The sequence below is a fragment of the Variovorax sp. 10N432 genome, from assembly GCF_056394465.1.
In genome coordinates this window covers 1-53513 of record NZ_JBFTHX010000037.1, presented here as the reverse complement: position 1 = coordinate 53513, position 53513 = coordinate 1, and the positions used below count along the sequence as shown (strand labels likewise).

Below are 53513 nucleotides of genomic sequence, written 5' to 3'. Positions count from 1 at the left end.
CGTGCGGGATGGTCGGACGTGGGTCATCCAGCGCTTCCTGTACCTTGGCGAGAAACCAGGCGTCGTGCGCTTCAGAGTCCGCGACCAAGCCAGCTGGGAGGGCGCCTTCATTCGCTACCCGCGTCAGCACGATGCGAACCACATCGGAGACGGTCAAGCCCAGACCGTCGAGAACCTCGACGGCGCAGTCCCGCACGTTGGCGGCGATGCGTGTTTGCACCAAGGCGTTGGCAGTGGCCATCAGATTTCCCAAAAGCAAGCGTCGGATCGATGGTAGTTCAATCGAATGACAACGGTCTTTCTGCGGTGCTTCGCCATCCAGACCTTCTGGCGCCGCCCGCGATGCGAGGGTTCTCGCGTCGCGGGCGACCAGGCGCCGGCGTTGGAGCGGGGCAGGGCGGCCGGTCCGGGCATTGAGAGGGGGGTGCTGCTTGCTGTTCCCTCAAGGGTGCCACACCGTGCTCGCCGTCAAGGTCTGCGCGCCTCGCGGCGCTGGCGGCCTGTGGCCGTCTTCGAACCTTGACTGCTTGCGCCGCGGCGTGCCGCCGACGGTCACGGGCAATCCCGCCCTCGATCGTTCAAGGAGAACGCCATGGCTTCCAACCTCCCTTTCATCACCGATGATCAATTCGACAGGCTCCAGTCCAACGGCCGCTTGGCGCTCGCGCGTCAGCACCAGGACGAGGCGTTCGATCCGATGCCAGTGGTCAAGCTGTTCACGCCCGACGCGGGTGCAACCTGGCTGCTGACGGAGATCGACCCTGAAGCGCATTACGCCTTCGGCCTCTGCGATCTCGGCGTCGGCAGTCCCGAAATCGGCTCGGTGAGCCTCGAGGAGCTCGCGCAACTGCGCGGGCTGATGAACCGGCCGATCGTGCAGGACCTGCACTTCCGACCCACGCAGCCGCTGAGTGCCTATGCGCGTGAGGCTCGCCTGGCGGGGCGCATCCAGGCCTGAGCAACCGTCCGACCGGCCCGCTGCCGGCGGTGCCGGCGGCATTCCATCGGCTTGCCTTCCGTGGCGCGCTGCGCGCGCTGTTCCTGGTCAGGCCGCGCGCGGCGCGGCAGTACTTCGCGTTGATGTCTGGCGAGGCCTCTGCCGGACAGAGGCGTCGCGAGCGGCCCGCGGCCGCAGCGCTGCCGGGCGAGAGGCACGACCGGGTCGCCATGACCTGCCGGGGCGCATCTGCTGTCAGACCCACCTCTTGATCGACGCATAGCTCGCACGGTCCGCTGTCCAGGGCCTCGGGGCTTCGCCGCCGTCCTCACCCGGTCCTCGCTGCGCTCGGCTGCGGCTTCCGGGCGGCCCCTGGACATCGGCCCTTGCTGCTCGCTTCCCATGCGTCGAGGCGGCTCCGAAAGCAGATGTTCAACCCCCGCGGCACAGGCCGCAGAAAGGACCGGTCATGCGTGCCCTTCAAGCTTCCCGTCAGCGCGATGCGAACCACCAAACAGCCACGGGCGTTCCCCCCGTACCCCCCGAGGACTCACCCCAAGCAGGTGCTGTTCATGTGGCAGACCCACAGGGCGGCAACGCACGCATGGACGTGCGACAGTCGATCACGGACCGGATCGTCGCGATGCTCGAGAAGGGCGGCAACGTGTTCCGTGAACGCTGGACACGGGCCGCCTCGCGAGGCATGCCGCGCAACGGCAAGACGGGGGCACCGTACCACGGCGCCAACGTCCTGTTGCTCTGGGACGCAGCGATGGAGCAGGGCTACGCCTCGAACGTCTGGCTGACCTACAAGCAGGCGGCGAGTCTCGGCGCCCAGGTGCGCAAGGGGGAGCGCGCGGTGCTGTGCGCCCACTTCGAACGCAAGCTCGGCCTTGGATCGTCCGGCGCGGCTGGCGATTCGCAAGGGACTCCATCAGAAGACGAGGGTGGCGCGGCCGATGCCGCCGCCGCGCGAAGCTTTCTCCTGTGTCGACCGTTCTGGCTCTTCAACGTCGCGCAAATCGCCGGGCTGCCTGCGGCGTTGCTGGACCCGGCGCCCGTGGCGAAGGAGTGGGCGGATCGCTCCCCGATCGAGCGAGCGCTGCATTTCCTGGACGGCTGCAAGGCCCAGATCCGGCACGGTGTCGCCCATGCCGCCTACGCACCGAAAACCGACCAGATCCTCATGCCCGCCATCGATTGCTTTACGAGCCCCGAAGCCTACTGCGCGACGGCCCTGCATGAACTCGTTCATTGGACCGGGCATCCCGATCGTCTGGGCCGTGCCTTTGGCCAGCGTTTCGGCGACGCCGCGTACGCGTTCGAGGAACTCGTGGCTGAACTCGGCAGTGCCTTCGTGCTCGGGCATATCGGCCTGGTCGACGCCACCATCGAAGGCCACGCTGCGTACCTCGACGCGTGGCTGCAGGTGTTGCGCAACGACCGCACCGCGATCTTTACCGCAGCGCGCCATGCCGGAGAGGCGTTCGAGTACATCCTCGCCCGGGAGACGCCGTGATGGCCTTTGTCCACCCCGCGTCGTTCGGCGCGACAGCTACGCGTCGACGTTGGCAGGTCGCGGGTGCACGCACGTGCCAGGCCGGTGGGCAGTCCATTCGACTCTGCTGCCGTCTTTTCTTGGCAGAATGACGTGATGTCCCCGACCGCCCGTGCCGCCGTTTCCGATCCTTCTGGCCTGGATGCCGGCGATCCTTTGCACGCCATGCTGCTGGCATCGGGGTACACGGACCTGCGCGTCGTCGATGGCGTCGTGTGCGCGGTGCGCCGATTCAATTTCACGACGGCCGTCCTCGTCGGGCTGGATCCTCTCGGCTACGAGCGCCGCTACTGCTACGAACACAGCGCGGATGCCCGCGCTGCGCTGGCAGCCTGGGACGGGCGCGAGCACCCGCCGGGTCCCTGGATCAAGTGCAAGGGCGCGGGGATTGACCTGCTGAATCCTGCGTTCGCCTGAAGCCGTCGCGCCCGCTTGCGGGAACGTAGCTTCGACGGCCCAGCGGGAGGCGAGTGCGGTTGCAGCGCAGAGGAGGGTCCCAGTTCCGGGAGGCAAAGCGGCACGCTGGCCTCGGGCTAGCCTTCAGGTCCGGCCGCAGGGCGGCGGGGCTTTGGATCATCCTGTCCGAGTTGGGCGTCGACATGGCGCATCTGGCTGCGCTGCTGCGCTTCCTCGGCCTCGCGAAGGCTTTGCGCAGCGCGAGACATCACGTATGCTGCAAACAGCTCATCGACCTGTTGGCTCCATGCCGCGACTGCCTCATCGGAGACGCCGACGGCGGGATGGCCGGGAACGACAACGCCTGCCCTGACAAGGATCGCGGCTTTCTGAGTGATTGTCGGCATGGGGTCCTCCTGCGCGTGTTGTTCCAGGCTAGCCTTAGGTCGCGTTCCGTGACGCAGCGGCGCGGGCCGCGATGCGCGCCATGTCGCCGCATTCGATGCGCTGCGCGATGTTCTCGCGCGCGTTGCTCAGAAAGCGCTGTGCTTCTACCGCTTCGTGCTTTTCGGCCTCGATGACCGCCGCACCCGTCATCTCGGCGGCACGCGCGTGATGCGGGAAGGCCGCCTCGAATGCGAAGCGGTCCATCTCGCGAAAGGCTGCGCCTTCGCAAGCCCACCGCAGCATTTGCGCCTGAGGTGCACTCGCCTCGCATTGCGCGATGACATCGTTTCGCCATCTGAGCACCTGGCTTGTCACTTCCCGCAGCACACCAGGGTCGTTGACGACCGTGCGGCAAACCGCTTCCCAACACATCGCGAGCTGCACGGCGTCCTTGTCCGGCAGTGCCCGCGATGCTTCCTTGTCCAGGACCGCGGCCGCTCTCGGTACCCGGATCCAGTCGCTTCCGGCCCATCGATTTTCGAAAAGCTGACGGCCTGCGGGCGTGATGGGCCTCAAGCCGTCCACGTTGCGGCCTTCCTCGAAGCCGGCGAGCGTCGCGCGCAACGCGTCGAGGGCCTTGTCATGCTGCTCGCCGGTGACCCAATCCGGTGCAAGGTTGTCCGAACGCCAAAGCCCAACGCGGGCCGTGATTCTGTACGTGCTCCGCTTCCTGCGACTTGGTCGCGGCGTCCGCCAAGGAGTGCAGCAGTTGTCCCAGGGCGAGCTCGGCCTGGACTCCGATCTTGTACGGATCCCAGCGATGGAGCTCGAAAGAGGTTTGACTTCCTTGCTCCCTGACAGTCTCACCGCGATCCAGATCGTGCGCAACATCGATCGAAAAGCTTCCAGTCCTTGCGGCCTTGGTGCGCATCGTTCGCAGCACCTCGGGAAGCTCCGTGCCGATGGCCTCGGCCATGCCTGGGGCGCGCCTGGCGATCTCCTTGTCGATGCGGAATCGGATGATCGGACTGGTTTCCATGTGGGTCGGTTATAGCGCGGCGAAGCTTTCGCATCGACTGCCGTAAGAGGTAGGGCGCCCCACCGGCTTCGCCGCTGTCGGGCTGCTCCAGGTTCGCGCCTTCGCGCTCATCCCCTGCGGGGACTGGCCTTGCGGCCAGCCTTGCGCATCCCTGGCGCGCGGGACTTCGTCCCTTGGACTTCCCTGATCAGACCTGCCTCGCGGCAGGTGGAGGCGCTCGCCGCGCGGCGGTTGGGTTTCGCGTCGGCTTCCGGGGGTTCTGCCGTTTTCCTGTGCCTTTCGCCTTGTCCGGTGACTCTGCGCCCGCGAGGCCGTGGGACCGGCTTCGCCTGCAAGGGGGTTTTCATAAAGCTTCGCTTTACACACCTTCCCCCTTGCTCCCCCGTCCCCGCCGTCGCTGCCGTTCACCGGGCGAAAGACTCAGGAGAACGGCGGCCAGTTCCGGGCAGGAGGCCGATGCGAACCCCAACCCTTCTTTGAAGGGCTCGAGATCTAGAAGCCCGGCCTCTCTCTTCAACCTCAATTGCAAAGGACACGGAAATGACTGCTGCTGCCGAGAACCATGACGCCGCCGGAGGCAAGACGCCACGCAAGCTCAACGGAGCGAAGGCTCCGAAGATGCCCAAGGCTGGAAGTGCCGCCAAGGCCACCCAGCCGAAGGCTCCCATGAAGGCCATCGCCCATGCGGAGATCGACCCCAGCGCCCGCGACCTGCTGGTGGCGCTGGACCAACTGGTGCTCAGCGATGCCAACGTGCGCCGGGTGGTCCGCGAGGACGGCATCGCCGAACTCGCCGCCCTCATCGAGTCGCAGGGACTGCTGCAGCGCCTGTCGGTCGTCGCCCAGGCGGATGGACGCTTCGCGGTGGTGGCCGGTGGCCGCCGCCTGCAGGCCATGCACAAACTGGCCGAAGAGGGCAAGTGGAGCGCATCGCAGCCCGTGGAATGCAAGCTCTACGACGACGCCCGCGCCGCCGAGGTGTCGTTGGCCGAGAACTCGGGCCGCGAAGCCATGCATCCCGCCGACGAGATGGAGGCCTTTCGCAAGCTGGTGGAAGAGGGCCTCACGGTTGCGCAGGTGGCGGGCCGCTTCGGGCTGAGCGTGCTGACGGTCGAGCGGCGGCTCAGGCTCGCACGTCTGGCCCCTCGATTCCTCGCGATGTACCGCGCCGACGAGATCGAGCCGGATCAGTTGCAGGCGCTCGCGCTGACCGAGGACCACGCGGCGCAGGAGGCCATTTGGGATGGCCTGCCGGCCTACGACCATGATGCATGGACGATCCGGCGCATGCTCACCGAGCAATCCTGCGCAGGCGACAGCCGCCTTGCGCGTTTCGTGGGCATCGAAGCCTACGAGGCCCGGGGCGGGGCGGTGCGCCGTGACCTCTTTGCCGAGGACGATGAGGCGAGAAGCGTCTACCTGGACGACTCCGTGCTGTTGCAGACCCTCGCGATGGAGAAGCTGCGCGGTCTGGCCGAGGAAGTGCGCGCCGAAGGCTGGGGGTTTGTGGACTGCCTCACCGAGGGTGACAACCTCGCGTTGCGCAGCTACGGGAGCGAGCCACAGGCCCAGCGCGAGCCGACATCGGAGGAAGCACAGGCCATCCAGGCCATGGAAGCCGAGCGCGACCGGCTGGCCGAGGCCTATGACCGGAACGAGGAAAAGGAAGAGGAGGACAGCGATCCCGATTCCGACGACTATGAGGCCGAGGAACAGCGTCTGTCCACTGCCTTGGATGAACTCGACGACAAGCTCGACACCGCCCGGGCGGCCTTGCTGGCGTGGACGCCCGAACAGATGGCACGCACGGGTGCACTGCTTCGCATCGACCACGGCGGACGCGTCACCGTCCATCGTGGCCTGATCCGGCCTCAGGATCGACCGGCGGGGAAGGGTGGTGCAGGGGACGACGCCGGCGACCCGGGCTCCGGCAACGGCAACTGCGATGAAGGAGAGCACGGCGACCGCGCGGGAACAGAGGACACGAAGAAGCGCCCCGAGTTCAGTGAGAAGCTCATGCGCGACCTGACCGCGCATCGCACCGCCGCCCTTCAAGCCGCACTGACGCAGAATCCGCAGGTGGCGCTCGTGACGCTGGTGCATCGCATGGCGGAAACCGTGTTCGGCCAGTACAGCCGGGGCAACGATGTGGTGAGAGTGAATGTGCACCCGACCAGCGACTACAGCCTCGCGCAGAACGCGACCGGCTACGAGAGTTCCCCCGCAGGCGCAATCCTCGGCCAGGCCGAGACGGCGTGGGGCGACCGGCTCCCTGGCAACCCCGAGGCGATGTTCGCCTGGCTGCTCGGCCAAGACCGCGAGACGTTGCTGGAACTGCTGGCCTATTGCACCGCGCGCAGCATCGACGCGGTGGCGGGCCGGGAACGCTCTCGCGACCAGAGCGATGCGATCGCCGAGGCCCTCGGCATCGACATGGCCGACTGGTGGGTGCCCACCGCCGAGAACTACCTCGGCAGCGTGAGCAAGGCCAAGGCACTCGAGGCCGTGAAAGAAGCAACGGGCATCGACTCCACGAATGCCGTGGCCGGAATGAAGAAGCCCGAAGCCATCGCGTACTGCGCAACCAAGCTCGAAGGCTTGCGCTGGCTGCCTGCGCCGCTGCGTCCGATCCCTTCCCCTCACTCCGACGAGGCATACGACGAGTGATCGTGCCCCTGCCGCTGAAAGCGGCGGGGAACCCGCCGATGGCCGGCGCTCCTCCACGACTGGCCGAGCGCCACCGTTCCCTCTTCCCTATTTCCTCAACTCCTTTGGAGGTTTCCATGAACACCAGAAAGATCATTGCTGCCAGCGCTGTCGCTCTGGCGCTGCTGACGTTCGCTTTCGCGGTCGTCCAGCTTTCTCCATCGCATCCCGAGCCTGTGTCGGGGGGCGGGACGTTCTCGGCGCGATTTCAGCCGCAACTCGACGTCCTCGCGGGCATCGGGAGCACGCGCGACCTCACGCCCGTCGAAATGGGCGACCTGAAGCCTGCGCAGCCGGCGCGTGCGCCCTCGCGTACACAAGCATCGACCGACGGAGGCCGCCGTGCGACAGCCGAAGGCAAGCGGTAGCCCTCCGCCGGTCGAAGACCCCGTCGCACAGCTGTCGCGCTTCGAGGGTCACTGTCTTTGCCGGCGGACGCGCGAATGCGAAGAGCTGCTGCAACTCGCCGTTCTCGGCGTCGAACAGGCTCATGAACGGCATCGAGCTGATCCTCACCTGGCGGAGATTGCCAGCCACTTGAACGAGGCGGAACGTCATGTCGAAGCTGCTCGGAGGCTGGCCGCGCGGTGGAGTGAATGATGACCATGATGCCCTTCAAGCCCGTACCCGCGAAGGCACTGCCTTTGTCCGTGAGCGAGGCATGCGTGCCGTCGTGGTCACCATCCTCGGATGCGTCATCGATTTGCCTGCCAAACGCGTGCGCACGCGCGAGACGGTGGATCTGCCCCTGGTGCTACTACGCGGCGATGAAGCAGCGCGTCGCGATGGATCGGGGAGACAAGGCGCAGGGAAGAGGAAAGGGGAGGGCGCGGCGCGCCCGGTGAACCTCGATGCCAAAGGAAGCTCGTCATCGCCATTCGGCGGGCTTTCGCTTGCCCAAGCCCACCCTCTCACCCTCTTTCAGGATCGCCGTGCGCTGGGTGGTTGCCAAGGGCCGCCTTTGGCGCGGCCTTGCCCTGCTTGCAGGTGCTCGCACCTGCCGAGGCACTGGTCGCGATCTCAAAACTGGGTGTGAAACCTGGAGGCGCCGACCGGAAAAGTGTTCGTCACGACGAACACTCTTCTTGGGCGATGGGTTCGCTGAGTCGCGGGAGAAGCGGGACAGCTTGGCTGACGGGGCCAGCGTGTTCGTCATGACGAACGTGGACCCCTTGAATTGGTTTGATGGCAGGATAGACTGGCGTCAGACATTGTTTACTCCCTCGGCTTTTGCAGTGACCAACGCTCCCCGATCCGCTGTGGTTTCGATGCGATTGCCCCCCGATGCGAAGGCGAGATTCACCGCGCTGGCCGCGCATCACCAGCTCACCGAGTCGGGATTGCTCTCCAAGCTCGTCGATGAAGTGCTGCGCTCGAACGCACCGAGCGCAGTGACTCCAGATCTGGCTACCGACGTGAAGAGCACCGAGACCGATGTCGCATCCGAAGACCGCATCACGCTGCGTCTTCGTCGTGGCGACCGCATGCGCGCAGCGGAACGATCTGGCGCGCGAGGCATGAAAACCGGCACGTACCTGGCGCTTCTCGTCCACAACCACGTGTGCGCCTCGGACGTGCTGCCACCTCTTGAACTGGATCTGCTCAAGGCGGTGGGTGCGCAGCTGGCGGCACTGGGTCGGCAACTCCGAGTGTTCGACATGCCGAACACATTGGCCGAACCGGCGGCATCGGAGCTGCGTGATCTGCTCGCGCGTGTGCACCACGAAGTTGAATCGGCGCGCGAAGCGTCGGCGGCGGTGGTGCGTCGCAACCTGATGAGTTGGGAAGCGGGTCATGCCTAAGCGGATGGTCAGGTCACGTCTGTCGGGTGGCGGTGATCGCGACCTGACACTGGACATCGTCAGCCACGGACGCCGCGGTCCAGGCGGCGTGTTGCGCTTTGGTCAGGATCAGATCCAGCAGATCGAGCGCACGGTCAGTCGCACGCCCGAAGTGATGGTGAAGGTCTCGGGCGGCGGGCGCGATTCCGGCGGCGTGGGCGCGCACCTCAAGTACATCGGCCGGCACGGGAAACTGGCACTGGAGACAGATGAGGGCCTCTCGGTACAGGGCAAGGATGCCGCGCTGGAGTTCACGGAGGACTGGCACCTCGATCAGTGCCGCAGCCAGTACCGCCCGAAGCCGGCGGAGGGCGAGAAGGACACGCGTCCCAAGCTGGTTCACAACATCGTGCTGTCGATGCCGGCCGGTACGCCGCCTGAGAAGGTATTGGCCGCAGCGCGAACCTTCGCTCGCGAGAACTTCGCGCTGCAGCACCGTTATGCGATGGTGCTGCACACCGACCAGGCGCATCCGCACGTTCACTTGGTGGTCAAGTGCGAGCATGAGTACGAACCGGGCAAGCGCCTCTATGTCCGCAAGGACACTCTGCGCCGCTGGCGCGAGCAGTTTGCCGAACTCATGCGGGAGCAGGGCGTTGCCGCCAATGCCACGCCGCGGCAGGTCCGTGGCCAGGTGCGCCGGCCTCAACGGGATGCCATCCACCATCGGCTACGGGCGATGCGTACGTTCGGGCAGCTCGGCGCGGCGGAACGCAGCCAGCGCATCTCGCCGAGGCCATCCACCGTCCTGCGCGAGAAGGTGATGGCAATGGTGAAAGCGCTCAAGGGTGGGGACGGTTCGATCGAACAGGGAGGGGAGACCCTTCAGCGCACGCGAGATTCAGTGACGGCCGATTGGCGAGCGACGGCGCAGACGCTGCGACGACAGGGCGAGACCGAGTTGGCCGCACAGGTGGAGCGATTTGCGGCACAGATGCCGCCCGTGCAAACGGACGCGCAGCGGCTGGCCGAGCAGTGGCAGAACCAGCAACATGTGCCGACGCCGGCGCGTTCCCGCTCTCGCCCTCCGGACGAGCGCCATCGGTAGCGCCTCTCCCTTGTGAGGCAGCACGGAAGCAATCTGCGCGCGGCGCCACGGGCGGTTTCGTCGTGACCCCGGGCACCTTTACTGAGGACGCGAAGGGATTCGCTGAAGGACGGAGCCTGGAGCTGGTCGGCGACGACAAGCGCTTTGGCCTGACTTGGGGCAGGAACGCCGGCCCCGCCTTCGGGGGCTGCTCCACATGTCCCGGCTGCCGGGGCGTGTGGCCGTTTGTCTGTTCGATTCGGGACGGCTGGCGTCTGCCTGACGGCACCCGCGGTGCGGGCGCTATCGGGTGGGGGGGTCCAGCTCAGGCCGTTGTCGAGACGGATCGCTCTTTGCCGGTGCTTCCTTCGACTTTGCTGCCTTCGCGTCCTGGGCTTTCTGGCGGGCGGCAATGCGAGCCATGTCGCCGCGCTCGATGCGCTGGGCGATGTTCTCGCGGGCATGGAACATCAGGCGTTTGGCCTCCTTGGTCGGATACTTCTCCGACTCCTCGGCCGCGATGCCCAGCGTTATGAAAGCGCGCTCGTGGTGAGGGAACTCCTTGAGAAACTCGTATCGGTTCATCACACGGAATGCACCAGCTTCTCTCGCCCATTGCAACATCTGGGCTGCCGAAGGATCCTGTTGGCAACGGTCGACCGCCGCATTGCGCCACTGCAGGGTCTGGCTGGCGATCTCGCGCGGGACGCTCGGGTCGTTGGCCAGGCGCTGCACCAGAGTCTCCCAGCGCATCGCGTACTGGGCCAACTCCTTTGAAGACGGCGGCTTGTCTTGCTGAACGCTCATGCTCTCGGCGGCCCGCGGAACTCGGTTGAGCTCCCCGCCGATCACCCGGCTTTCATAGATATGGACACCATCGTGGGCGATGACCCGCAACCCATCGACGAGGCGCTCATGCTCCATCCGGCCCAGCACTGAGGCCGCATTGTTGAAGGCGTGGTCATGGGCCTGGATGGACGGGGCCTCGGCGCCCAGGCCGGCACGCCGACGCATCTCGTAGCGCGCCAACATGGCCAGGCGGCTTTCCTCACGCGAGGTGGCTACGAAGACGGCCTGCACGATGTAGCCGCTGTGTTGCAGATCGGTCGCGAGCCTGGGTACCGCCTCGATGTCGGTGGTTTCCATCTCTGCAATGAGGTTCAGGCGCCGCTCCTGAACTTCCGCTACGAACCGGTCGAACCAGACTTGGCAGTTGTCGGCCACGCGCGCCGCCGCCGTGGGGGAAAGTTCGCCTCCAGGCGCCCAGAGGGGGTGATAGGCACGAAGGCGATTCAGAGAGACGTGCGCCGGTGCCGTCGTCGCCGTCTCTATCAACTGCTTGCGCAAGTTCACCGTGGCGAAGGTCAGGCCCGCGCCGGGCTGACCCGCGATGATCATGGCAACCGGCCGATCCGACGGATGCGCACCGATCAACAGGTCGGGCGCCACGCATCGGTCGTACAGGCGCCGAAGCTCCCGTTCGGACGGCGCGGGCGCGTCGGCTGAGGGTGAGGGTGAGGGCGGCCGGGTCACGGCTGGCCTCCTTCGTTCGCTTCGCCGGAATCGACCGGCCCCGACGATCCGGCAGGCGGACCGAATTCCTCAAGGATCGACTGCACGGACTTTGCGTCTGTGGGATCCAAGGTTGCGAGCACTCGGCGAGCGTGGTCGCGCTTCTGGCTGAGGTGTCCAATCCGTTCCGCATCCGGTGGATCCTGGTTCGCCAGCGCCTCAATCTCCAGCGTGTGGGAGGCAATGTATTGGTTGACCAGTGCCAGCGCCAACTCGGCCTCGAGCACGGTTTTCATCGAGTTCCATTGGCTCTCGTCGTAGTCGAAATAGGGTCGCCGTCTGGAGCGCTCTTCAAGTTGCTGGTGCTGAGCCAGTTCCTTCTCGATGGAGAAATCGCCGATCTGCACCGCCTTGGTGAGCATCATGCGAACGACATCGGGCAGGTCCATGCCGCGCGCCTGCGCCATCGCCAGCGCTTTCTGGGCGATGGCGCCATCGATGCGGATGCGGAGTTGAATGCTGTCCATGCGAGCGCGATTTATAGCAGCACGCTATATAGAACGCTGTAGAACAGCTGAAATCGCTGCAACTGGTGGCAGGCCGAGCGCGACGCCAACGGTCCATGGCGCCCGCGTCAGCGCGTGGCCGAGCAGAGGGCCAGCAGCGTCAGGTGGGCCGGGTAGAAGGCGTAGAACACCCAGCGGTTGCGGGGCAGCGGAATGTCGACCTGCGTGGCCCCCCAGATGAGCGGCAGGGCCACCAATGCAGCGAAGTTTCCGTTGACGACGGCCAGGGAGGTCGTGGCGAGCGTCCAGAGCACGAGGCGCACGGCCGTCGGCCGGAGAATGAACACCCAGGCGGTCAGGCAGCACAGTAGCGCCGGCCACCAGAACTCCACGAAAGCGCCGCCAATGAGGAAAGTCAGCACCGCAAGCACCCGCAGCCCTTTGCCGCCAGCCTCCCAGAGATACACCAGCAGTGTGGCGACCCACAGTGTGAAAAGGATGTTCAAGGGCCACCAGCCGACCAGGTAGACGAAGGCGGGCGTCGAGAGGCCGCCGAAGAGGGTCAGGCGCCTGATCACCCGCACGTGCATCCCAGCGGCCAGAGCGCCGGGGCGTGCGAGGTTGAACATGAGCACGAAGCCGAAGACCGGCATCACCAGCCGGCCGAGGGCGAAGAGCGTCGCGTTGGCCTCATGGAGCAAGTACTTGTTGACGTGGTCCCCAGCCATCAGGACCAGGGCGAACCACTTCAGCGCTTCCAGCGAACCGTCCGAGATGTGCCAAGCAGCGCGCGCGGGACTCGCGGGCCGCGGCTTTGCGGCGGATGCCTGCGCTGTGCGCATGGATCAGGGCACCTTCAATAGGCCGGCGCTAGCTCGGTGCCTTCGTCCCACAGTCGCCGCCACTCGCGGGCGTACACCGCGGCTAGCTGCGGCGAGTTGCTCACCACCAGCACGTTCTCAGCGTTGCGGTCGCCGGCGGAGGACGTGTAGTTGAAGCTGCCGGTCTGCACTGTGGTGCCGTCGGCGACGATGAACTTGTTGTGCTGCAGCGCGTACCGGGCGTTGGTGCGGACGGGCACGCGCTCGTTGGCGAGGAAGCGTGCGGCCGAGTAGCCCTTGAAGGCTTCTCCGGCGTCTACCAGCACCATCACCTGGACGCCACGGCGCTGGGCGTCCCGTAGGGCCAGGGCAATCGGTTTGCTGGTGAAGGAGTAGGCGGCCACATACAACGTGGAACGGGCACTGCGGATCGTGTCGAGCACGAGTGGGAGCGCATGCCCCGGAGTGAAGGCTGGGGTGAAGACAGCGGATGAGGGCGTGGATGACGGCGTCGATGGCGAAGTCGGCGCGGCCTGGGCTGCGGGTCGCACTTGCGTCTGCGTCTGGGCCACGACCTGGTCGTTTGTCGCGGCCTGCGCCGAGAGTGCGTGCAACGAAGCGTCCGCCAGGAAGACGCACAGGGCCAAGGCGAACCCGTGGGGGCGAATCGCGCGCTCGAGGCGAATCTCCCAGCGCTCCCGGGGTCTAGATGCGCTCATGGGTCAGCTCCTCGCGGCTGCGGCCGCCACGCTGGCGAACCTGTCTTTGATTTGGCCCTGGCTTGCGGTCGGGCAGATGAACCTGGCGACCACGCTCGACGGCAGCGGCCATGCGGTCGCGGATCGCCTGAACCAGCTTCTCCTGCGATGGCTCGTCGGCAGTCACGCGCCGGGCGTACTGCTCTGCCAGCTTCACGCCCGCAGCAGCCGTTGCGAGGCCCGGGTACATGTCAAGCGAGGCCTCCGCCAGGATCTCTCCGGTGCGCAGCAGGTGGGCCTGGCGCTGCAGATCGCGCACGTGCTCAGGGGTCTCGATGCTCCAGCGGGCACGCTGGGCCACCATCTTCTTCTCACCGATCAGATCTCCCGCCTCATTGCGCGCGGGAACCCGCACGTTGACCGGGTTCGTGCCGTGCTGGGTGAGCACGACCTGATCGCCGATGCGCGGCTGGGAGGTGGATTCGGCGAGCGCCCGCTCCAGGTCAGCACCCCAGATCGTGCGGTCGCCGACCTCGGTGCGCACCATCACGTAGAAGGACATGCGCTGCGCAGGGTCGAACTTGTAGGGGGCGGCGGCTGCGGCGACCAGCAGGCCTCGGATGGGTGGGCGAGGGCCGTCGCGCAGTGGGCGGGATCCGGCGGCGCGGCCAGCGCCGGGCGCATCTGCATACGGGGCCTGCCCTGGGACATCCCGGTCCGGAGGCGAACCTGGCTGCTGGGTGGTTGCGGCCGGAGCGGGTCCTGTCGCTTGATGCCTCTGCCGCGCGCGCGCAACCTGCTGGATCTCGGCTTCCGTGGGCTCGTAGCCTCGTGCCTCGATACCAAGCAGCGCTGCCTCGCGCCACATGCCCTGGCGGAATGCCTCGGTGCCACGCACGTCGATCGCACGCCAGCCTCGCGCCTGAGCGATGGCGATAACGCTGTGCATGACCTCGCGGTTCTCGGTGCGGACCCGGATGCGGCTGCCATCGTCGATGAAGGCCAATGTTCGGTCCGGGAAGAAATAGTGGTCATCGACCTTGAGGTAGCGCCGCTCGATGGCGTCGGGCACGCGCGGGTGCGTTCGGCCGCCGGGCGGCGCATGGCCCTGTACCGATCCCGCGAAATCCCAGGACGCGGCGCCGGGTGGCGAGGCGGTGGAATTGGGGGCTGCGCTGCTGGTCACGGAGGCGGGTCTCGCGTCGGACTCTTCGGGAGTGGCCATAGAGGCTCCTTTCCTGGACGGGGGCGTCATCAATCCAGCAACCGCGAGACGAACTCGTCCGCCCGGCGCTTGATGTCCTCGTCGCTCAGCTTTTCGGTGGGGATCTCGACGTCGTCGAAGTCGAACGAGAAGTCGTCCAGCTTCAGCGTGTCGCTCAGCACATCGTCTGCCATTGGTGGGTCCTTCTTCGTGATGACTTGGCCCCCGCCTTGCGGGGTGATATTGGTGACGGATCCTGCAGGCGGCGTCGAGCCGCTTGCCGTTGCGGTCTTCTGCGTTCTGGCGGCAACGCCCGGCTCGTCGTCCGCGCGCGTGGCCGTCGCCGCGGCAATGGCATGGCTGGAGCCGGCCACGTCCAGACGGGGTACGGGAGGCGGAGCCAGTTCGCGCCGGGAGAAGGACTTGTCCTTGAAGTAGCGGATGCGGTGCGCGAGCACCGGGCGCAGCCCTTCGTAGAAGAGGATCATTCGGCTCGGACCCAGCTCCTTGACCTCCTGGGGCAAGAGCAGGCGACGCGGCTGCTCGCTGATGTTCACCGTGCCGCCCGTCTTGCCGCCGCCCCACATTGGCCGGCTGGTGTTCTTCTGCTTGACGGTATAGGTACCCAGCTCCCGGGAGATCGCTTCGGCATCGTCGTATTCCTTGGGCGGAAAGACGATGCGCGCCGCGAGCATCTTGCGGATGGACTTGGCGCCCTCGACGCCGTACTTCTCGACCAGCTGCGAGTTGGACTGAACGATGATGACCGTGCGTACGTTGTAGCCGGGCAGGAAGGCCGTGGATTCGGCGATCACCGGGATGCGGCCGAGCGCGGGGAACTCGTCGAGCATCAGGAGCAGCTGGTGTTTCAGGGCCGGGTTGTTCTCGGGCAGCTCCCGGGTCTGCAGGCCGATGGCCTGCTGGAAGAAAAGATTCAGCAGGGGCTGCAGGCGGGCGATGTTGTCCGGGTTGATCTGCACGTAGATGGAGATCGGGCGCTTCCTCAGATCGCGCAGGTCGAAGTCGTTGGCCGAGGTGGCCGCGTCGATCATGGGGTTGAGCCACAGGTCCAGGCGGCTCGTGAAGGTCTTGCGGATGCTCGAGGCTGTGGTGGGTGCCAGGTCGATCACGTCGTAGAGGCTCTGAACGGCCTCCTGCGACAGGGGGTAGCCCGCACGCTCGCAGGCATCGATGACGCGCTTCCAGTGCTTCTGGAAGCCTTCGGCGTCGCTGGCCATGCCCTGACGCAGTACCTCGCCGAGGGTGCGCGTGGCACCGGGTGTCTCGAAGAGGTACAGGGCAATTCCCAGGAACAGGGATCGCGCCGATGACGTCCAGAAGGGATCGCCCGCCAGCGGGTCGGGAAACAGCATCGTGGCGATGCGCTGCAGGTCGTCGATGCACCGGTAGGGCGCTTCGGACACATAGCCGAGCGGGTTCCAGCGGGCGGAGCATTCCTTTTCCGACAGCGGATCGAAGAGGTGGACTTCTTGGCCATGCGCCACCCTGAGCCCTGCGGTGCGAATGAAATTCTCGCCCTTGATGTCACTCACGATGGTCGACCCGGGCCAGTTCAGCAGGTTCGGCACCACCACGCCGACGCCCTTGCCGCTGCGAGGCGGCGCCTCGAGTTCCACGCCCTGCTGGCCGGGCAGGACCAGGTATCGGCCGCCCAGGCGGCCCAGGATGATCCCGTGCTCTTCGAGGAGGCCGGCCTGCTCGATCTCCCGGCGCGTGGCGAAGCGCGCCTCGCCGTGCAGCGGACGCCGGCGCGGGAGCATGGCGAGGCCAACGAGCCCAAGGCAGAGGCCCTGAGCACCGACGAGTGTCGAGAGAAGGGTTCGGCGCACGTCCGGACGCTCGCCGTAGGCCGCCCAGTATTGGTGGATGGTCAGGAGGCTTGCATTCTGGGGCGGCAGCTTCATCGCCATCAGGAACGCGTAGCCAGCCATGTACAAGCCAACCAGCGCCGCCACCAGCAGCGCGACCGCGATCTTGAAGGGGCTAGGCAAGCCCTCTGAGCTTGGTGTCAGGGTCATACCAGATCTCCCGCACAACGCGTGGGCTGCCGGCGCTGCCGCGGTCGCGCGCGCATTGAACGACGATGTCCACACTCATCTGGGCCAGCTCCACGCCCTCGCGGGTGCTCATGCCGTGGCCGGCCTGGCTGCGCTTCATCAACTGGGCGAGGGCCACGAAGGCCATCTCGGCGCTGTCGGCATGCACGCTCGTGATGGAGCCGGGGTGGCCAGTGTTGACGGACACCAGGTAGTCGTAGACCTCTTCTCCGGTGCGCAGCTCGGAAACGAAGACGCGATCGGGGCGCTGCCGCTTGGCGCTTGCGAGCAGCTGGCCGGGCGTGACTTCGGCCTGGCCCTGCGCGCCCTGCGAGTAGAAGAGGCGCACGTGATTGGGCTGGTTGCAGAGCGACAGTTCCTTGACGTCCTCGATGGTGATCAGGCGGTCTTCCGGAGGCACCTCCAGGATCAGCGCCTTGCTCACCGTGGTCTTGCCCGACCCCGTGGAGCCGGAGAAGAGGATGTTCTTGCGCAGATGGACGGCGCGGCGCAGGAACTGGACGAATTGCCGCCGTGCAAGCAGGGTCGTGAGCTCCCGGTCTTCAGGTGAGTGGTGCTCCAGTTGCGCTTGGCGGGTGGCGATGGCGGGGATGCTGCGCGTGGGGCCGAAGATGCCCTTGGCGTCCAGCTCTTCGAGTGTCCAGAGCGCGTTGGAAGGGCGGCGGATCGTGATCGAGACAGTGCGTTCCAGCGTGGCCGGTGGCAGGACGATCTGGATGCGCTCGCCCCCGGGCAGGGTGGCCGAGAGCAGGGGCTCGCTGGCCGACACCCGTTGTCGGGTGAAATTGGCCACCAACTTGGCGATGGCGATGCACCAGTCGTAGGAAGCGAAGGGAAGTTCTTCGCGCGACCAGCCCGAATGCCGTTCTACGAAGGCACCGCCGGGTTCGTTGATGCAGATCTCGGTGACCTCGGGGTCATCCAGCAGTCGGCTGAGGGGGCCGAGGAAGAGTGCGAGCGAGGACGGAGCCTCATCGACCGGGCGCGCGGGCGCTGGTGCGGCAGCCGAAGCGCCGGCCGTGCCGCCTTGCCGGTCAAGGGGTCGCGGGCTCGGTCCGAAGCGCATAGACGCTCCTGAAGTCAACGTCGCGCGCCACCAGGATCTGGATGCGCTCGCCCTGGTTCTTGATGACGGTGGGCGGGATGGCGATGGTGTTGCGCAAGACCTCCGTCATGACGTCCCGGCCGCCCTGTGCTCCGATCACCACACCGCCGCCGACATTGGTGCCGCCTTGCTGATGGGCGACGATGGCCTGCATCGTTCCATCGATCACCGAGATGAGGATCGCGGCGCCAAAGCGGGCCCAGAAGTGGGTGTCGACGAAGCCCGGAAGCCCGTTGCGGCCCAATTCGTCGGTGCCGGGCGAGGCGAGCTGGACCACGACGCCCGTAGGTGTGCGGGCCTCGGTCCAGAGCACGAAGACCCGGCCCTGGCCTTGGTGCGGCGATCCACGCTGCTCGCCCACGTACTTGGTGCCGCGCTCCAACAACACCACCTTGCCGTCCGCTCCATAGATGTCGCTGGCGCCGATGCATGTGGTCATGCCCTCGTAGGTCGAGTCGATCGCCGTCTCCAGGGTGCAGTCGATGAAAGCGCCCTTCGGGAGAAGCAAGCGCCGCGTCGGTAAAGTCTGCGCGGTGACTGCGGGCGTTGGCGTTGGCCTGAGATTGGCCGCCAGGGTGTTCCCGGTTGGCGTGACGGCAGCCGGGCTCTGCATCGCGCCGAAAAGCTGGGCGACGTTGGGCATGACCGGCTGGCCGCTCTGGCCCGGAGCGGCGCTCTCGACGCTGTAGGGAGCCGCGTTGCTCGTCAAGGATTGACCTTTGCGTAGGACGGGGGCCCCGAGTTGACGCTCCAGGGCGAGCTGCTCGGGGGTCTTCTGGGGCGGGCCACCCGCATTGGCGGGAGGGGCAGCGGACTGAGGGGCAGGTAATGTACTCGCGGTCAAAATGGGGGTGGCGTCCGTGGGGGCCTTGGGCGGATCGATGCGGCCCAGGGGCGGCACCTTCATCTCGCCGCCGGCACGCGCGGCGGTGGCCTTGCGCGCGGCTTCCTCCGCGTCGCGGCTCTTGCTGTACTGGGTGTTGTAGTACCAGAAGAGAAAGCCCCCGCCGAGCAGCAGGATGGTCGCCAGGGCCAGGCCCCCGCTGATGCGCGACTGGATCGAGCGCTCCCGATTGACCGAGGGGATAGCGCGCTCACCTTGGACCGAGGCGGCGCCGGCATCGCGGCCCGGCGTCGCGCCCGCAGATCCTCGCGTCACCCGACGCGTGGGCAAGATCTCGCCGGTGTCGGGGTCCACGTGCGGGCTCGTAGAGTCTCCGGCGGCCTCGATGGCCTCGTCCTCGTGGAGGGCCTCTGGGGTGCCACCGTTAACACCCTGCGCATCGCGCCCTCTGTGGCGCCGATCGAGCCAGCTCATGGTTCGCCTCCCGCGGTGGACCGTTGGACGCCGGGCACGTTGGTGTTGGTGGATGTGCGGGCGCCGCCACCAGCGAAGGACTGGTTGACGACGCAGCCCACCAGTTGGCCGCGGCGCAGCACGAAGCGACGGGCCACCCGGTGGATCACCACCTCGTCATCCTCGACGTTGAAGTTGAGCAGGGACTCGGAGCCGTCGTCGTTCTGCACGAACATGGCGGGGAACTCGGAGCGGGCCTGGAAGCGCAGGCGGGTCTGAACACCGTCGTCGTAGGCGCTCATGGGCTTGAGTGATTCGCTGCCGCAGAACCAGTAGTCCATGTTGCGTGGGCGATCCGAGGATTGGCTCATGCGTGCCTCGGTGCGACGGCGCTCGGTCTCGGCCGCCAGGGCGCGCGCATCGTCCTGGGGGTAGGTGAAGCGAATCGAATACACCATGCGCTTCGCCGCCGCGCCGCTGGGCGCGTTCACGGACACCACGTAGTCGAAGTGGTAGGCCCGACGGTTGGTGAGGACTGTGAGGTTGGTGGAAGCGCGCGCTTCCTTGGGCTTGATGAAGAAGTGGTTGCGCTCGGCGCCGACGTCGAAAGCGGCGTTGTCGCCGGAACCCAGGTTGACGAACTCCTCGCCCTCCGCGAACTGCAGGTGGATCTGGTAGCCCACGTAGCCGTGCAACGTGACCACATCGTCGGGGTTGTAGGCCACAACTCGGATGCGGGCGTCCACCTTGCCGGCAGGCGGAGTGGTGGCTGCCCTGGCCTCCGGCGCGACCAAAACCAGAGTGCCGGCCAACGTGGTGGTCGCGATTCGCTGCAGAAGCGCAGGCAGCAGCCTCATCGCGCCTCCTGCTTGCCCGCCGGTGCTGGCATGCTGGTGGCCACCTCCGGCTCGCGGCGGTACTCGACGACGCGGAAACCCAGTGGATTGAGAGAGCGCCACTTGTCGTCCTTGGAAGGCTCGACGTAGGCGAACTCGATGGTGGAGACCCAATGCGTGGCTTGCTCGTCCCCGGTGCCGCCTGCGCGGGCGTAGCGGGTGAAGCGAACTTGGGCCAGTTTGTCCCTGCCGCTCTCGAGCTTGAGGAAGGTGACCGACCTTACTTGGGTGCGGATGGAAGTGCCGTCCTTGTAGACGTTCAGCGGAGAGAGCGGGTTGTTGGCGGCCCACAGGCTTGCCCACTCCTGGTTCAGGCGCGGGGAGTTCTGGGCGGCGACGAGTTCGTAGTCTGCTTCGGCAGTGCCGTAGAAGTAGCGCTCCCGGGCGATGACATAGTTCTGCAGCAGGTTGCGGGTGACGACCTGTTCGATGTCGGTGGTTCCCTGGTAGGTCGGCACGACGTCCACGATTCCGGTGCTGCTGTCCACGCGGATGAGGACAGGGACTGGCTGCTTCAAGGGCGTGAGGCCGGCCACGGCGCCGACGGCAAGGAGCGCTGTGAGGAGCGAGGTGCCGGCTACGACCCAGGCGACCTTGGCGGAACGTTCGGAGCGTCGGGCGCGATCGAGCTCCCAGCTCTGGGCTTCCTTGAGGTATTTCTCAAGCTCGGGGTCCCGCTTCATGGGAGGCTCCAGAGGATGTCGAGGTCGGGTTGATGGGCGTGAGCGGGCCCTGGCACTCGGGCGGCACAGGCGGGCGGGTGCCACAAGCGGCGATCAGCAGCAACAGGGCGAGGGAGATCCAGGACTTCACGTGGCAACTCCGGGCCTACTGACGATGGAAAGGGTGGGGCATGACCCGCTCGCGGGGGAGCACGGTGCCGCCGCGCCGCGGCGAGGAACCGACCCGGGCGACCGAAGCCACACCAGCGCCGACGCGGTTGCCCGCAAGGCGACGGAAGGAATCCCAGCGGCTGCCGGGCTCGCGACGCATGCCGTCGATGACGCCACGGCTGAACTCGTAGCTGGAGCGCTTGGCGCCGCCGAGCGCCCACTGTGCCATCCCACTTACAACGCCGAATGAGTTGAGCGCGATGCCGCTGGCGAGTCCAGACGCAATCGGCAGGACTTGACGCATGATGAGCAGGGCCAGTGCTGCGCACAGGACCATGTTCAGCGCATCCACCGTCACGATGGCGTCGCCTCGTGCGGCGGTCTGAGTCGCATATGAAGAAACCACCTTCAGCATCAACGTGGCGACAAGCGTACTGAGCACGGCCACCAGGGCGTAGTTCGCAAGTTGGGCGATCCAGGCTTCGAAGAATCGGCGAGTAGTCTCGAAGAGGAGAAGACAGATGAAGACTGGCCCTATCGCGAGAATCAGGGCGAGGGCAAGTTTCGAGAGTGCCAGGAGAAAGAGTGCGTAGACCGCAACGCCGCCCATGATGAGATAGACGATGGCTCCGGCCAAATAGAAGCCGAAATCCCCGCTGAGCACTCCACCTTTATTCCAGAGGGCGGACGCAACCGTTCCGCCCTTGTCCCAGATGGTGTCGATTACAGTGACAGGATCACTTGATCCCGCGATGACCGAGGCGAGTTGTCCTGGCGCGGTGAAGAAGGTGTCGACGATCAGGGAGTTGAACAGCCACAAGCGCAGACCAAGACCCAAAACAATGGCGATGAAGATGATGCGCTTGACGCCCTCCCATATCGGTTCCTGAATTCGTCCAGTCAGGCTGAGGAAGCCCCAGATCATGACGTAGATCGTTGCGAGCGTGACCACTGCTGGCTCTATCGCGCCCGCCACAGCCGCGGACTTGGTGGCGATATAGTCGGTCAACTGTGAAGTCAACCAAGTCCAGAACTGTTGGAAGAACATTTCCCACTTCCTGTATTGTCGCTATTTGGCTGGTGGCATTGAGGGCTGGAAGCGCTTCTGAAAATTGCCGTGGTCTGGCTTGGGAGTGCTCGGGATGGGTGTCGCGGGAAGGTCGATGCGCCCTTCGGGCGCAGGATTTATGGAGATGGGCGCCGGCTCGTGGGCCATGTAATAGGCGCCGCCAGCGGCGATGAGCACCACAACTGCGACTACGATGACGACGATGGACTTCGACATGGTCAGGGACTTGGGATGAACCGGCCGGAGAAGCCGCCATGGCCTGAGATAACTTGCTCTCTCGTGCGTTGCTGCTGTGCAGCCTCTTCCGCTTTGGCCATTTGATAGAGGCTCTGCAGTTTCGTCTGTTCGTTCGTCAGCATGTTCTGCTCGGCCTGTATTCGGGCCTGCAACTCCTGAATCGCCTTGGGGTCGTTCGTTCGTCCAATCGCGTCGATCAATTGCTGCAGTGCCGAGAAGCGCTGACTGGTGTTTTGATAGGCGGTCTGCGTCGTCCCGCCCAGCATTGCCGAGGCCTGCCTGCCTTGCTCGACTACCTGGCGAAGCTCGGGGCTCAGCGCGCTCATTTGCGTGCTTGAGAGGACGCTGTTGGCCTTCATGATCGATTGCATTTGGCTCGCGAGTCCCGAGTAGCTCCCCGTTGAGCCGTTGAGTGTGCTCATCAGATCGTTGTAGTTGGACGGGAGGTAGTTGCGCGTCAGGTCCGAGCTCGGCAGCAACTGCCCCATGCCGCGCAAGCCCGTCATGGCGTTGTAGGTCTGGCTCAACTGCGCATTGGCGGTCTGTAGCTGGTTGTACTGCTTCTGCATCGCCGAGATCTGCTGCTGCCAGTACGAGACTTGTTGCATCAGGTTGGCGATAGCGGTGACGTCAATCACCGGAATGCCAGCTCGGGCGTGTAGCGGCGCGAGAAGCGCCGATGCGGCAAGGAAGAATGCGATCAGATGTCTACGCATGGGAAGTCTCCTGGGTCGAAGGGGCGGGCGAGACGTTCGTAGCCAGTGACGCACGGAAGGGTCCAAGCCACTGGTCGGGGTGTGGTCCGTGCAGGGCCATGAGTTCGCGCATGACCCGAACGTTGCTGGTGCGCCCGGAAATTACGTGCAACGCGTCTTCGAAGCCCTTCAGCTCCAACTGCGCGACCACGCTCACGTGGTTCTGCTTGATCAGGCACTGCCGGGATCCCGGTTCCAGCTCCTGCTTGATAAGCGAGAACTCGCGGTCGGTGAGGTTGAAGCCCTCGGTGTACTCCCGGTAGTCCGCCTCTGGGTTCGGGAAGAGGATCTTGGTCGGCGTCTGTTCGATGATGGCTCGCGCGATGGTCGAGTCCAGCACGTGGCTCGTGCTCTGTGTGAAGGTAGCCAGGTTCGCGTTCTTCTTGCGCCAGGTCTCCAGCCCGTTCTTTGCGAAGCGCGTGAAGGCCGGATCGTTCAGAAGCTTCGCGAACTCGTCCATCCAGCACACCAGGGGCCGCCCATCCACCATTCGGTTGACCAAGTGGAAGAGATACATGGTCAGCGGTGCCCGGACCACGTCGTTGTCCAGAAAGTCGGTCACGTCGAAGCCGACAAGGGTGTTGTGCGCCAGAAGGGGCGCCACCTCGTCGTAGTCATTGTCGAAGACCCAGGCGTAGCCCCCCTGCTCGCAGGCGCACCACTTGCGCAGCCGTGCGTACATGCCTTCCGGGTCCGTCACGTCCAGGAATGCGATCAGCCGGGACAGGCGCCGGAAAGGCAGGTCGAGCTTGAGCGTGCCGCGCAGAGCCTGGTCGAGGTCTTCCTCCTGCTGAACGGTCAGAACGTCCGCCGGCGAGCGCATCACCAGTCGGCGTAGCCAGTGCCGCATGAATTCCACGTTGTCGGGGATGCCGGCATCCAGCTGCAGGGGATTGGAGCCGGTGGGGGTGCCGTTCTTCAAGGGTAAATATTGACCTCCCAACGCCCGCACGAGGATATGCAGGCCCTCATCCTTGTCGAATATGACCTGCGTGGCGTCCAGCCGGTTGCAGATCGCGATCATGCAAAAGCCCAGGAAGGTGGTCTTGCCGGTGCCCACTGGCCCGACGCCGCTGATGTGGCCCACATCCCGCCGGCTGCCACCGTCCGGGCTTCGCGGATCGCTGGCGTGCATCGAGAAGTAGTAGGGCGAGCCCGCGCGCGTCATGAACATCGTCAGCGCGTCACCCCAATAGTTCCCAGTGGCACGGCCAGTCGGAAAGTTGTGGAAGGGCGACATGGCCGCAAAGTTGCGGCTGGTGATCGGCGCCTTGCGAGTTCGGTACCCGAAATTTCCCGGCAGCTGGGCCCAGAACGCGGCCTCCAGCGCGAGGTCCTCGCGGGCCACCACCATGCCGGTGTCGCCCAACAGGTAGCGAGCACGGGCGACGTTGTCGTTGAGCTGCTTCAGGCGCGGCCGGCCCTCGGCTTCACTCACCCCGTCGTAGGTGTCGGCGAGCACGTGCAGCGTGAAATGATGATCGCCCACCACGAAGCGGTTGCTCATGAGGTCGTCCAGGGCGTCCTTGAGTTCCTCGGCCTGGGAGACCGCGAGGTCGCCGGAGGACGCCATCCGGTTGTGCTGGCGGCTCATCATGTCGGTGGCCGTGCTCTTGGAGAGAAACGTGAAGCTCTGGGTGAGCACAAAGGGAAAAGGCGCTGTCAGGAGTGCGCCGAACATGCCCGGCGCGGTGGGTGTGGGGTACTCCTTGATGCCCAGGAAGGCGCCGATGCGCGTTTGGGTGCCTGTGCGGTATTCCATCGCCTCGTTACCGAAGAAGGGCCGACTCGTGGCCAACACCTCGTTGAGCGGAGATCGCGGCAGGGGCATGCGCTGCCATTCACCGTTGATCAGCAGGCCATGAAACTCCGCGAGGGCCGAGAAGCGCACATCCACGCCCTCGATCCGATAGACGCCCAAGGCCTCCGGGTCGTAGCGCTCCAGGGCGGCCATCAGCTCCTGGCGCAGCTTGGTGCACGCGTCCAGCGAATCACGCATTTCGGCGCGGGCACCTTCGGGGTCGGTTCGCCTGAGGATGCGCAGCGCGACATTGCCCACGCGCGTAGGCTGCGGCCGATAGACGATCGACAGGTACAACTCGTTGACCATGAGCCGCTCGTCGGCCATCTTCTGGCGGTAGCGCTGCTCGACTTCGTGGGCGAAGCCCGGCACGGTGCGCCCCATGGGATAGCCGGTCTCCCGCCGGCGCACGACGTGGACCCAGATGGCGAGATTGATCGAGGCGATGTTGCGCAGCAGGACGTTCAGACGTTCGTGCCAGCTGTTGATGTCCTCGTCGTCGGCGCTCTCGAAACTGGCGCCGGCGAGGCGCAAGGTCTGCACGTAGTCGCCCGCGCGGGTGCGCGCTACGTGCTCGTCGACGTGGGCGACCAGAGGGATCATGGCCGCCGCACTGGCTTCGCGGCGAAGCGTGGCGTCAGAGCGGGAGAGGAATTGCATCGCACGTCCCTTAACGCACGAGGGGAAGCGCATCCTGGCGCCGGCGACCCGAGAAGCCCGGCAGGTCAATGGCTAGCGGCGTGTACGAGCTGGCACGCCAGAAGCGCAGGTTGCCGGCGATCATGGCCGGTAGTCGGGTGCGCCCCCACAGCTGCAGCAGGTCGAAGAACCGCGGCTCGTACAGGCAGACCAGGTACAGCACGCCGTGGATGGGCAGGAATGCGAGCAGCCACACGAGGTTCTTTGTCACGATGAAGGACTCGCTCGTGATCACAATGTTGAACATCATGGCCGAGTAGGTGACGCCCCAGATCATGGACGGGCGTGTCATCCCGACGAAGAGCGTGTCGGCTGTGATGCCCTGATTGCGGCTCATGGTGCGCTCCTCAGACTCCGAAGATGCCCCGGACCCACGAGACGATCTGAGGGCCGCCGAAGACCAGCACGATGCCAATCATGACGGCCACCATCCACCACCAGCTCAGGCGGCCGAACCAAGCCATGGCACCGCAGACCATGACCGCCACGGCGGCAACGGGGGTCAGGATGGTGGAGAGCTGTCCTTGGAAGGCGCTGGTTCCCGTGGCGAAGGGGCTGCTGGCCAGAGCGAGCTCAGGGCACAGGATGCACAGGGCCGCGAGGAGAAGAAGCCAGTTCCGAACGGACCAGCACTGCGGACCGTGCCGCCTCGCGGACACTACGCGAGCAACTCGAGGCGCACCAGGGTGCTTCCAATGCCCAGCGTCTTGAGGTGGGCGGTGAGGGAGTCCAGGCTGCGGAAGCTGCGCGGATGCCCGGAGGAGGTCGTCAAGACGCTGCGTCCATAGCGCCAGGCGACGACGAGGTGCACCTCGAAATTGCCGGGCTCGACTTCCGCGATCACGATCTCGATGACCGCGCACCTGTGGAGGAGTTCGACCAGTTCCAGTTGCTTCACCGCGCTGGCCGGCTGCGCGCGAAGGGATGACGCTGGCGCCGCCGCGGTATTGCTGCTGGATCGCGCCGAGCGGGAAGTCGGGGTGGCCTTTGTTGTCGTCTTGGGTGTGGGCCGTACCGCAGAGCTCATGGGCAAGCGTGAGTGATGGGGATAGCCCGGAATTGTGAACCAAAGTGCTCATGAGCATGGCATTTCGCATGGGTCTACTCCAATCGACGGGCTGTGACGGGGCGGGCGGCGGCGTCAGGCACTGGCGCCAGGGACACCGGAGTGGGAGGCTCGGCGCGCCGGCCCTTGCCATAGACATCCCACCAGGGTGTCGTCGCGGCCGCCTTGGCCGAGGGCACGCGCTGTGATGCGGCCAGCTTGGCTGGCGCGCCAGGGATTTGCTCGGCTGAAGCTGGCCCCGCCGTACGCGATACAGCGGCCAGTTCGCGCTTGAGCGCCGCGATGTCGCTGATCGTGCGGGTGTGCTGCTCCTCGGCCTCCGTCACCCCGGCCGGATCAGAGGCGACAAGTCGTTCGGCCTTGCGGCGAGCCAGGGAATCGAGCAGCGTTTCCGACTTCTTGAGCTCCTGGCGCAGGATCTCGATGCGATCGCTGTCTCGTGCCGTCTGCTCGACCGGAGGGACAACGTGAGTTGGTGCGGAGGGTGGCTCAGCGAGCGCGGCGCCTGCGCATGTGATCCACGCGAGGAAGATGACCAGCCGCAACGATGCACGGCCCTCCCTTGACCGCCTCTCATGCTGGATTGCATCCTCGACTCGCATGAGGCGCAATGTCTGCCACGAGCCTCGATCTTGTCAAACGGCCAATACACAAAGTTTTGCTATAGAAAACTATAGAACATCTAGACAGGCATCTCAACACGACCTACGCTTATCGCTCGGTTTCGCTGGAGAGTTGATGCGAAGCCGAGCGGATGACGCAATGTGAGGCGGTCGCTTCACGCCAAGCATTCCGCAAAGGCCTTTACGTCTTGTATCGCTATCGGACAGCGAGGGCTGCATGAAGCACCGATTTGGCGCCACGTCAGTGAGGTGAAGTGATGGGCAATGTGGTGGTTTTTGGGAACCAGAAAGGCGGTGTGGGCAAGTCCACGCTGTCGGTGCTTTATGCGTTGTGGCTTGCCGACGTGCAGCACCAGTCGGTGTGTTTCATCGACCTGGACACTCAGGGCAATGCATCGAGGACGCTGCAGGCCTTCGGTACCGATGTGCGGTCGGCGGATCTCTTCAATGATTCAAGTCTGGGTGTCACTCCGACGCGTGCGGCCGGCGCGCAGCGCTCGGTGGCGTTGATCGCCGCCACGAAGAAGCTGACGGACATCGAACTGGCGAAGCCCGAGGCTGTGGTTCCCGCCTTTCGCAAGAGCGTGGCGCAGTTGGCGCAGCAGTTCGATGCCGTGGTGATCGACACGCCGCCGGCGCTGGGCCTGCGCATGAGTGCAGCGCTGATCGCCGCGACTCGCGTGGTGTGCCCGATCGAACTGGAAGAGTACAGCATCGACGGCGTCACCGACATGCTCAAGACGATCTTCGGCATTCGGCAGCGGTACAACCCGAAGCTGGAACTCGCCGGCATCGTCTTGAACCGCTTCAACCCGCACTCCGTGCGGCAAAAGGCGGCCGTGAAGCAGCTGGTGTCGAACTATCCGGATTTCGTCGTGCCGGCTCGCATCTCGACTCGCTCGGCCATTCCCGAAGCGCTGGCCGAGGGCAAGCCGGTCTGGGATCTGGCCAAGAGTTCCGCGCGGGAGGCGAGCGCTGAAGTGAAGGAGGCGTTCGCGGCGCTGCAGTGGCGCATCGAGTGGCCGAATCATCCGGCACGGCGCGAGACAGCGCCGGAGGTGTCAGCATGAGCGATCAGGATGCCCTGGATCTGAGTGCGTTGGCGCAATTCCGGCCTTCGGACTTGCTGGCGGTGGGAGAGGGCGCGTCGGTGCCGGCGGCGGCCGTGCATGTCGACCTCGGTCTCATCGACTTCGATCCGGCGCAACCGAGGCGCAGCTTCAAAGACGAGAGCATCGAGGAGTTGAGTGCCTCGATCAAGCTGCACGGGATGTTGGAGCCGGTTTCGGTGCGATCACATCCCACCGAGGAAGGTCGCTACATCGTCAATCGCGGCGAGCGGCGCGTTCGGGCAGCACGGCGGGCGGACCTGAAGACGGTGCCGGTCTTCGTTGACCAGCGGATCGACCCTTTCGCTCAGGCGGCGGAGAACCTGCATCGAGAGGACATGTCGGCCTTCGACCTGGCGCATTTCATCGTGGAGCGTGAGCGCGAAGGCGTCACGCGTGCGGAGATTGCGCGAAGGCTGTCCAAGCCGCGTTCTTTCATCACGGAGGCGGCAGCCTTGGTCGCCGCCTCCGAGGAATTGCGCGAAGCCGTGCACGAGGGGCGCGTCGGGGAGGACGTTCGCACGCTTTACCGGCTGATCTCGGCCGCGCGGCAGACGCCCGAGGTAGTGGGGGTCGTGCTGCGAGGTCCGGAGGTGGTGAGCCGCACGAACGTGGACGCGCTGCTCGCACGGGCTCAGGGCGCTGATGTTGCGGATGCGGCTGTCGCGCCGCGCAACGCGCAGGCAGCAAGCGGGGGCCGCACGGTGCTGGTCGTCGAACACGAAGGCCGCCGCGGGTCGCTGCGGATCAAGGCACGCGATGGTGACGTGGGCGAGGTGCGCTTCGGAGATGGATCGCGCAGCGCCGTACCGCTGAGCGCGTTGAAGTTGGTGTGCTGGGCAACGGAGGAATCGAAATGACGAATGTTCAGATCGATCGTTCTGCAAAGGCTCAGCATGGAAATGCGCACCGAGTGGCCGACTGGGCCGGGGCAGGACTTTGGTGGGTCGTCTTCACCGCTTGGCAGTTGGTGCGCATCACCATCTGTGCGGTGCTAGTGCTTGGCGAGCCCGTGATGCGAGCGGTGCTCGTGCCAGTGGCCTTCCTGGGCTTCCTGGTGACAATGATCTTCGGTTTCCTGATCGGGGATCCTCGCTTCCCTCGATGGGGGATGCTCGGCTTCTCGGCGGGCGCCCTTGTGCTCTACTGGCTCTACCTGTGGCTGATGAGCCTTTTGATGGCACTGCCATCCCATGACCATGAGCGTTAGCGAAGCCGACCTGGAGCGGATACTCAACCAGCGCAGGTTCGACGATCGGACCAAGGAGATCGCACGCAGGCTCTTCCTGCATGAGGAGCGGCCCAAGTTGCTGGCGGTGGAGTACGGTCTCATCCTGCAGCGCGTCTACGCCATCCGCAAGACTGTCTTGGACTTGGCGATGCCGCCGGGCGAGGCGCAGGTGACGTTGACCGGGCCGGTGGAGGCGATCGAGGCAGCGCAGCGAGCGTTCGACAAATGCGTGGCCAGAATCCGAGCGGAAGCGGGTTGACCGACCACACGAATTCGACTCTGTTGGCGAAGAGGCTACTCGTTGCGCCTCCTCCTGGGAGGAATATCGTGGAAGCGAAAGATAGTCTCGGCTTTCGCTCCTGCTAGTGGACGTCGCGCTTCAGCGCAGGCTATTTCGCGAAATCCTGAAGCGTCTTGCCGCTGTCGAGCGCAGCCTTGAGCCAACGGGGCTTCGGACCGCGGCCGGTCCACGAATTGCCGGCGTCATCGCTGTAGTTGACCTTCGAAGGAGCGCGTTTTGCTTTCTTCCCCTTGGCTGCCGGCTTTGCAGCTTCCAGGCTGTCGATCGCTGAAGCCAGCTTCGACTTGGTGTTCGAACCTGCCCGGAATTCGTCGATCGACCTGCCCGCGGTCAGTGCATCACGAAGCCAACGCGGACGCGGGCCACGGCCCGACCAGAAGTTGCCCGCGCCATCGCTGAACTGGGCCGAGGACCTTGGCGCCTTCTTCCTAGCCCCCTTGCTCGACACGGAATCAAGGCCCAAATGCGCGGCGGTGAGTCCGTAGTGAGCAATCGCGACCTTGATGCGGTCAACCACGCCTTTGATCTCGCTGTCACGCAACGCGTCGGCTTGGCGCTGGAGTTGCTCGATCTGCTTCTGTATCTGCTGGTAGCTCTTTGCCATTGCTTGCTTTCGTAGTCAGGTGCGAAGTATCTCCTTCGCTACGAGTGATTCTGCCACTTCAAGCCCGAAACAAGGTAATTCGCGCTGACTTGAGTACTTATTTGGGCCATTAAGTGGATGACCTCAACAGGCATTGTGCGAATGTGGTCTCGCGCCAATGCGGTTGGATCGCACTGATCCAATCGGCTGAGGGGACATTGATTGGCATCACTATCAGTGCTTCGTTTGCCAGTTCCACCGGCACGTCAACGACCAAATTCCCTCGACGCGTACCTGAGAAGAATGCGCCATACAAGTACGTTGCGTTTATGTGCGAGAAGAATATAGTGCAAATATCTGTCACACGGATATTCGCCTTGGAACAGTTCCTCTCCAATCCAACCCAGCTTGGTCATCTTCTGGCCAGCGCGCGAAAGGCCAAGCGGCTGACACAGGCCGAGGTTGGCGCCCGTGTCGGCCTCAGCCAGAGCCGGCTGTCCGTCCTGGAGGCGGACCCTTCCTCCTTGACGGTGGAACAACTGTTGGCGCTGACGGGCCTGTACGAGCTGCGGATCCAGGTGCTCGACCGCACCGGCCCCTCTGCGACCGCCGAGTGGTAGCGCCATGGGACGAAAGACGCATGCACAAGCGCTTTCCGTGTGGGCCAATGGTCTCAGGGTGGGTACCTGGCGCATTCCCGCACGCGGCCCCGTGGAGCTCAAGTACGACCAAGGCTGGATGGATTCGGACGTTGGCCGTCCACTGTCCTTGTCGCTTCCTTTTGGCGTCGACGGGACCAGCCCGGTCAGGGGCGACCGCGTCGAGCACTACTTCGACAACCTGCTGCCGGACAGCGACATCATCCGCAAACGCATCGCGACCCGATTCAAGACCGTCTCCCTGGAGCCCTTCGACCTCCTGAAGGCCATCGGGCGGGATTGCGTGGGTGCGGTGCAGCTTCTCCCGGAGGATGAAGTCCCAGAAGGCGTCCATCGCATCCAGGGCATCCCCCTGACCGACGAGGACATCGAGCTGTTGCTGGCGAAATCGGTGTGTGCCAATGCATTCGGCGCAGACGATGACGAGGACGACTTCCGCATCTCGCTGGCAGGTGCCCAGGAAAAGACCGCGCTGCTGTGGCACGACGGCCAGTGGCTGCGTCCGCACGGGTCCACGCCGACCACGCACATCCTCAAGCTCCCGCTTGGCCTGGTCGGGAACAGGAAGATCGATCTCCAGACTTCCGTGGAGAACGAATGGCTGTGCCTGGCCATCCTCCGGGCCTACGGCCTGCCGGTGGCGGAGACGGAGATCAAGACCTTCGGCAACCAGCGCGTGCTGAGCGTGAAGCGCTTCGACCGCCAGTTGCACGCCAGCGGCAGCTGGTACCTGCGGCTGCCCCAGGAAGACTTCTGCCAGGCCCTCGGCGTGTCCCCTCATCTCAAGTACGAAGCCGATGGCGGGCCGGGGGTGCAGCGTCTCGCCCAGGTGCTGCGGAACTCGGAGTCCGCTCAGGAGGACCTGCGCACGCTGCTGACCGCCCAGATCCTCTTCTGGATGCTGGCCGCACCCGACGGGCACGCCAAGAACTTCAGCCTCCACCTGCTCGCTGGTGGCCTGTACCGCATGACGCCGCTCTATGACGTCATGTCCATCTGGCCCGCGGTCGGAAAGGGTCCCAACTGGCACAGGGCCAAGCTGGCTATGGCGGTCTCCGGCGAGAACCGGCACTACCTCATGAAGGACTTGCAGCGCAGGCACTTCAACGCCATGGCGGCCCAGTGCTTCTACGTCCCCACGGCGGAGGCCATCATCGAAGACATCCTCGATCGAACGCTGGACGTGATCGAGGAGGTGACTGCGCGCTTGCCATCCGACTTCCCTGCCCGGGTGGCGGACGGGATCCTGGAAGGCCTGGCCGATTCGGCCAAGCGCCTGGACGCGATGTCGGCGAACTGAAGGCCGGGCAGCAGCGAAATCCTGTGTGCAAACGCACATCGACGCCGACAATCACTTGGCAAAGTCTGCAGGGGTTCCAAGACGCCTCAGGAGGGACGCGACGATGACGAAGATTCGGCTCAACGACGAACAGTGGCACACACTCCAGGTACTGCTCGAGGCCAAGACCCGGCGGGCGGCCACCGACCAGATCAGGGTTCCCGATCGCCTGACGTCGAACGGATTGGTCGCGTCCGATCCGCAAGGCGGCCAGTTTCTCACCCTCCAAGGGCGGGAAAGGCTCAGCCAGGGCCGCTGAGGCACGGGCACGGTGGACGGGCGCCGGCGTGCTCCGCTCTCGGTTCAAACCACATCAATCGGCGTTGCCACCACGCGCCGGTACCGGCCCATGACCTCGGGTTCGACGCCCAGCCAGGCGGCCACCGTCTCGGGCTCGAAGCCCCGCCGCAGCTGCCGCAACGCGAAGGTGTGCCGCAGCCGGAACGAGCCGCCCTCGCGGCTGTCGATGCCGGCATCCTCCAGCACCTTCTTGGCGCATTTGTAGTGCGACTCCTTGTGCCACTGCTTGCCCGTCCGCGTTGACGGAAACAGAAAGTCACCCTCGATGCGGGCTTCCGCGCGAACCTGCAGCCAGTGCTGCAGCAGCTCCCCGGCCCAGGGCGCAATGGGCGTCTCGCGCGCGGCGGAGTTCCCATCGCCCGGCACGGAGACCTTCCAGGGTCGATCGCGAACGCGGCCGCCCCTCGAGATCGGCGAAGCGAGAGTGAGGGCACGGACATCGCCCGGCGTCAAGCCACCGCCCAGCTGCAGGGCGACGGCACACCGGTTGCGAAGCTCTTGCCAGGTGAAGGCGGCATGGCTGTCGCGCCTTGCGCCTGAGAGCCCCGGCCGGGGCCGCGCATCCGACAGGAACGTGATCAGGTGCTTCGCCTCGGCCACAGAAAGGAACTCGGGCAGGGGATCGGCATGGGCAGCCTCCGCGTACCGAACCTCGGGATGGTCGGCAAGCCAGTCGGAGGCTGCCGTGTTCGGCGCCTCGCCGGTCTCGGCCGCGTGGTGGCGCAGCACCCGATCCACGAGCCGCACCAGACGCAACGCATGCCGGGGAGAAAGCGACATGTCAGAGCTCTTGCGCCCGAAGCGCGCCGCCTGGAAGGCCTGCAGGTCGCGCAGGTCGAGCGATTCGAGGGTGACTGCCGGCGACTGGCCCAGGCACCAGGCGGTGAAGGCGCCCCACATGTCGCGGTAGACCTCGACCGAGGCGGACTGCCGCAGGGAACCGGAGGCCCGCTGGCCATCCAGCCATCGCTCGAATGCGAGGCGGTGGCCTTGGGAGGGGGGTTCGTCGAAGAGGGAATAGGAGGGCATGAATACGCTAACGGCGAGCGAGCATTCTGCCAGCGTCGCGGACGTGCGCATTGGAGGACGGGTGTTCGGATTTTCGTTAGAGATCTGCGGCAGGCCGTTAGCGTAATTGTTCGTCCGGCAAAGACACGTCACCACCGCTGCTCTTGATCAGGAGAGGGAAGAGGCCCACGCAGGCTCCTTGCGGGGAGGGCGGGGCAGGCGTAGTATGTCCAATATTTTGGACAATCTTCGATCCGATCTGCCATGAACCTTGTCGACATCGGCCATGCAGTGCGAGCGCGGCGCGCTGAGTTGGGCATGTCCCAAGCGCAGTTGGCGCATCTGACCGGCCTGTCTCGTCAAACCCTGGTTGGTCTGGAAAACGGCGCGCTGAGCGATCTGGGCGTCAACCGCGTGGGGCAGGTGATGGCAGTCTTGGGTCTGGACAGTCCCACACCGGATACGCAGGCGCGGCGCAAGAAGCGCGGCTTGTGGATGGCGGCCAAGACCGCCAGCGTCAGCTATGCACGCGAACTGGCCCCCGAGGCGCTGGAGCAGGCCCTGGCAAGCGGTGACGTGCCGCCCTCGTTTGCCCCGCACTTGACCCATTTGCTCGATGAAGCGCCCGTGCCGATCGTCGTGATGGCGGTGGAGGAGGCGGCCTCACGCGCACATCTGCCCCCTCGGCAGGTCTGGCGAAACGTGGCGAAACTCGCCGAATCCTTGTCCGTGCACCGGCGGGCGCTGTGGGCATGAAGTCCGGGTCGCTGCCCGGCGGTCCCTGGGAAAAACTGTTCCCGCGGGCGCTGGCGCTGATCGACGAGATCAGCCGGTACGGCGGCATCGCGGATCCGTTCTGGACCTTCGGCGGTGGGACCGCGCTGATGTTCCGTCACCGCCATCGGTTGAGCAAGGACATCGACATCTTCGTGCCTGATCCGCAGTATCTAGGCTTTGTCACGCCTCGGTTGAGCGACACAGCGGCAGACCTGACGCAGGACTACACCGAGCAGCCCGGCGCCTTCGTCAAGCTGCAGTTCGAGGAGAGGGAGGTGGACTTCGTGGCCGCGCCCACCTTGCTGGTCGATGCTTGGGAGACTTGGGACATCGGCGGCCGCTGCGTGAGAGTGGAGACGGCCGCTGAGATCATCGCCAAGAAGATGTACCACCGTGGCGATCGGGTCACGGCGCGCGATCTGTTCGACTTGGCGCTCGTGATCGAGCGGGAGCCCGAGCCACTTCTGACTGCGACGCCGTTCCTACTGCGCCATCGGGCCGCTTTCCTGGCCCAGATTCGGGAGCCGCATGCCGGCTTGCGCGCCGCGTTCGATGCCGTCGCTACGCTGGGCTACACGCCCGGATTCGACCATTGCACGGCTACGGTCGGAGAGTTTCTGGACAGTCTGTAGTGGTCGACGCCTCATTCCATGCCGCCGCGCTGATGCCGAAGGCCCGCACAAAATGCACGCAGGCGTTGCGCAGGAGTCGGTTATGGTTCGCTCGTCTGCCATGCAACCCACGGGCCTTTCGAGCGATGGGGCGCGTGCCAGGCCCACGAAGCTCCTGCCAAATTTGCTGTCATGACCGCTCCAGACACCGTCTCCGCTTCGCTGAACCCGGAAGCCCCGCGCTCGATGCATGACGCGACCCGAGCCGGTCGCGCCTCGTCCGATGAGCACCCCGAACCGGCCAACCGCTTCGGTGCGGCAGCCAGCATCGTCGACAGCCTCGACCTTCGACCACTGCACATGCGTACGCGTCGACCCTGGTGGAGGCTCTGGTAGCCGCGAGGCTGCTGCCCCTTCCGCCTCTAACGGTGCGCGCAGAAGATGCTCTCTTGCGGGTCTTGCTCAAGAGCGCCTTCATCGCCGAGTCGATGCACGGGTTGGGCTGCTTGGCCAGGTGGTGGGCCATCGACAAAACCGAGACCCGGTGCATCAGCGTGTTCAGCGCCGGTGCGCCGACCTTGCCCTCGAAACCGGCCTCGACCAGGGCGGCATCGATCTCCGGCAGCAGCTGGTGCACCAGCCCGGCCTTGGTCGAACGCTCGGCGTGGTTGACGATGAACTGGACGACCTCTGGGAGCGGTAAAGGCAGATCCATCTGGCGGCCGTAGCGCGCGTCGAACCACGCAGCCCAGTACCGCATGGCAGTTCTGTACGACGCACGCGTGTTGCTGGACTCGCCCTCGGACATCAGATCGTGGGCGGCTTCTTCGGCCATGTCGGACAGCTGCGCCGGGTCGAGGAGGGCGTGGTTGCGCTTCAGGGGCATTAGATTGAGAAGAGGTGAGCCGGGGTTTGCGGGTACTGTCAGTTGGCCCATTTGGTCTCATTCGCGGGGGAACTCGTTCGCCATCTCCCAGCGCACGTTCCAGCAATGAATGCTGCGCGGGCGTGCGCTCCGCGCACACCCGCGGCAGTGGCAGGTTGCGCTTGCCCAACTCCACCAAGATCTCCCCCAAGGCTAGCCCCGTAGTGCAAGAAAGCTCCCGCAAGTTCATCGACCCGCCAGCGTGTCGAGCCAACAGCAGGTCGATTCGCGATGGATTCTGCGAGGGATGCGGCTCTAGCACGGTGGCGACGCTGCGATTCCTTCCTGAACCACGTCTGGACCTGGGTCCTTTCGATCGGATCGGCGCGAAACCGTTCGCACAGCGCCGAGACGTCTGCCTTGGTGAGCGTGAAGTACTGCTCGACGTCAAACTCGGACAGCCTGGCAGGCAGGCAGGCCGTCCGCTCCGACGTAGCGATGTGCGAAGGTCATGGTGCAGTCCAAGCCTGTCCGGGAGGAGCGTCAATTTACGCCAACTACAGGTGCTGGACGAATCGCCCGCACCTCAAGCGCTCGGAGGTGCTCGGAGGTGCTCGGGCGCGCACCGTATCAATGCACCAAAATACGATCACGCCACCATGGCGTCGAGCCAATCGAATGCCGCTGTCCAGAACACGATGGGGGCCATGCCTTCGCAGTGCCCCTCGGCGCCCTCGGCGAGGGTGAACCTGCGAAATGCCTTCGGGCAGGTCATCACGTCATGGAGACGCTGACCCTGACCGGTCGACACGGGGTCAGTCTCGTTGTCGGTGACGAAGCTCGGGCAGGTGATCGAAGGTGCCAACTCGGCGCTCGTGTAGCGGCGCATGTCCTGGAAGTAGGTCTGCGGGTCGTCGACGCCGTTCGTCACCATGCGCGGTCCGAGCAGCGTCCGCAGGGCCGGGATATCGAGCAGCGCGTCGAACCGTGGCTTGGCGGCAGGGTCGTCGACGTGCTGCCAGAGCTCGCCGAGGCGGGCGGCCACCCCGGCCGCCATGTCGTACTGGCCCGGGTCGACGACCAGCGCGGCAAGTTGCGGCGCTCCGGCGGCGCCGCGCGGGGCGAGCAGGCCCCCGAACGAGCGGCCGACGAGCACGACCCGGCGGGCGTCGACCTCGGGTTGCCCTGCGATCAGGTCGAACATGCCGGGCACGACGTGCTCCCAGTCGGGGCGCTGCGGCACGCGGCGGTCGTAGAGCACGCTGCCCTGGCCCGGGCCGTCGAGGCCCACGAACGCCCAGCCCCGGTCCAGAGCCGGGTACACCGATGCGTACAACTCCTCGGCTGTGTTGTCGTAGCCGCCGATGTGCAGGATCGTGGGGAAAGGGCCGGTGCCGGGCGGCGCGAACAGGTAGCCCGGCGTGTCGCCCTCGATCAGGCGGCCGGGCCGCGGCAGGTCGGGGAGGGCGCGGCGGAAGGCGTCAACGCTGGCCCGGTAGGCGGTGGTCAGTTCCTTGCCGTCGAGGTCATCCCGATGCCAGAAGAACGCTTGCCGGTAGTACTCGGCCGCCCGCAGCCGCAGGGTCGCCGCGCTAGTGGCGTGTCCAGCCTGCGCGGCGGCCGCCGCCTGCTCCACGAGGCCGTCTGCAAATGCAGACCACGCGGCGTACCAGCTGTCGCGGTCGCCGGGGGTGATCCGCGAGGCGATATACAAGCACTCCCCGACGTTGGCCATGCCGGCGTCGCACTTGCCCACCGTGCGCTGTAACTGGCCGTCGAAGGCCTCGTCGTCGAAATACAGCTTCATCCGGACACTCCTTTGTTGACCTGTTCCTGACGACAGCGACGTTGGGTCCGAACCGACTTCAGGCGCTGACAACATGCTTCTTCAGACGCATGCGCAGGCCGCCAGGATGCATCGTGAAGGTCAGGACCTCTTCAGGGACGGCGCCACTGGGCCCCGCGACCTCCAGGAGCTCGAAGTTCCGACCCAGCATGCCCAGCACAAGGTTCATTTCGAGCGTCGCCAGGTATCGACCGGGGCAGAGTCGGGTCCCGCGCCGAAAGGCATCGCAACGCGCTTGGCCGAACTGAGTCACGCCGGCGGAACTCCCTCTATGGAGCAGCCGAGTTCTCCAAGCCTGTCGGACGACGTGCAAACCGGCTTCAACCTGAGGGGTGCGTCTTCGTCGACGCCTCGCTCCCCGTAAGAACACGCCGCCCAGAGTCTGTGATACGTGCGTAGGCCGTCTGATAGTCGCAGACATCTCTTCCGACTGGCATGTGGGTACGATGCACCACTACCTACCCATTGTTCTCGTACTCCTCGGCTCTTTTCATATCAATAGGCCCGATGAGCTCCACCAATCCCGTAGATGCAGCGATTCGTCGAAGTAGTCGCAAAGTGACCTCCATTGGCTGTTTCACGAGGGCGGCACTGTCCGCCCATCCCGCCATAGTAACTGTCGTGACCGGCGCAGGCCTCCCTGGCGCGCCTGCTCAGGCCGCCAAGCCACGAGAAATAGCTGCGGAGGCCACCGACTTGAGCGGCAGCATCGAGTGGCTGGTTCTGGGTGAGGCCGTGTGTAAACGGCCTTGATTGCGGGTGCCGGCGCATCCCAAATCTTGACCGCGTATCCCATGCCCATCGGTATGCCCTGGCATCAACTTGTCCCGAAACGCCTCATGGCACTGGAATGGCGGCCTAGTGCCTGCGATCCGGTTTCAGGGGTGGCCGGGCTTGCAGGTGCCCGGAGGTCATTGACCCCGAACCAGGGTCAGGCGCGTCGGCAGAAAGGATACATTGCAGGTCAAGCTCCCAAAGCGATCCGCTTCGAACAGGGAGTGGACTGCTGTGCTGCAACAGCACCTGTCGTCAACTGCAAGTGAAAAGCAATGAACAGAGTTTCATCCATCTTCAAGAGCTCCTGTGCCATCGCACTGATTGTGATGGCTTCCGGCTGCGCAACTGCCCACCCGGACCGTGACAAGATCGCAATCTCGGCGGGCTTCAAGATCCTCACACCGACAACGCCTGAACAAAAGGCGCTCTACGCCAAACTACCCGAAGACTCTGTGACGCCCGTCCAGTACAAGGGCGGTCTTACTACATGATGCGCGATTCCACGAATGGAATGGTGTTGATCGGCAACTCGGTACAGTACTCTGTCTACCAGGAGATGCGGTATCGACAACGCATGAACAACGAGGATCTGCGAGAGGCTCAGATCAATGAGATGAACAACGTGGATTGGGGTGCGTGGGGTGGCGGCAGCGCGGTCTTTGTCGGCGATTTCGCCCCTTGAACGAGTGATCGGCGAGCCGCTTGGCGAAGGCACGGACCCGGTCGCGCCGTTCGAATCGCTTGACCATTGATGGGTGCTCAACGCCGGTAGCACACGCCTCCTCAGAGGACGGCTGGCCTATTCGGTCATCCTGAGCGCCTGCTACCTGCCTCTCATCCTGATGCTCGTCGGTCTCATCTTCCGAGGTGTGGCGTTCGAGTTCCGCTTCAAGGTGCCGGCGGGCAAGCGCCGGGTCTGGGACAAGTCGTTTGCCGGCGGCTCGCTTGCCGCGACCTTCTTCCAGGGCGTCACGCTCGGCACATTTCTCAACGGTATCCCGATGAAGAACGGCGACTACGCAGGTGGCGCTTTCGACTGGATCAGTCCGTTCTCAATCTTCGTCGGCCTCGGGTTGGTGGTGGCCTACTGCCTGCTGGGCAGTTCGTGGCTGGTCATGAAGACGGAGGGTGCGATACAGGGCCGCATGCGCCGGGCGGCCAAGCGTCTTTCGCTCGCACTGCTGGGTGTGATTGCCATCATTAGCGTCTGGACGCCGCTGTCACACGCCGCCATCGCCGAGCGGTGGTTCACCATGCCGAACATCTTCCTGCTGGCGCCTGTCCCTCTGCTGGTGCTCGGTGCGACGTGGCTCCTGCACCGTGCGTTGAACAACGAGGCCAGGCACGCCACGCCGTTCGTTCTCACGCTCGCCTTGGTGTTCCTCGGGTACAGCGGACTGGGCATCAGCCTGTGGCCCAACGTGATTCCACCTTCGATCACCGTCTTGGCGGCCACTTCCTCGCCCAACACCTGTTCAAGGAATTCGGCATACGGCAACTCATGGGCGGCCGCGTCCTGCAGCAGCGCTTCGAGACGCTCGCTGCTCTTGAGCAGCCGCAACTTCTTGAGGTGTTCGCCCAGGCGTTCCAGTTGAACCGGCGTGGTCATTGCCGCTGCGGCGCCGACAGCCACCGAAGTGGTCTTAGATGTATTCCTGCTCATGTGGCGGCCTCCACGAGGGGAGCGGCGAACAGCTGCTCGTAGATCGCCGGGTCACGCACCTCGACGTCGCGCGACAGATCCTGGGGCCTGGAGGTCGTGAGGGCTGTCCTGGGCGCTGAGAATCGCTGTCGAGCATTGCGCGCCACCGCGCCGGGCCCGTGGGCGGGCTGAACGCTCAACTGCCCGCGGCCGGCCAGAACTGGATGCTCGGCCACAACGGCGCCAAGATGGCGAATGACCCAAGCGCCGCCTTGGCGCACGACCTGCACGGATTTGCCGATCAGTACGAACGGCACCGAGTAGCGATTGCCGTCGATGGACACCAGCCAGTCCTCGGCCACCCTGCGCTCGCGCACCATGGCCTGCAGGAAGCTCGGGTGTCCCGCTGTCGGTGTCAGGGCACGTGCTTCCTCGGCGAAGCGATCATGGGGCGCTGATGCGTTGTGCCGTGGATGCGCACATCGGCCACATCGGTTTGCCAGGCGGCCAACTGGTCATTGAAGTCCTCGAGATCGAGAAACGTACGCCCGGGCACGAAGTTGCGCTTGACGTACTTCACCCCGGACTCGACCTTGCCCTTGGTCTGGGCTCGGTAGGGTTGGCAAAGCCGCGGAGTAAAGCCCCAGTGGCCGGCGAAGCTGGAAAACGTCGGGTTCAGGCGCGGGCGACCTTGATGAGTGCCGAGCACGACGGTGCGCATGCGGTCATACAGCAGGAATTCGCAACGACCACCGAAGTGAGCGAAGGCGGCCTCATGTGCGGCCAGCAGGTCAGGCATGCGCTCACGCAGGAAGCCCAGCGCGAAGCCTCGGCGGCTGTAGCCCAGCGTCATCACGAAGATGTGGACTTCCGTGCGAACTCCACCCAGTGAGACGGTGATCTGTCCCCAGTCGCACTGTGCCTGCTCGCCCGGGCCCGTCTCGAAGCGCCGCTGTGTCAGCGCCGCAGTCGATGCGGCCAGTCGCAGTGGCACCACCGCGCGCCGCACGATCACGTAGCTGCCGGCAAAGCCGCGTTGCGCCCGCAACTCCTGCCAAAGAATGCGTGCGGAGTAGTTCACCTCCACAGCACGTTCTGCCAGCCAAGCGCGATGCGGATCCAGGAGGCTGGCTGCTGCCGCACGCTGATACGGCTGCCACGACTCCTGCTGTAGACAACTTCGTACTGTCTTGCGATCCAGTTGCAGATCGCGGGCGATCGCCGAGAGGTTGTAGCCGGCGGCACGCCGCTCGTGAACTGCTTCCCATTGTTGCTGACCAAGCACCGGCGCCTCCGTGTCCTGAATGAACACGGGCACGGTAGCCGCCGCGCTGCCCAGGGCCCTCGGGCCCTGGGCAGCGCAACCATCATGCGAGATCACCGAGTTTCGTACTTCCACTTCCATCGTTTGCTCCTTGGAGTTGATGGGTGAGGAAAATTCGACGACCACAGATGGGGATTATTGGAAGACCACTGACAAACAGGAGCAGGGCGCGGTCGTGCGTGCCCCTGAGCGAGTCGTCGCAGGGTCTGCAGAACCGCCTCCAGGGGATCCTTGGTCAGTGCACGCTGCTTGTGGGACAGGGCGTTGCGCTTCGCATAGGCCCTTCGGGTCTTGCTCAGCAGCGCCTTCACCGCTGGGTCGACGCACGGATTGGGCTGCTTGGAGACGTGGTGCGCCATCGAGAGCACCGGGGCCGGGTGCATAAGGGTGTTCAACGCCGGCGCGCCGGGCTTTCCCTTGAACCCGGCTTCCACCAGCGCCTGGTCGATCTCGGGCGGCAGCTGTTGCTCGAGGCCTGCCTTGGTCAAGCGCTGCGCATGGTCGACACTGAATTGCACCACGACGGGCACGGGGACCGGCAGCCATCTGGCGGCCGTAGCGCGCGCCGAACCAGGCCGCCCAGTAGGGGTAATCGTATTTACTCGACAAATTGACACGGTCGCTCACGAGCACCGCGGGAGCGCGACGCTGGGATGCTCGGATGGAAGTTCCGCTTCGGCCCCGGGCCTGGCATATGTGAGGTCACGCCACTGCGCGAGCCAGGGGAGGGTTCAGAGTGTGGCCTTATCCGCGCGACGCTCGACTAACAGATGACGCGATATTTCGCGAGGTTGAACTGGTACTTTCCGCGGAAGTTGACGTGCGAGAAGTGTGCGGGTCCGATCCGACGAAGCCAGTCGTCCCCCATCGGCAAGCCGGAGGAGCGCGAGTGCGAACGGCTGCGCGACGTCATCCGTGCGTACGAAAACGCCCAAGTCCAACCCGCGGCCAACGCACCGGCCTACTACTTGGTTTGAAGCACGCAGGGCGGAGGGATGTGAGGGATGTGAGGGATGTGAGGGATGTGAGGGATGTGAGGGATGGGACGTAGCACCCGTCGCTGCCACTTGGCTCCTCGGAAAACCGTCAAAGTTGAGATCCAGATTCGATGCGGCGGGGCTACCCATTGGGCGGCGCGCCCGTTATCACATCTGAATCCGGAACTTCGGAGAAATCTCAATGAAATCAACGAGTTGCGTTGGACCGCGCGCCCGTCACGCCATCACCGCCGCAGGACCCCTCTGGCCTTGGCCCGCGCGGCCTTGTGTTCCCCACGGCTCAGTTCGGGCCGGGAGAGATCCGTACCCTTGTCGGTACGTGCGCCAGCCAGTTCAGCGCGAGACGCGAGCTTCGCCAGACCACAAACAGGAATGCCAGCGGCAGAAGGACGGTCTGCAGCAGGAAGCTCGCGATCAGGTGCACGATGCTGCCGGTCCAACTCGACGCGGCATTTCGGATCGCGTCCTTGGCGCCAGCTATGCTCGCAAGCGCCCCCTTCTTGCTGGGGGCAGGTTCGCCGGATGCCTCCGAGGACAGGTCGCCAAAAAACGAGGGGGAGGCCTTCTGCATCTCAGTCAGCTCGGTGGAGTCGCCCCGCGCCATGAACGTCGCATAGACTACTTCGCTGCCAATCGCGGCAACGGGCACAGCGAAACGAACCATCAGGAGCAGCATGAGCGCTCCTTGCAGCGCGCGATTCGGGGGAGCCGCTCCATTCCAGTACCGGTAAGCCGTGTAGAGCACGGCGATGCTGACAAGAGACGACACCACCCAATGGGCACCAATCTTCAGCAAGACAAGCTGGATGCCGAACGAGACACTTGCCGCCAACATCACCTTCGCGAACTGGTCGATGAGCTCGTTGAGCGGTTGCAGCACCTCACCGACGCCGACACTTCCGGACGCAATGACAAATGATCCGCTCACTTGAAGGCTCTGCACTAGTGAAACGCCAGCGCCCAGCGTGCGCGCAACCCCGAACGCAGTCAAGGAACGCGTCAGGCCCTTCTTGACATCGCTTTCCGCGGACGTGGAGGTATGTGGCAGCCAACTGAACACGAGAATCATTGCGGTCAGCACTAAAAGGAGCGCACTTTGCTTGTTGGGCATTGTTCGTTCTCTGGGACGGGAGATCGTTGTGGGCACGCCGTTAAGCAGTGGGTTTTGGGAGGTACTTCATCACGAGCGCCATGTTCCCCAAGACAATCTGCTGCGAGCGCCCGGCCGGAATGGCGGGAACCGAAGCAAATGCACCTGCTTCCGATCGAGCCCGCCAACGCACTTGGCCATGCCGATCATGCGGCAAAGCGTGCCGCGGCACTGGATAGCAGCCCGGCGATCTCCTGCCATAGCGTCTTCGGCGCGAGCACTTCGATGTCGCCGCTCTTCGAAAGCAGCCACCAACGCAATCGCCAGCTGTAGCGGAGGGGGCCCGATAGCAGTCCGTTCGTCATGGCGTGGCCCGCAGACTGCATGAGCCCGGCACCATGGGCGGCCCAGCGTCGAACACCTCAACCGGCGCCAAGCGCATCAGCCTCCTTGCCTCGCCCGTGGTGCCGGCCAGCCACTAGTCGACGTCGCCACGCTCGATCGCGATTGCTGACCGCTGGTCCTGCTGGTCCTGCTGGTCGGCCGGCAGCTTCGGGTCAGGGTGCATCCGGTTCATCAACGGATGGTTGTCGGCGACGCGGCCGAAACGGTTCAATTGTCAGAGACTCTTCTTTCGTCTTTCTGCATTGAAATGGTCCAAAACTTCACAAATAAATTCTGCTTTGCCGCTTGCCATGCTACCGGCATCGAAAATGAAATCATTGTCGAATTTGAATTGACCATCCATGGTCAGAGTAACGACTTTGCCTTGCTTTGCTGCGCAGTCCTTCGTCCTGACATACCATTTTTCAAGATTGATCTCCGGATTAGCCTTTCCGCGAACTGATTTTCCGGTTATTACCGCAATCTCCTCGTTCGATTGATTGAGGCGGACTTCAAATGTGCCCTTCCGCGCATCGTATGATGTCTCGCCGTTTTGTGACGTGGCAACACTTATCCAACCCTCCTGCGCATGAGCGGCGACGGCCGCAAGTAGAAGCGCGAGTGCGCCAACAGTTGCTTTCATGATGAGTTGCGTACAGTTACAACATTCGGATTATGGACTATGCTCAACACGGGTCGTGGCCAGCTGTGGTGCGGCGCAGCGCTTTAATAGCGGCCCGTGAATTCGATCACAGTCCATATCTCCTATTGGAGCTTCGGATTGCCGGTACGATCGGGAAAAGGAGAGCCAGCAATGGAATGGGTGTGGACGCTGATGATCGAGAAACCAAGGGCAGTCGCCGGTTGGAGCAGAGCTTTTTTCAACGCGGGCTGGATAGTGGCGGTGGCCGGGCTGTATGGCCAAGTGGCCCCTCGCGTGACCGATCTGTCTGCAACCTTCGGAAGCAAGGCCGCCGGCAAGTCCCCGGCCGCCCTAGCTGACTTGTACCCGGCCATTCCGACGTGGTGGATCCCTGAGAGCGCGTTGGGCTTCGCGCGTTGCGCGGTAGCTGCGATGTTGGGACTCTGGCTAATCGTCACGGCAAAGCGTCTGAGCCGCCAAGTCAGGTGACTTCACGAAGCCGGCGTTGGGGGCAGGCTGCGGCCCTTGTTGGTGTCCTTTTTTGGGCTGCCGCGGCGACGGCTGCAAACTATCCTTGCTCCGGAAGCAAGGGCGGCGTTGCCCACTGCGCCGGCGAGCACTTCGTCTGCAACGACGGCTCGATCAGTGGTTCGAAGAAGGTCTGCACCGGGCCGCAGGGCGGATCGGCTGCGCGCAGCTTGCTCGCGCCGCCGAGTTCCGCAGGCTCGCGCGATTGCTCATGCCGCTCGGGACGCATCTGCACCGGACCCCGCGGCGGCCAGTACTGTCTAAGCGAAAGCGGGAGCAAGAGCTACGTGCGCAGATAGTGCCCGAGGGGGTGTCGTTCATTGGACGACCGCCGAACGCAGGGACGGCTGATTTTTCAGCCGTCCCTCACACCTGAACGCGCGGGCACGGGTCCAACGTTGGCCCTGCGAAGTCGCCCAGGCGCCTCCCGAGATCGCATCGCTGCCGAGACTTGGCTGACCTTCAGACTCGGGATGATGCGGCAATGCCCTTGGCGTCGATCTCGGTCCCATGGGCGAGTAGGGCCGCGTAGCAGGTCAGCGGCTCTACCGAGTTGCAAGGTATGTGATTTTGTTGACGTAGATCAGACCGGTTCCTCCCCAGAAGTGGGGAGGACAGGTCACCCCAGGGCGCCTCGCGCCGCTTCCTTGGAAGTCTCGAGGTGTAGGGAGTCGTTGGGGCAGCCCGCGTAGCGCTCCCGGATCAACGCGATCGCGCGCTCTGCAGTTCCGGGCGTCAACTGGTGATTGCTGGGGCGACCGCGCTTGCGCGACACTAGGCCGGAAGCACCTTCAGCCGCGTACCGTCGAACGATCCGCTCTACCTGTCGTCGGCTGATTCCCAGCCGCTGCGCGGCCTGGCCAACTCGCAGCATCCGATCCACCACGGCTTGGATCGTCTTGAGCCGATCTGCTTCGCGCATCGTCATCGTGATCGTCGCCGTTGATGTCGCCATGGTCGGACCCCAAGCCCAGAACCTGGGTCGGGCGACTTTGCGACATTTGAAATCGGCTAGTGTAGTGCGCCACTTAGATATGTACTTATCTTGTACTCCTTGCCAGCGCAGCCTTGGCTCGCGTCACTTTGGCCAGGATGTCGGTGGCGCTCGCGGTCCAGATGAAGGGTTTGGGATTGGCGTTATGGTGGGCCACGTACAGATCGATCGCCAGTTCCAGTTCGGGCACGCTGGTGAAGCTGTCGCGCCGGATGCGGTTCTCGGAGATGTCGCGGAAGAAGCGCTCGACCATGTTCAGCCAGGAGGCGCTGGTGGGCGTGAAGTGCATGACGAACCGCGGGTGCCTGGCCAGCCAGGCCTGCACGTCGGGGTGGGTGTGCGTGCCGTAGTTGTCCACGATCAGATGCAGCTGCAGGTGCTTGGGCGTCTTGCGCTGGATCAGTCGCAGGAACTGCAGCCACTCCGCGTGCCGGTGCTGCTGCTGGCACATCGAGATCACGGTGCCGTCCAGGGTGTTCAGGGCGGCGAACAGCGTGGTCGTGCCATGGCGCTTGTAGTCGTGCGTAACGGTGCCGGCGCGGCCTTTCTTCATCGGCAAGCCCGGCTGGGTGCGATTGAACGCCTGGATCTGACTCTTTTCGTCGCAGCTCAGAACCAGGGCGCGCTCGGGTGGGTTCAGATACAGCCCCACGACATCCAGCAGCTTGTCCTCGAAGCGGGGGTCGCGCGAGAGCTTGAAGCTGCTCTGGCGATGCGGCTTCAGGCCGTTGCGCTTCCAGACGCGGCGAATCGTCGTCGGCCCCACGCCGAGCTGCGCGGCCAGCGTGCGCGTGCTCCAGTGCGTGGCAGCGATGGGCTTTTCGTGAAGCGTCTTGTCCACGATGCTCGATTCAAACTCGGGGGTGGTCACGCTGGGCGTACGCCCGGGACGCGGCGCATCGTGCATCAAGGCCTCCACCCCGCCTTCCAGGAAGCGCCGGCGCCACAAGGCCACCTGGCGCCGATCCAGATCGACCTCGGCGGCGATGTCCTTGTTCTGCCAGCCCTCAGCCGCCAACAAAACGATCTTGGCGCGTTGCTGCACACGAGCCTCGACGCGGCCTCGTCGCGTCAGGGCCGTCAACTCTCGTTGAACAGCAGCATCCAGTTCGATCCTTGGGGCAATGCGCATGACGACCTCCATCGAGGTCGGAGTGTGCCGCATCAATTAAGTTCCGCTATTTCAAGCGCACTGCACTAGAACGCGACATTACTAAATCGCTCCCACACGCGGGAACAATAGAAGGACAATTATGTTGATCAACCTGCCGAGCCCCCGCCAAAGGCTGCGGGGAAAGCGGATGAGCGGGGAGGGCGGAGTTGATGTTGATGCGGCCCCAGAGGGGAATTGAAGTTCTACGCGCTCTTCATGGCACGGAAAAAGCCCGCATGGCATGGGAAGAAGAGGGCGCCGCGGGGTGGCGCGGGCCTGCGACAAACTGTCGTGGCCTCGCGAGGTCGGCATCACCGGGTCTCGCTCATCTGGCACCTTCGCAAGGAGCCCTGTCATGCCCTTCCTCGCCCCCTAGTTCGCCCAATTACCGCCCCTGGCTGACTTGCTCGACGATCAGGTCGAACCCCGAAGAAAAATTGCTCGGCATCTGGGGGTGAGCTTTAGGACGCTGCAGCGCTACCAGGCCAGCGGCAACGCGCCCCGCGCGGTGTATTTGACGCTCTGGTTCGAGAGCCGCTGGGGCATGGCCGCCCTGCACGCGCAGGCCTACGACGAAGCCCAACATGCCCGCGCCTGGGTCGCCTCGCTCGAGCGCGAGTGCGAGCGGCTGCGCGGCGTCATCCGCTTGTTGGAGGCGGCGCAGGAGGCGCCTGCGGCGAATGTGGGGGCTTTTCACTCGGTTTGAGCACGCGGCAATAACAGACGTGGGCCGCCCCAAGACCGTTGGACGGCTCTGTTCGCCGAATTCGGCTCCGCAGCAGCCGGTCGCCTACCTCAAGAAGATGCCGGAAAGCCGTCAGTCGGCCTCTGGACTGTGAAGTCATCGACGGTCTGCAGGTACGGATTCACATCAACTGCGCTTGCTTGCGTTGCGCGGGCACCTCGCCGACCGTGGCCCTGCGCACGACCATGAGCGTGAAGTGCGACGCCGAATTGGGGGCCGCGGAACGACAGTTGACGCGCCACTAGAGATCCCAGGCCGAAAACCAGTCGTCCTCAATTGCCGAACGCCACGGCCAAGACCGCCAAGGCCAGCCCGATCCAGAAGGCCGAGTGTTCAATTTCCGTCCAGACCAGCCCCGGGAGCCGCGCCCGCTTCCATCGCCAGGGACCGATCGGAGAGTCCAGAAAATCCTGACTGCTATCGGCGGTTGATTGAGTGATGCTGCTGACGATGACGCCGCCGGCACAACCGGCAAAAGCGATCGCGGCCACAGCAGCCATCAAGAGCGGCTTGTGAACCGGAAAGATCAAGACGCCTGGTTCGCCTCTTCTGAGTGCCATCAGGGCGATCAGAGCCGATCCCATCGACAAGTAAACCCCAATGTGAAACTTCGTGTAGTCGTACAGCAGCTCCAGGCTCTTGGCGCGGGCGGCGACCTTGGCTGCAAATACGGCGCTCGCGCGAAGGTCTGTGTCCTCCGGAAGGGCTGGGGGAGCGAAGTAGGGGCGCTTCTTCTCTGGCGCCGGTTCTTCAGTTGCTGCCATCCAAGTGCTCCTTTCTGGGGTGCGATGCGCGTCCGGTTCGTGTCGTCGATATCCTGCGCCAGTTCCCTGGTTTGCTTGTTTCACAGCCGATCGTTGAGTCCTCCTGCACTGCTTCCAGTGTCGCTTCGTGCACCCTCAACTACAGGTCCGAGCAGGCTTCAGGATTCTTGCCCTTGCGCAGCACGCCGCACAGGCGAACGTACATTGAATCCGCCCCCAAGGCATGCGCCTCCGTCGTGGGGTGCATGGTGCCTCCTACGGCGATCAGGAGATCGTCCCCCGTCGGTCCCCCCCGCCATGTCCGTTGACCCAGGATGGCATCGTTGGTGCTGTTGACAAAGAGCCGCCCCGGCGCCTCCAGTCGGATGTCCGCCAAGTTTGGCTTTCGGGTAAACCTATCCTTGCATTCGTTGTTGTTGCAAAAAAAGGTCGATTCGAGCTCGATCCCGCCTGCGACCGGGGAGCACAAGTAGCGATTCGCGAATAGCTGCGGGTTGGCTTCCTCCCAGTCGACTGACGTGAGACCCTTTGGCACATTGCTCTGCATCGCCAAAACAGCAGGGTATGCGCCACCGACGAAGTCGTTCACCTCATCGAGGGACAGTTCAACGACCCAGTTGATCTTGCGCGACAGCGGCACGCCACTGGCCAGCGCCCTGGCTGTGGGTCCAAACGCCATGAACGAGGTCTGAATCCTGTCCGGCTGGCCATTGCTCACGCAGTTGAGCGGCAGACCCGTGACGCTGTCGCGCCCGCCAATAGGATTTGGGTACCTCATCAAGATTGTTTTGTCGGTCGTCACGAGCGCTCCATTGGCGGCCGCCGTCAGGAAGTCTTTGTAAGCGGGCTCCAATGCTTTGGCTCCCTTGGCGAGTTCAGTCATCGTGATTGATCCGATCTTGCTCCTGACCACCGCCAGCGCCGTGATGCTCAGGGGGTTTGGCCGAACCGTTTTATTGGGCACCATGGCGCCCATCACGGCCGGCCCGAACTTGGCATCATTTCCGCCGCCGGTTATAACGAGCGCATCTGGTCTCCATCGAGGAGATACGCACGGGCGCCAGCTTGCTTGGATGCCGCTTGGCAAGCCTTCAGCGGCCATCGAAACTTGCGCTGGCGTGCGCGGCTCGCACAGGATGTCGCGCACTTCATTGACCTGACTCCTCTTGAAGTACGTCTGGCCACCTGTGTTCTGCGCGTACGGCGGCAACCCGTCGCGCGAGAACTGTTTGGCTGCGCTGTCAGCGCGAATCACGCCGCGACTTTGCGAATAGAAAATCCCATCCAAAAATTCCGCGCCAGAGCACGATACATCGACCAACCGAACCGTCGAGTTCGTGCTGGTAAGCGCCACCCTCAGTGCCGACAATACCGGCCATGACAGCATTGAGCGGTGGCAAGGGCTATACCACCATACAGGCAGCTCGATCGGACCCTTTTCGCCTCTGGCGAACCAGTCGTTCCATTCCGGAGTTTGGACTGCTCGATACAACGCCGGACGATCAGGGCTTCCTTCGCCCGATGAATAGGAATCACCCATGGAAACGATCACGATGTCGTGGACAAAGACGTCTGTGCGGAACGTCTGTCCGGCGCTAGTGACCTCCAGAGAGTGCTTGACGCCATAGGGCGCCAAAAGTTTGAGCTCGCAGGCGTTGCCGTCTGGCGCGATCGGCAAGGAAGATGACCATGCGCAAGGACCCTTAGCACCGTCGAGCTTGGCCACCACCCGCGCCGGCTCACCACCCTTGAACGCAGAATCGGTCTCGACCTTGCTCAGAACTGGATCAGTGAGGACAAACTCCGTGTTGGGGAGCACGCCGCTTCGCTTGCCCTCGAGCCTTGAGTTGATGAAGCTCACCATCGAAGTGTGGCCTCCGTCGCTCCACAGGTTCTCGATCTTCTTGAATTCGCCTTGGTTCATGACCGGAAATCGGTTGGAGACTTCCCAAGACAATTTAGGCTGGGCCAAGGCCAGTTGGGCACACACGGCTGTGCAGAGCGCTGCGGCGCGAACGGTGCAAGACACCATGATCACCCCCTCAATGACTGAGTCGAACAAACGCTTGACCGCATCTTGTGTTGTTTTGTAGTGCGAGGTCTGGCGAGCGATTGTCCGAGCAGCGTTGGGCATGCGCCATATCACGTTGGTCATAACTCCTTGCGAACTAGAGCAATTACGCCAACTGGTGACCGACCATGTTGTCCGCCTGGACGACGTCTACGGGCATGAGTACGCATCCGCCTGGGCGGACGCAGGGCTAAACCCCCGGTCTGTGATCGTCGCCGCCGGCACGTAGGCATTGCCACCCCGACGCGCAACCTCATGGCGAGTCAGCGCGAGCAGGTCGCGCTTCGCCTCGGCCATGCTCCAGTAGTTCACGTTCCCCGTCACGGGGTGATCGTATCTTCGGTGCAGATTGATACGGTGTGAGCGTCCAGCCGTTCCACCTTGATTCGGGGCGGGGCCCGTGATCCTCAGGAAGCGGTCGAGGATCCCACCAACGCGACGCACTCCGCGAGGTTGAGCGCGGCCAGCAGCAGGTACTTCTCGGCATCGGTGCGCACACGCAGCAAGTCGTGGTCGCCGAGGTGTCCGTAGACGAACGCGAGCAAGTAGCGCTCGGGGTGCTCCTCGCAGAACTGTTGCACGACCTGGTCCGCCAAGTCTGCTGGCAATCCTTCGTTGAAGCGCGCCCGGGCCGTCAAGCGCTGCATGCACCTCTCCTGCACATCCTCCGTGACCAGTGGCCACACGTGGCCGCTGCGCTTCATCGCCTGGAACGTCACCAACAGGATGTGCAGCGGCACCTCCAGTTGCACCACGCCGACCCCCATGCGAGGCAGCGCAAGGATCGAGGCGAGTAGGTTGGGCTGCTGCGCAAAGATCTCGTCGGCCAAGCGCACCTTCTGCGCCTGGTCCATGCCGCGGACGTCGATGTCCGCCTGGCCATCACGGCCTGGGTGATCACTCCCATCTGCGTCAGCTCGGCTGCCAGCGATGCGGCAGCAGTTCATCGAGCCGGTGGCTCGGATGCGAGTGGATGCGTGCCAACAAGTCGCGCAGATACGCCCATGGATCCAGGCCGTTGAGCTTGGCCGACTGCACGAGGCTCATTGACCCTGCCTCGATTTCACGTACAGCAAGAAGTTGGTAACTTCTGGAGTACGGAGAAAATGAAATGAGAGATGGCAAATTGCCGAAGCGGCAGTACACGGACGAGTTCAAAATCGAGGCCATCAGGCTGTCGGATTCGGTGGGCGGCCATGAGGCTGCGCGGAGGCTTGGGATTCCCTCAGCGACGTTGAGCAACTGGTCGCGCAAGCGCAGGCCAGTGGACGCGGGATCGGCGCCAGAGACGATACGGCCACAGCGCAGCCGCTTCGTCGGCCGGTGACGGAATTGGAAGCGGAGAACAGCCGACTTCGCAAGGAACTCGCTGATGCGAAGCTGGATGTGGAAATCCTTCGAAAAGCGACGGCGTACTTTGCCAAGGGGTCGCGATGAAGTACGCCTGGATCGAGAATCATCGCGACGAATCCACCGTCAGCCGGCTGTGCCGGGTTCTGTCGGTGTCCCGCACGGGGTACTGCCAATGGCGCGTGCGAGCGCCCAGCACGCGGGCCCTGGCAAACAAGGATCTGGATGTCAAGGTGCAGGCCGTACACCGCGACAGTCGAGGTAGTTATGGTCGACCGCGCATCACGCAGCAACTCCGCCAGCAGGGCGAGCTCGTGAGCACTGAGCGGGTGCGCCGAAGCCTCAAGCGTCAAGGGCTGCGTCCGGTGTATCGGCGGCCTTGGGTGGCCACCACCGACTCGATGCATCGCTTGCCGGTGGCACCCAACCTCCTGGATCGTCGCTTCGATGGCTGGCATCCCAACCGGGCCTGGGTGGCCGACATCACGTATGTTGCAACCGACGAGGGCTGGCTGTACCTGGCCGTGGTGATGGACCTGGCGAGCCGCCGGATCGTGGGCTGGTCGATGTCCGATGTAATCAATGCGAAGCTGGTCTGTGCGGCACTGAAATCGGCCTACTGGCAGCGACAGCCCGTCCCAGGACTGCTTGTACATACAGATCGTGGAAGTCAATATGCAAGCCACGAGTACCGCCGCCTGGCGGCGGACTTCGCCATCACGATGTCGATGAGTAGGAAGGCGGACTGCTGGGACAACGCGGCCGTGGAGAGCTTCTTCAAGACTTTGAAAGTCGAGAGGATCTACCAGGTACGCTACGACACTCGGGCGCAGGCTCGCCTGGACATCGTGGACTGGATCGAGGGCTTCTACAACCGCGTGCGCATGCACACGGCCATCGGATACCTCGCCCCGGTCACAATGGAGCGCAGCCTCTTGGCTGCATGACTTGCTGTACGTGGAAACGAGGCAGGGTCACTGCGCTGGCATGGCCCATGCATCACCGAGGCGGCCAGGTGCACCAGGCTGTCCCAATGGGCTTCAATGAGCGTGGTGTCCACACTGGCCTGACACACGGCGGCAATCTCGCGCGGAACCTTCGTACCCCGCGGGACGAAGAGATGCCGTTGCTTGATTTCCCTGAGCCTTGGACACAGGTCGAAGCCCAGAAGTCGGGACAGCGCCATCGCGAAGTCGGTGAAACCGTGCGTGTCGACAGCGAGCTGAGACGTCTCGATCCGTTCCTGTCGAATGACACCCTCGATGGCAGCGCCCGCCTGCCGCTCATTGAGCACGATCGGCTGCGCGTGGAAGATTCCCCATCGGTCCTG

General features: G+C 64.5%; 59 protein-coding genes and 5 pseudogenes (1 of these 64 running past the window's edge). 23 read left to right on the top strand and 41 right to left on the bottom strand.

All coding sequences use genetic code 11. From position 1 onward, the window contains the following. Window positions 1–241, bottom strand: the 5' portion of a protein-coding gene (gene relB, locus AC1DF3_RS29580) for a type II toxin-antitoxin system RelB family antitoxin (RefSeq protein WP_478141774.1). The gene continues 74 nt to the left of window position 1, outside the view; 241 of the gene's 315 nt are visible here — the first part of the coding sequence; it begins with the start codon at window positions 239–241; its stop codon lies beyond the left edge, outside the window. Window positions 242–592: 351 nt separating this feature from the next. On the opposite strand from relB, the gene AC1DF3_RS29575 reads away from it, so the two are divergent. From AC1DF3_RS29575 to AC1DF3_RS29565, 3 genes are all read left to right on the top strand, one after another. Next, window positions 593–958, top strand: a complete 366-nt coding sequence (locus AC1DF3_RS29575; RefSeq protein ID WP_478141773.1) for a DUF2958 domain-containing protein — start codon at window positions 593–595, stop codon at window positions 956–958. 583 nt (window positions 959–1541) lie between these two features. Continuing rightward, entirely contained in the window at window positions 1542–2456 is a 915-nt protein-coding gene (locus AC1DF3_RS29570) for an ArdC family protein (RefSeq protein ID WP_478141772.1), read from the top strand. A gap of 135 nt (window positions 2457–2591) precedes the next feature. Next, entirely contained in the window at window positions 2592–2912 is a 321-nt protein-coding gene (locus tag AC1DF3_RS29565) for a hypothetical protein (protein WP_478141771.1), read from the top strand. 116 nt (window positions 2913–3028) lie between these two features. On the opposite strand, the gene AC1DF3_RS29560 is transcribed toward AC1DF3_RS29565, so the two are convergent. Genes AC1DF3_RS29560 through AC1DF3_RS29550 form a run of 3 tightly spaced genes read right to left on the bottom strand, consistent with a single transcriptional unit; the run spans window position 3029 to window position 4317 of the window. Continuing rightward, on the bottom strand, window positions 3029–3298 hold the full coding sequence (locus AC1DF3_RS29560; RefSeq protein ID WP_478141770.1) for a hypothetical protein: 270 nt from the start codon (window positions 3296–3298) through the stop codon (window positions 3029–3031). A 34-nt stretch (window positions 3299–3332) separates the two neighbouring features. After that, window positions 3333–3902: a hypothetical protein gene (locus AC1DF3_RS29555; RefSeq protein ID WP_478141769.1), complete on the bottom strand. Its 570-nt coding sequence runs from the start codon at window positions 3900–3902 to the stop codon at window positions 3333–3335. A 16-nt stretch (window positions 3903–3918) separates the two neighbouring features. Then, a complete protein-coding gene (locus tag AC1DF3_RS29550) occupies window positions 3919–4317 on the bottom strand; it encodes a hypothetical protein (protein ID WP_478141768.1) in 399 nt (132 codons plus the stop codon). Between the two features lie 540 nt (window positions 4318–4857). Here AC1DF3_RS29550 and AC1DF3_RS29545 point away from each other — a divergent pair. From AC1DF3_RS29545 to AC1DF3_RS29525, 5 genes and pseudogenes are all read left to right on the top strand, one after another. Next, window positions 4858–6984 (top strand): ParB/RepB/Spo0J family partition protein, encoded by a 2127-nt coding sequence (locus AC1DF3_RS29545; protein ID WP_478141767.1) that lies wholly within the window; start codon window positions 4858–4860, stop codon window positions 6982–6984. 116 nt (window positions 6985–7100) lie between these two features. Further along, window positions 7101–7391, top strand: a complete 291-nt coding sequence (locus AC1DF3_RS29540) for a hypothetical protein (RefSeq protein WP_478141766.1) — start codon at window positions 7101–7103, stop codon at window positions 7389–7391. A gap of 786 nt (window positions 7392–8177) precedes the next feature. Next, complete coding sequence (locus tag AC1DF3_RS29535) at window positions 8178–8825, top strand: hypothetical protein (protein ID WP_478141765.1); 648 nt, start codon at window positions 8178–8180, stop codon at window positions 8823–8825. After that, window positions 8818–9912 carry a relaxase/mobilization nuclease domain-containing protein gene (locus AC1DF3_RS29530; protein WP_478141764.1) on the top strand — a complete coding sequence of 365 codons (1095 nt, stop codon included), beginning with the start codon at window positions 8818–8820 and terminating at the stop codon, window positions 9910–9912. The genes AC1DF3_RS29535 and AC1DF3_RS29530 overlap by 8 nt, the downstream gene beginning before the upstream one ends. 32 nt (window positions 9913–9944) lie before the next feature. Further along, window positions 9945–10040, top strand: a pseudogene (locus AC1DF3_RS29525) (restriction endonuclease); the annotation flags it as partial. Between the two features lie 154 nt (window positions 10041–10194). Here the strand turns inward: AC1DF3_RS29525 and AC1DF3_RS29520 are convergent. From AC1DF3_RS29520 to AC1DF3_RS29435, 18 genes are all read right to left on the bottom strand, one after another. After that, a complete protein-coding gene (locus tag AC1DF3_RS29520; protein ID WP_478141763.1) occupies window positions 10195–11340 on the bottom strand; it encodes a zeta toxin family protein in 1146 nt (381 codons plus the stop codon). Between the two features lie 80 nt (window positions 11341–11420). Continuing rightward, window positions 11421–11930: a hypothetical protein gene (locus AC1DF3_RS29515; protein ID WP_478141762.1), complete on the bottom strand. Its 510-nt coding sequence runs from the start codon at window positions 11928–11930 to the stop codon at window positions 11421–11423. A 107-nt stretch (window positions 11931–12037) separates the two neighbouring features. Further along, a complete protein-coding gene (locus tag AC1DF3_RS29510; protein WP_478141761.1) occupies window positions 12038–12751 on the bottom strand; it encodes a TraX family protein in 714 nt (237 codons plus the stop codon). Window positions 12752–12765: 14 nt separating this feature from the next. Further along, window positions 12766–13449 carry a phospholipase D family nuclease gene (locus tag AC1DF3_RS29505; protein WP_478141760.1) on the bottom strand — a complete coding sequence of 228 codons (684 nt, stop codon included), beginning with the start codon at window positions 13447–13449 and terminating at the stop codon, window positions 12766–12768. After that, entirely contained in the window at window positions 13436–14653 is a 1218-nt protein-coding gene (locus tag AC1DF3_RS29500; protein WP_478141759.1) for an LPD7 domain-containing protein, read from the bottom strand. Before AC1DF3_RS29500 ends, AC1DF3_RS29505 begins: the two co-directional genes overlap by 14 nt. Before the next feature lie 29 nt (window positions 14654–14682). Continuing rightward, window positions 14683–16671, bottom strand: coding sequence for a type IV secretory system conjugative DNA transfer family protein (locus tag AC1DF3_RS29495; protein WP_478141758.1), 1989 nt, complete (start codon window positions 16669–16671; stop codon window positions 14683–14685). Continuing rightward, window positions 16637–17776: a P-type DNA transfer ATPase VirB11 gene (gene virB11 / locus AC1DF3_RS29490; protein ID WP_478141757.1), complete on the bottom strand. Its 1140-nt coding sequence runs from the start codon at window positions 17774–17776 to the stop codon at window positions 16637–16639. Before virB11 ends, AC1DF3_RS29495 begins: the two co-directional genes overlap by 35 nt. Beyond that, window positions 17745–19133 (bottom strand): type IV secretion system protein VirB10, encoded by a 1389-nt coding sequence (gene virB10 / locus AC1DF3_RS29485; protein ID WP_478141756.1) that lies wholly within the window; start codon window positions 19131–19133, stop codon window positions 17745–17747. The genes virB11 and virB10 overlap by 32 nt, the downstream gene beginning before the upstream one ends. Next, complete coding sequence (gene virB9 / locus AC1DF3_RS29480; protein ID WP_478141755.1) at window positions 19130–19969, bottom strand: P-type conjugative transfer protein VirB9; 840 nt, start codon at window positions 19967–19969, stop codon at window positions 19130–19132. The genes virB10 and virB9 overlap by 4 nt, the downstream gene beginning before the upstream one ends. Further along, window positions 19966–20691, bottom strand: coding sequence for a VirB8 family type IV secretion system protein (locus AC1DF3_RS29475; protein ID WP_478141754.1), 726 nt, complete (start codon window positions 20689–20691; stop codon window positions 19966–19968). The genes virB9 and AC1DF3_RS29475 overlap by 4 nt, the downstream gene beginning before the upstream one ends. A gap of 145 nt (window positions 20692–20836) precedes the next feature. Further along, window positions 20837–21889: a TrbL/VirB6 family protein gene (locus AC1DF3_RS29470; RefSeq protein WP_478141753.1), complete on the bottom strand. Its 1053-nt coding sequence runs from the start codon at window positions 21887–21889 to the stop codon at window positions 20837–20839. Window positions 21890–21910: 21 nt separating this feature from the next. Next, window positions 21911–22126 (bottom strand): hypothetical protein, encoded by a 216-nt coding sequence (locus AC1DF3_RS29465; RefSeq protein WP_478141752.1) that lies wholly within the window; start codon window positions 22124–22126, stop codon window positions 21911–21913. A 2-nt stretch (window positions 22127–22128) separates the two neighbouring features. Next, complete coding sequence (gene virB5 / locus AC1DF3_RS29460; protein ID WP_478141751.1) at window positions 22129–22863, bottom strand: P-type DNA transfer protein VirB5; 735 nt, start codon at window positions 22861–22863, stop codon at window positions 22129–22131. Continuing rightward, window positions 22856–25363 carry a VirB4 family type IV secretion/conjugal transfer ATPase gene (locus AC1DF3_RS29455; protein ID WP_478141750.1) on the bottom strand — a complete coding sequence of 836 codons (2508 nt, stop codon included), beginning with the start codon at window positions 25361–25363 and terminating at the stop codon, window positions 22856–22858. Before AC1DF3_RS29455 ends, virB5 begins: the two co-directional genes overlap by 8 nt. Before the next feature lie 10 nt (window positions 25364–25373). Beyond that, entirely contained in the window at window positions 25374–25739 is a 366-nt protein-coding gene (locus AC1DF3_RS29450) for a VirB3 family type IV secretion system protein (protein WP_478141749.1), read from the bottom strand. A gap of 10 nt (window positions 25740–25749) precedes the next feature. Further along, on the bottom strand, window positions 25750–26061 hold the full coding sequence (locus tag AC1DF3_RS29445) for a TrbC/VirB2 family protein (RefSeq protein WP_478141748.1): 312 nt from the start codon (window positions 26059–26061) through the stop codon (window positions 25750–25752). Continuing rightward, window positions 26061–26300: a hypothetical protein gene (locus AC1DF3_RS29440; RefSeq protein ID WP_478141747.1), complete on the bottom strand. Its 240-nt coding sequence runs from the start codon at window positions 26298–26300 to the stop codon at window positions 26061–26063. Before AC1DF3_RS29440 ends, AC1DF3_RS29445 begins: the two co-directional genes overlap by 1 nt. Window positions 26301–26503: 203 nt before the next feature. Further along, entirely contained in the window at window positions 26504–27013 is a 510-nt protein-coding gene (locus AC1DF3_RS29435) for a hypothetical protein (RefSeq protein ID WP_478141746.1), read from the bottom strand. Between the two features lie 335 nt (window positions 27014–27348). On the opposite strand from AC1DF3_RS29435, the gene AC1DF3_RS29430 reads away from it, so the two are divergent. From AC1DF3_RS29430 to AC1DF3_RS29415, 4 genes are read left to right on the top strand one after another with little or no spacing between them, the layout of a single operon-like run. Further along, window positions 27349–28161, top strand: a complete 813-nt coding sequence (locus AC1DF3_RS29430) for a ParA family protein (protein ID WP_478141745.1) — start codon at window positions 27349–27351, stop codon at window positions 28159–28161. Next, window positions 28158–29060, top strand: coding sequence for a ParB/RepB/Spo0J family partition protein (locus AC1DF3_RS29425; protein ID WP_478141744.1), 903 nt, complete (start codon window positions 28158–28160; stop codon window positions 29058–29060). Before AC1DF3_RS29430 ends, AC1DF3_RS29425 begins: the two co-directional genes overlap by 4 nt. Next, the gene (locus AC1DF3_RS29420; RefSeq protein WP_478141743.1) at window positions 29057–29410 is read left to right on the top strand and encodes a hypothetical protein; all 354 of its coding nucleotides are present in this window, start codon (window positions 29057–29059) and stop codon (window positions 29408–29410) included. The genes AC1DF3_RS29425 and AC1DF3_RS29420 overlap by 4 nt, the downstream gene beginning before the upstream one ends. Continuing rightward, window positions 29394–29690 (top strand): hypothetical protein, encoded by a 297-nt coding sequence (locus AC1DF3_RS29415; protein ID WP_478141742.1) that lies wholly within the window; start codon window positions 29394–29396, stop codon window positions 29688–29690. The genes AC1DF3_RS29420 and AC1DF3_RS29415 overlap by 17 nt, the downstream gene beginning before the upstream one ends. A 130-nt stretch (window positions 29691–29820) precedes the next feature. Here the strand turns inward: AC1DF3_RS29415 and AC1DF3_RS29410 are convergent, their stop codons facing one another. Continuing rightward, window positions 29821–30336, bottom strand: coding sequence for an H-NS family nucleoid-associated regulatory protein (locus tag AC1DF3_RS29410; protein ID WP_478141741.1), 516 nt, complete (start codon window positions 30334–30336; stop codon window positions 29821–29823). Window positions 30337–30692: 356 nt separating this feature from the next. Between AC1DF3_RS29410 and AC1DF3_RS29405 the strand changes: the two genes are divergently transcribed. The 3 genes from AC1DF3_RS29405 to AC1DF3_RS29395 all read left to right on the top strand — a co-directional run bounded on the left by AC1DF3_RS29405 (window position 30693) and on the right by AC1DF3_RS29395 (window position 32572). After that, window positions 30693–30935: a helix-turn-helix domain-containing protein gene (locus AC1DF3_RS29405; protein WP_478141740.1), complete on the top strand. Its 243-nt coding sequence runs from the start codon at window positions 30693–30695 to the stop codon at window positions 30933–30935. A 4-nt stretch (window positions 30936–30939) separates the two neighbouring features. Further along, window positions 30940–32274, top strand: coding sequence for a type II toxin-antitoxin system HipA family toxin (locus AC1DF3_RS29400; protein WP_478141739.1), 1335 nt, complete (start codon window positions 30940–30942; stop codon window positions 32272–32274). A gap of 103 nt (window positions 32275–32377) precedes the next feature. Then, window positions 32378–32572 carry a hypothetical protein gene (locus AC1DF3_RS29395; RefSeq protein ID WP_478141738.1) on the top strand — a complete coding sequence of 65 codons (195 nt, stop codon included), beginning with the start codon at window positions 32378–32380 and terminating at the stop codon, window positions 32570–32572. 44 nt (window positions 32573–32616) lie between these two features. Here AC1DF3_RS29395 and AC1DF3_RS29390 read toward each other — a convergent pair whose 3' ends face one another. Then, complete coding sequence (locus AC1DF3_RS29390; protein ID WP_478141737.1) at window positions 32617–33693, bottom strand: tyrosine-type recombinase/integrase; 1077 nt, start codon at window positions 33691–33693, stop codon at window positions 32617–32619. Between the two features lie 192 nt (window positions 33694–33885). Between AC1DF3_RS29390 and AC1DF3_RS29385 the strand changes: the two genes are divergently transcribed. Together AC1DF3_RS29385 and AC1DF3_RS29380 are read left to right on the top strand one after the other, a co-directional pair. Continuing rightward, window positions 33886–34377 carry a helix-turn-helix domain-containing protein gene (locus AC1DF3_RS29385; RefSeq protein WP_478141736.1) on the top strand — a complete coding sequence of 164 codons (492 nt, stop codon included), beginning with the start codon at window positions 33886–33888 and terminating at the stop codon, window positions 34375–34377. Continuing rightward, window positions 34374–35030: a nucleotidyl transferase AbiEii/AbiGii toxin family protein gene (locus tag AC1DF3_RS29380; RefSeq protein ID WP_478141735.1), complete on the top strand. Its 657-nt coding sequence runs from the start codon at window positions 34374–34376 to the stop codon at window positions 35028–35030. Before AC1DF3_RS29385 ends, AC1DF3_RS29380 begins: the two co-directional genes overlap by 4 nt. Window positions 35031–35199: 169 nt before the next feature. Here AC1DF3_RS29380 and AC1DF3_RS29375 read toward each other — a convergent pair whose 3' ends face one another. The 3 genes from AC1DF3_RS29375 to AC1DF3_RS29365 all read right to left on the bottom strand — a co-directional run bounded on the left by AC1DF3_RS29375 (window position 35200) and on the right by AC1DF3_RS29365 (window position 37889). Further along, complete coding sequence (locus AC1DF3_RS29375) at window positions 35200–35895, bottom strand: hypothetical protein (protein ID WP_478141734.1); 696 nt, start codon at window positions 35893–35895, stop codon at window positions 35200–35202. A gap of 628 nt (window positions 35896–36523) precedes the next feature. Then, window positions 36524–37681 (bottom strand): alpha/beta hydrolase family protein, encoded by a 1158-nt coding sequence (locus tag AC1DF3_RS29370; protein ID WP_478141733.1) that lies wholly within the window; start codon window positions 37679–37681, stop codon window positions 36524–36526. Between the two features lie 58 nt (window positions 37682–37739). Next, entirely contained in the window at window positions 37740–37889 is a 150-nt protein-coding gene (locus tag AC1DF3_RS29365) for a hypothetical protein (RefSeq protein ID WP_478141732.1), read from the bottom strand. 880 nt (window positions 37890–38769) lie between these two features. Between AC1DF3_RS29365 and AC1DF3_RS29360 the strand changes: the two genes are divergently transcribed. The 3 genes from AC1DF3_RS29360 (at window position 38770) to AC1DF3_RS29350 (ending at window position 40092) form a co-directional block, all read left to right on the top strand. After that, on the top strand, window positions 38770–38988 hold the full coding sequence (locus AC1DF3_RS29360; protein WP_478141731.1) for a hypothetical protein: 219 nt from the start codon (window positions 38770–38772) through the stop codon (window positions 38986–38988). After that, on the top strand, window positions 38985–39179 hold the full coding sequence (locus AC1DF3_RS29355) for a hypothetical protein (protein WP_478141730.1): 195 nt from the start codon (window positions 38985–38987) through the stop codon (window positions 39177–39179). The genes AC1DF3_RS29360 and AC1DF3_RS29355 overlap by 4 nt, the downstream gene beginning before the upstream one ends. Window positions 39180–39252: 73 nt before the next feature. Then, window positions 39253–40092 carry a cytochrome d ubiquinol oxidase subunit II gene (locus tag AC1DF3_RS29350; protein ID WP_478141729.1) on the top strand — a complete coding sequence of 280 codons (840 nt, stop codon included), beginning with the start codon at window positions 39253–39255 and terminating at the stop codon, window positions 40090–40092. Window positions 40093–40156: 64 nt separating this feature from the next. Here the strand turns inward: AC1DF3_RS29350 and AC1DF3_RS29345 are convergent, their stop codons facing one another. From AC1DF3_RS29345 to AC1DF3_RS29315, 7 genes are all read right to left on the bottom strand, one after another. Beyond that, on the bottom strand, window positions 40157–40528 hold the full coding sequence (locus AC1DF3_RS29345) for a Mu transposase domain-containing protein (protein WP_478141781.1): 372 nt from the start codon (window positions 40526–40528) through the stop codon (window positions 40157–40159). 26 nt (window positions 40529–40554) lie between these two features. Beyond that, on the bottom strand, window positions 40555–41544 hold the full coding sequence (gene istA, locus AC1DF3_RS29340) for an IS21 family transposase (protein ID WP_478141728.1): 990 nt from the start codon (window positions 41542–41544) through the stop codon (window positions 40555–40557). Further along, window positions 41517–41951, bottom strand: coding sequence for a hypothetical protein (locus tag AC1DF3_RS29335; protein ID WP_478141727.1), 435 nt, complete (start codon window positions 41949–41951; stop codon window positions 41517–41519). The genes istA and AC1DF3_RS29335 overlap by 28 nt, the downstream gene beginning before the upstream one ends. A gap of 790 nt (window positions 41952–42741) precedes the next feature. After that, on the bottom strand, window positions 42742–43572 hold the full coding sequence (locus tag AC1DF3_RS29330; protein WP_478141726.1) for a hypothetical protein: 831 nt from the start codon (window positions 43570–43572) through the stop codon (window positions 42742–42744). 185 nt (window positions 43573–43757) lie between these two features. Further along, the gene (locus AC1DF3_RS29325) at window positions 43758–43916 is read right to left on the bottom strand and encodes a hypothetical protein (RefSeq protein WP_478141725.1); all 159 of its coding nucleotides are present in this window, start codon (window positions 43914–43916) and stop codon (window positions 43758–43760) included. 113 nt (window positions 43917–44029) lie between these two features. Beyond that, window positions 44030–44167, bottom strand: coding sequence for a hypothetical protein (locus AC1DF3_RS29320; RefSeq protein ID WP_478141724.1), 138 nt, complete (start codon window positions 44165–44167; stop codon window positions 44030–44032). A gap of 3 nt (window positions 44168–44170) precedes the next feature. Continuing rightward, the gene (locus AC1DF3_RS29315) at window positions 44171–44578 is read right to left on the bottom strand and encodes a hypothetical protein (protein ID WP_478141723.1); all 408 of its coding nucleotides are present in this window, start codon (window positions 44576–44578) and stop codon (window positions 44171–44173) included. Between the two features lie 96 nt (window positions 44579–44674). On the opposite strand from AC1DF3_RS29315, the gene AC1DF3_RS29310 reads away from it, so the two are divergent. Further along, window positions 44675–45067 carry a hypothetical protein gene (locus tag AC1DF3_RS29310; protein ID WP_478141722.1) on the top strand — a complete coding sequence of 131 codons (393 nt, stop codon included), beginning with the start codon at window positions 44675–44677 and terminating at the stop codon, window positions 45065–45067. A 724-nt stretch (window positions 45068–45791) separates the two neighbouring features. Here the strand turns inward: AC1DF3_RS29310 and AC1DF3_RS29305 are convergent. Both AC1DF3_RS29305 and AC1DF3_RS29300 read right to left on the bottom strand, forming a co-directional pair. Next, window positions 45792–46061: pseudogene (locus tag AC1DF3_RS29305) on the bottom strand (helix-turn-helix domain-containing protein); the annotation flags it as partial. Between the two features lie 85 nt (window positions 46062–46146). Further along, window positions 46147–47232 carry an IS630 family transposase gene (locus AC1DF3_RS29300; protein WP_478141721.1) on the bottom strand — a complete coding sequence of 362 codons (1086 nt, stop codon included), beginning with the start codon at window positions 47230–47232 and terminating at the stop codon, window positions 46147–46149. A gap of 424 nt (window positions 47233–47656) precedes the next feature. Here AC1DF3_RS29300 and AC1DF3_RS29295 point away from each other — a divergent pair, with 424 nt between their 5' ends. After that, entirely contained in the window at window positions 47657–47959 is a 303-nt protein-coding gene (locus tag AC1DF3_RS29295; protein ID WP_478141720.1) for a hypothetical protein, read from the top strand. A gap of 311 nt (window positions 47960–48270) precedes the next feature. Here the strand turns inward: AC1DF3_RS29295 and AC1DF3_RS29290 are convergent, their stop codons facing one another. The 4 genes and pseudogenes from AC1DF3_RS29290 to AC1DF3_RS29275 form a co-directional block, all read right to left on the bottom strand. After that, on the bottom strand, window positions 48271–48762 hold the full coding sequence (locus AC1DF3_RS29290; protein WP_478141719.1) for a hypothetical protein: 492 nt from the start codon (window positions 48760–48762) through the stop codon (window positions 48271–48273). 139 nt (window positions 48763–48901) lie between these two features. Further along, window positions 48902–50917 (bottom strand): hypothetical protein, encoded by a 2016-nt coding sequence (locus tag AC1DF3_RS29285; protein ID WP_478141718.1) that lies wholly within the window; start codon window positions 50915–50917, stop codon window positions 48902–48904. 323 nt (window positions 50918–51240) lie between these two features. Continuing rightward, a complete protein-coding gene (locus tag AC1DF3_RS29280) occupies window positions 51241–51687 on the bottom strand; it encodes a hypothetical protein (RefSeq protein ID WP_478141717.1) in 447 nt (148 codons plus the stop codon). Between the two features lie 58 nt (window positions 51688–51745). Continuing rightward, window positions 51746–51868: pseudogene (locus AC1DF3_RS29275) on the bottom strand (transposase domain-containing protein); the annotation flags it as partial. A gap of 76 nt (window positions 51869–51944) precedes the next feature. Here AC1DF3_RS29275 and AC1DF3_RS29270 point away from each other — a divergent pair. Continuing rightward, window positions 51945–53130 (top strand): annotated as a pseudogene (locus tag AC1DF3_RS29270) (IS3 family transposase). Window positions 53131–53143: 13 nt separating this feature from the next. On the opposite strand, the pseudogene AC1DF3_RS29265 reads toward AC1DF3_RS29270, so the two are convergent. Further along, a pseudogene (locus tag AC1DF3_RS29265) lies at window positions 53144–53513 on the bottom strand (Tn3 family transposase); the annotation flags it as partial.

Bases quoted from the DNA above. Each gene is read 5' to 3' on its own strand.
- AC1DF3_RS29415 (WP_478141742.1), top strand. From the start codon at position 29,394: ATGACCATGAGCGTTAGCGAAGCCGACCTGGAGCGGATACTCAACCAG.
- AC1DF3_RS29495 (WP_478141758.1), bottom strand. From the start codon at position 16,671: ATGACCCTGACACCAAGCTCAGAGGGCTTGCCTAGCCCCTTCAAGATC.
- AC1DF3_RS29470 (WP_478141753.1), bottom strand. From the start codon at position 21,889: ATGTTCTTCCAACAGTTCTGGACTTGGTTGACTTCACAGTTGACCGAC.
- AC1DF3_RS29365 (WP_478141732.1), bottom strand. From the start codon at position 37,889: ATGAACCTTGTGCTGGGCATGCTGGGTCGGAACTTCGAGCTCCTGGAG.
- AC1DF3_RS29290 (WP_478141719.1), bottom strand. From the start codon at position 48,762: ATGGCAGCAACTGAAGAACCGGCGCCAGAGAAGAAGCGCCCCTACTTC.
- AC1DF3_RS29450 (WP_478141749.1), bottom strand. From the start codon at position 25,739: ATGAGCCGCAATCAGGGCATCACAGCCGACACGCTCTTCGTCGGGATG.
- AC1DF3_RS29505 (WP_478141760.1), bottom strand. From the start codon at position 13,449: ATGAGCGCATCTAGACCCCGGGAGCGCTGGGAGATTCGCCTCGAGCGC.
- AC1DF3_RS29465 (WP_478141752.1), bottom strand. From the start codon at position 22,126: ATGTCGAAGTCCATCGTCGTCATCGTAGTCGCAGTTGTGGTGCTCATC.
- AC1DF3_RS29540 (WP_478141766.1), top strand. From the start codon at position 7,101: ATGAACACCAGAAAGATCATTGCTGCCAGCGCTGTCGCTCTGGCGCTG.
- AC1DF3_RS29330 (WP_478141726.1), bottom strand. From the start codon at position 43,572: ATGCCCAACAAGCAAAGTGCGCTCCTTTTAGTGCTGACCGCAATGATT.
- AC1DF3_RS29410 (WP_478141741.1), bottom strand. From the start codon at position 30,336: ATGGCAAAGAGCTACCAGCAGATACAGAAGCAGATCGAGCAACTCCAG.
- AC1DF3_RS29395 (WP_478141738.1), top strand. From the start codon at position 32,378: ATGACGAAGATTCGGCTCAACGACGAACAGTGGCACACACTCCAGGTA.
- AC1DF3_RS29280 (WP_478141717.1), bottom strand. From the start codon at position 51,687: ATGGACCAGGCGCAGAAGGTGCGCTTGGCCGACGAGATCTTTGCGCAG.
- AC1DF3_RS29375 (WP_478141734.1), bottom strand. From the start codon at position 35,895: ATGCCCCTGAAGCGCAACCACGCCCTCCTCGACCCGGCGCAGCTGTCC.
- virB10 (WP_478141756.1), bottom strand. From the start codon at position 19,133: ATGAGCTGGCTCGATCGGCGCCACAGAGGGCGCGATGCGCAGGGTGTT.
- AC1DF3_RS29420 (WP_478141743.1), top strand. From the start codon at position 29,057: ATGACGAATGTTCAGATCGATCGTTCTGCAAAGGCTCAGCATGGAAAT.
- AC1DF3_RS29385 (WP_478141736.1), top strand. From the start codon at position 33,886: ATGAACCTTGTCGACATCGGCCATGCAGTGCGAGCGCGGCGCGCTGAG.
- AC1DF3_RS29565 (WP_478141771.1), top strand. From the start codon at position 2,592: ATGTCCCCGACCGCCCGTGCCGCCGTTTCCGATCCTTCTGGCCTGGAT.
- AC1DF3_RS29325 (WP_478141725.1), bottom strand. From the start codon at position 43,916: ATGACGAACGGACTGCTATCGGGCCCCCTCCGCTACAGCTGGCGATTG.
- AC1DF3_RS29570 (WP_478141772.1), top strand. From the start codon at position 1,542: ATGGACGTGCGACAGTCGATCACGGACCGGATCGTCGCGATGCTCGAG.
- AC1DF3_RS29370 (WP_478141733.1), bottom strand. From the start codon at position 37,681: ATGAAGCTGTATTTCGACGACGAGGCCTTCGACGGCCAGTTACAGCGC.
- AC1DF3_RS29550 (WP_478141768.1), bottom strand. From the start codon at position 4,317: ATGGAAACCAGTCCGATCATCCGATTCCGCATCGACAAGGAGATCGCC.
- AC1DF3_RS29315 (WP_478141723.1), bottom strand. From the start codon at position 44,578: ATGAAAGCAACTGTTGGCGCACTCGCGCTTCTACTTGCGGCCGTCGCC.
- AC1DF3_RS29455 (WP_478141750.1), bottom strand. From the start codon at position 25,363: ATGCAATTCCTCTCCCGCTCTGACGCCACGCTTCGCCGCGAAGCCAGT.
- AC1DF3_RS29500 (WP_478141759.1), bottom strand. From the start codon at position 14,653: ATGGCCACTCCCGAAGAGTCCGACGCGAGACCCGCCTCCGTGACCAGC.
- AC1DF3_RS29360 (WP_478141731.1), top strand. From the start codon at position 38,770: ATGAACAGAGTTTCATCCATCTTCAAGAGCTCCTGTGCCATCGCACTG.
- AC1DF3_RS29300 (WP_478141721.1), bottom strand. From the start codon at position 47,232: ATGCGCATTGCCCCAAGGATCGAACTGGATGCTGCTGTTCAACGAGAG.
- AC1DF3_RS29575 (WP_478141773.1), top strand. From the start codon at position 593: ATGGCTTCCAACCTCCCTTTCATCACCGATGATCAATTCGACAGGCTC.
- AC1DF3_RS29515 (WP_478141762.1), bottom strand. From the start codon at position 11,930: ATGGACAGCATTCAACTCCGCATCCGCATCGATGGCGCCATCGCCCAG.
- AC1DF3_RS29560 (WP_478141770.1), bottom strand. From the start codon at position 3,298: ATGCCGACAATCACTCAGAAAGCCGCGATCCTTGTCAGGGCAGGCGTT.
- AC1DF3_RS29285 (WP_478141718.1), bottom strand. From the start codon at position 50,917: ATGACCAACGTGATATGGCGCATGCCCAACGCTGCTCGGACAATCGCT.
- AC1DF3_RS29545 (WP_478141767.1), top strand. From the start codon at position 4,858: ATGACTGCTGCTGCCGAGAACCATGACGCCGCCGGAGGCAAGACGCCA.
- AC1DF3_RS29475 (WP_478141754.1), bottom strand. From the start codon at position 20,691: ATGAAGCGGGACCCCGAGCTTGAGAAATACCTCAAGGAAGCCCAGAGC.
- AC1DF3_RS29430 (WP_478141745.1), top strand. From the start codon at position 27,349: ATGGGCAATGTGGTGGTTTTTGGGAACCAGAAAGGCGGTGTGGGCAAG.
- AC1DF3_RS29380 (WP_478141735.1), top strand. From the start codon at position 34,374: ATGAAGTCCGGGTCGCTGCCCGGCGGTCCCTGGGAAAAACTGTTCCCG.
- AC1DF3_RS29390 (WP_478141737.1), bottom strand. From the start codon at position 33,693: ATGCGCACGTCCGCGACGCTGGCAGAATGCTCGCTCGCCGTTAGCGTA.
- AC1DF3_RS29530 (WP_478141764.1), top strand. From the start codon at position 8,818: ATGCCTAAGCGGATGGTCAGGTCACGTCTGTCGGGTGGCGGTGATCGC.
- istA (WP_478141728.1), bottom strand. From the start codon at position 41,544: ATGGAAGTGGAAGTACGAAACTCGGTGATCTCGCATGATGGTTGCGCT.
- virB9 (WP_478141755.1), bottom strand. From the start codon at position 19,969: ATGAGGCTGCTGCCTGCGCTTCTGCAGCGAATCGCGACCACCACGTTG.
- AC1DF3_RS29510 (WP_478141761.1), bottom strand. From the start codon at position 12,751: ATGCGCACAGCGCAGGCATCCGCCGCAAAGCCGCGGCCCGCGAGTCCC.
- AC1DF3_RS29400 (WP_478141739.1), top strand. From the start codon at position 30,940: ATGGGACGAAAGACGCATGCACAAGCGCTTTCCGTGTGGGCCAATGGT.
- virB11 (WP_478141757.1), bottom strand. From the start codon at position 17,776: ATGCGCTTCGGACCGAGCCCGCGACCCCTTGACCGGCAAGGCGGCACG.
- AC1DF3_RS29355 (WP_478141730.1), top strand. From the start codon at position 38,985: ATGATGCGCGATTCCACGAATGGAATGGTGTTGATCGGCAACTCGGTA.
- virB5 (WP_478141751.1), bottom strand. From the start codon at position 22,863: ATGCGTAGACATCTGATCGCATTCTTCCTTGCCGCATCGGCGCTTCTC.
- AC1DF3_RS29535 (WP_478141765.1), top strand. From the start codon at position 8,178: ATGACGAACGTGGACCCCTTGAATTGGTTTGATGGCAGGATAGACTGG.
- AC1DF3_RS29425 (WP_478141744.1), top strand. From the start codon at position 28,158: ATGAGCGATCAGGATGCCCTGGATCTGAGTGCGTTGGCGCAATTCCGG.